This window comes from Corynebacterium jeikeium (genome assembly GCA_003955985.1).
In the GTDB taxonomy this organism is placed as follows: domain Bacteria; phylum Actinomycetota; class Actinomycetes; order Mycobacteriales; family Mycobacteriaceae; genus Corynebacterium; species Corynebacterium jeikeium_D.
This window is the reverse complement of record CP033784.1, coordinates 173,014-230,684: the sequence shown is the minus strand read 5'-3', so window position 1 is coordinate 230,684 and position 57,671 is coordinate 173,014. Positions and strand designations below refer to the sequence as shown.

The window sequence follows — 57,671 nt, the reverse complement described above, 5'->3', positions numbered from 1 at the left end:
GGCTCCCAGCTCCTTTTCCAGCATCTCCATGACCACGTCCTTTAGCGAGCGGTGATCGAGAGACCCGACCTCGTTCGCGGCCTCGAAATACTCGGAGGTGTCCTCTTCGTAGTTGTTGTCCTGCGGGGTTTGGGGAACCGGGTTGTAGTTGGTGTTGGCGTTGGAGTTGTAGTTGGACGGGTTGCGCGAACCGTAGCTCTCTGTGCCCTCTGCGCCCTCTGGTGGAGCGAACTCCTCCATCGGCTCTGGTGGCAGCGGGACGCCGCCGAAGCCCGAATCCTGATTGGCCTGGGCCTGAGCATTTGCTTGAGCGTTTGCTTGCGCATTGGCCTGGGCCGCGCGCAGGAATGACTGCGGCTGGTTTGGCTGCTGCGGCTGTTGCTGGGCCGGGTTCGGGTTTGGTTGAGCTGGCTGGCTTGGTTGGCTTGGCTGATGTGGCTGTGCCGGCTGGTCGTGACCTGCCTGCTGTCCCATTGCAGCACGCTTGGCGGCTTCGATTTTGGCACGGCGCTCAACAACGGATGCGTATGCCGACGACCGCTGCGGACCTGGCTGCGGCTGCTGTACCTGCTGCTCAGATGTCTCTGGTTGCGCTGGTGCTGCGAGTGTCGGTGCAGGGGCGGTGTCGTTCGGCGAGGACGAACCTCTTGACGACGAATCATCCTCCCCGGAACCACCACCAGTAGCTGTTGAGCGCGGTGCGCGCGGGCGCGTACCGACGACACAGTGCACCTGGCCATTGAAGCCCGTCACCTGCTTCACTGCAGCGGACAGCGCCTGAGCGTAATCAGGCGTATTGAGCCTGGTAGCGAGCGCTCCTGTGCTGTGTCCAATGACGAGCGTGTCGTTTTCGACATCGAGCGGTACCGCCTGCTCGGCCAGCACGCGAATGGGGAACGCATGCTGTCCGTCGACAGCCGCAAGGATGTCCTGCCAGTGCTCGCGGATTTGCTCGATACCGGCGGGTGCAGGTTCGGGCTCCGGCTGTGCTGGTTGCTCCGGCTGTGGGGCCTGAGTTGGCTGTTCAGAGTGAGCTGTCGAGGCAGAGACAACTGGCTCTTCCTCGACAATCGACATCGAGCCGCCTTCCCCCTCACGCTCGCGGGTTTGCTGCTCACGCTCCTGCGCAAGCTGCGCCCGAGTCTGCTGCTCGCTGATGCGGGCATGCTCCGCCATCTTCCGACGGAACTCACGAATCTTCTCCGCCTGAGCTTCTTCCTCGGACATCGGCTGCTCAGCCGGTTCAGACTGCTGCGGTTGTTCGGCCTGCTGAGGCTGTTCAACTGATTCGGCCTGCTGAGGCTGTTCAACTGATTCGGCCTGCGTAGGCTGTTCAGGCTGTTCAGGCTGTTCAGGCTGTTCAGCGGTCGCAGTAGGTGCTTCTGGTGCAGGCTGCGGCTCAGTCACCGACTCCTGCGACACCGGTGCCGCTGCCGCTGGTGCAGGCTGCTGCTGAACAGGTTCAGGCTGGGACTGAGGCTGCGACGGTGTCTGCGCTGGCGCTGCCTGCCCAGCACGACTGCCCTGGGTCTGCGCACCCTTCTTACGCTGGGCATTCCGCTGGCGCCATGCCTCACGAGCCGACTGGCCAGACTGCATCGGCGAAGCATCGGCCTCAGCCGCACCCGACCCCGGCCCCGCATCGGAAGACACCGGTGCCGATGCGGGGGTTGCGGCCCCCGAGCCGTCGGCAAGCGCGGGCCTGCCGTGCTCCAACGCCTCTACGCGCTGCAGCAGCGACTCCACGGAGTCTTCGGTGGCGGGCAGGAGCATGCGCGCGCACAGGACCTCGAGCAGCAGACGCGGCGAAGTCACGCCGCGGAAGTGACGCAGGCCGTCAGAGAGCACCTGCGTGAAGCGCGTCAGGGTAGCCGGGGGAATTGTCCCGGCCTGCTCCAGGACGCCGTCGATTTGGCTCTCCGGAATCTCTACAAGCCCCTGCTCCAGCGCGTTCGGCACTGCGGACAGCACCAGCAAATCACGCACTCGGCCAAGCAGATCCGAGGCAAACCGAGCCGGATCCTGGCCCGACATAATCACACGCCCGACCACGCTAAACATGGCCGCGCGATCGCCTGCCGCCAGCGCCTCAATCGCATCCGTGATGATTACGCTGTCAGTGACACCGAGAATGGCCGCAGAAGTCTCATAATCCACACCATCGGTGCCGGAACCAGCAATGAGCTGATCCATAACCGACAGCGAGTCACGCGGCGAACCGCCACCGGCCTGGATGACCAGCGGATACACGTCCGGCTCTACCCGCACACCCTCGGCCGTGACCACACGCTCAAGCAGCCCGCGCATATCCGGCGGAGTCAACAACCGGAACGGGTAGTGATGCGTACGCGAACGAATAGTCGGCAGCACACGCTCCGGCTCCGTGGTCGCAAAAATGAAGATGAGGTGCTCCGGCGGCTCCTCCACAATCTTCAAAAGCGCATTGAAACCCGAAGCGGTAATCATATGCGCCTCGTCAATAATGAAGATGCGATAGCGCGACTCCGCCGGCTGGAAGATAGCCTTTTCCCGCAGCTCACGCATATCTTCCACACCATTGTGGGAAGCCGCGTCCAGCTCAATAACGTCCAAATTGCCCGGACCGCCCGGCGCTAGCGCACGACACGACGCACACTGGCCACACGGTGTGGCCGTCGGCCCCTCCGCACAGTTCAAACTGCGCGCCATAATGCGCGCCGACGAGGTCTTGCCACAGCCACGCGGCCCGGAGAACAAATACGCATGGTTAATGCGGTTGGGACGCCCCTGCGCATCCCGAGATTCCAACGCCGCCGACAGCGGGTCAGTTACGTGCCGCTGCCCCACCACTTCGGCGAACGATGCCGGACGATACTTCCTATACAGAGCCACGTGCTCAGCCTACCTTCCACCCCGGATCGGCTAGTTCGAACCCTCCTGGGAAACAACCGACTCACGGCACCAATCCCGCAGGTCAGCATCTACTTCGGCCAACTTCTGCATCAGCGCCTGCGGCCCCTGCTGCTCATAAAACACCAGCTCCGCATCCGTAATTGGCACCAGTTGCGTCATCGTGGTCATGCGTCCCTGCGGGGACTCCACATCACCCTCATGCAGGCTGATCTTGCCCGGCATCTCGGACACATTCGGCACCCCGTCGCTCCACACGTACGGCACCGTGCACAGCACGTGCGCCACGGTAAAGGCAGTGCTTGACGACGACTCCCCTACCTCGGCCACCTGATCGGCCGCCAGCCGCACCGCATTCGGAATGACACGGCCCGGAATTGGCGACAGGAACTCCGGCTCTTCCTCCACCAGCGCTCCCGCGGCCGCGACCATGGTGGCCACGGGAAAATCAGCGTATGCGACGGAGAAGAGCTCCACGCGGATATCCGTCTTTGCTGCGCCGGTCAGGCCACAGTAGTTGCGGCCCAACTCCACGGTGGCGGCTGCCGTTTCCGGACGACGCTCGTTCGCTTGGCCGTCCGGCCCGTCGTAAAGCGAGAACTCAGCGACCCGAAGCGGAGCCGAATCGTGTTCCTGCCCGTGCCGACCACTGGCCGGCAGCTCCGTCACATACTCGCCGACCTGGGGTTCTCCGGGGAAAAGCCCGGAGATCCAAAACTTCGTCTCTTCGAAGTTCATATAGTCCTATCCCGACCTACCTGGCTTACTTGGCCTACGCAGTCGCCTTCTCAGCGGCGGCGAGCAGCACACAGGTAGCGACGCCATCCATAGCAACCTCGAGCTCCTCCATCGGAGGCAGCGACGGTGCCAGGCGGATATTGCGATTATTCGGATCCTGCTTCAGCGGGAAGGAAGAACCAGAACCGGTCAGCGCAATGCCGGCATCCTTGGCCAGCTCCACCACGCGACGAGCAGTGCCATCGACCACGTCGAGGTTGATGAAGTAACCGCCGGTCGGCTTCGACCACTCTGCCACGCCGTACTCCGACAGGCGCTCATCCAGAATCTGCAGAACCTTCTCAAACTTCGGAGCCAGCGAACCTGCATGACGACGCATCTGCTCACGCACGCCCTCCGCGTCACCGAAGAACTTGGCGTGAGCCAACTGGTTGACCTTGTTCGGGCCAATGCCGCGGATACCAGCGTGCTTGAGGTAATCCTCCAAGTTGGCGTCCGAGGAAGCGTAGAAAGCAATACCAGCGCCTGCGAAGGTAATCTTCGAGGTCGAGCCGAATGCCCACACGCGGTTCGGGTTACCGGCCTCTTCCGCCCACTTAATGACGTTGTGAATCTCCGGGAACTCATCCGTCAGCGTGTGAACCATGTAGGCGTTATCCCACATCAGACGGAAATCCGGAGCGGCGGTCTCCATTTCAACCAGACGGCGGCAGACCTCAGCGCTGTAGGTCACACCCGTCGGATTCGAGAACATCGGGACATTCCACATGCCCTTAATCTGCGGGTCGGAGGCAACCAGCTTCTCCACGACATCCATATCCGGACCGTCTTCGTTCAACGGCACCTGAATCATTTCAATGCCGAAGTGCTGCGTGATAGCAAAGTGCCGGTCATACCCCGGAACCGGGCACAGCCACTTCAGCACCGGCTCCTCGTTCCACGGGCGCTCCGAGTCCACGTTGCCGAACTGCATGGCCCACGAAATCAGGTCAAACTGGATGTTCAGGCTGGAAGCATCCTGCGCCAGGACGTTTTCCACCGGCAGATCCATCAGTTCCGCCCAGATAGCGCGGATATCAGTAATGCCCTTGGCGTTGCCGTAATTGCGGACATCCTCCCCAGAAGCCGAAATGTAATCCGGCGCCGGGAGACCCAGCAGGGCGTTTGCGAAATCAAGCTGTTCCGACGACGGCTTACCACGAGTCAAATTCAGTGCGAGGTTACGGGACTTCAGTTCCTCATATGCCTTCGCAAACTCATCCTTGTGTGCCGCCAACTGCTGAACATCGAAGGAATCCACGGCCATGGTGTACGCACCCTCCCAGGTATCGGACATAAGTTAAAACCTGACAAAACTGGCACGGAAAGCTTTTTCCCCGCGCCGCATCCGGCTTTGCAACCAAGTGTAAGGCATACCCCGGATTGGGATTTCTACAACTTCCCCGACAGCGCATCCAGACGCTGCTTACTCGGCCCCTCCAAGCCGATAATCTCTACCTCTTTGCCCCGGTCAGCAAACTTGACCCTCACGGAATCTAACGCCGCCACCGTGGAGGCATCCCAAATCTCAGCCTCCGACATATCGATGACAATCCGCTGCGCAGGATCGGTGTAGTCGAATTGGTACACCAGGTCGTTACTGGAGGCGAAGAACAACTGACCCCGCACCTTGTACGTCCGGAAGTGGGCGCTGGGATCGTCGTCAAGCACTTCAATCCTGACCAGGTGAGCGACACGGCGCGCGAACATCAGCGACGCCACGACCACACCCAAAATCACCCCGATGGCGAGGTTATCCGTCGCCAGCGTGGCGATGACCGTCACCAGCATCACCGCCGTCTCCGAACGCGGCATCAGGCGCAACGTCCGCGGGGAAATCGAGCGCCAATCGACCGTGTCCACCGACACCACGACCATCACCGCAACCAGCGCCGCCATCGGAATCACTCCAACTGCAGAACTGAGCAGAAGGACCAGAATGAGCAGGAAGACACCGGAAAAGAGCGTCGTCAAGCGAGTGCGTCCCGACGATTCCTTCACACCCACCATCGTCTGACCAATCATCGCGCAGCCAGCGATACCGCCGAAGAAACCGCCCGCGATGTTCGCCACACCCAGCCCCCACGTCTCGCGGGTCTTGTCCGAATGCGTGTCGGTGATGTCGTCCACGAGCTTCGCCGTCATCAGCGATTCCATGATGCCGACAATCGCCACGCCCACCGAATACGGCGCAATCAGCTGCAGAGTCTCCCAGGTCAGGGGCACATTCGGGATCAGCAGCTGCGGGAGGGATTCCGGAAGCTCGCCCATATCGCTCACGTTCGGCACGCGCCAATTCGCCAACACCGCAACAAGCGTGACGACGATCACCGTTACCAGCGGAGCCGGAATCGCGGTGAACACGCGGGGCAGGAACACCATAATCGCAATACCCAGAGCGACCAGCGGATACACCAACCAGGGCACATCGATGAGATGCTCGAGCTGCGCAGTGAAAATGAGGATACCCAGCGCGTTAACAAAGCCAATCATGACCGCGCGCGGAATGAAACGCTGCAGCTTAGCGATACCCAGCGCCGCAAAAGCAATCTGCAACACACCCGCGAGCAGCACCGTTGGAATGAGGTAATCCATCCCGTACGTCCGCGACAACGGCGCGACGACGAGCGCAACCGAACCAGCGGCAGCAGTAATCATGGCCGGGCGACCACCCGTAAAGGCAATCACGATGGCCATAATCACCGAGCTAAACAGCCCCACCGCCGGGTCCACGCCCGCCAAGATGGAAAACGAAATGACCTCGGGGATCAGCGCGAACGACACCGCAGCACCGGCCAGCAGCTCGGTGCGCAGGCGCTTCGGTGAAGAAACTGCGAACCGGAAGGAGTCCCACACGCCCATTGGGGCTGGGGTTTCTCGGGTTTCGGGTGGTTCTGGTGTTTCTAGCGGTTCTCGTGTTGTCTGTGGTGGTACTCGCGTGTCGTCTGCATCGCTCATGCACAGTATTCTTCCAGACCAGCGAACGCGACCACTTGTGGCCAAGGTATTCACCTATCGATGCGCTGCAGCGTGGCCATAAGTGAATAGCTCATCGATAGGTGAAATGGCCTGGCCAATATCGCGGGGATAAGTGCCGAAAAAACATCGATAGGTCACAGGAAACCGCCGATAAGTGCCCGAAACCTAGCCATAAGTGCCAGAAGAACGCCGGGGATAAAAAAAGGGGACCCCACGCACCCGTCAGAGCTCGCTGACCCTTGCTGCATTCCTGCCCTGGGGGAGTTCACGAGATGGACGCCACATGGGATCCGTGAAGACAGCCTACTACAGGCCCAGGCAAAAAGTCACACTGCTAGCGCTCGCCGCACCGTTCAGCGAAGAACTGCCACACTAATCAGCGCACTGCCACCACGGATTCGTCACCAGTTTCGTGACAGCATTCATGACAGTTCCCCGCCTCCCCGCAGCCCCCGGCATACACTGCAAATCCGGGTTAAGTGACAAAAAGTGTGTCTGATTTTCAGCCTATTTGCTGGTCAGGCCGCATAAAACGGGCTTATATAAGGTTCCAGACCTTATTCAGGCCCGTTTCTTGCTCAATCCACCGGAATGGCTCCTGCATGTGGTAACAGGGGCCTGGTTGTCTTTCTGGGTGACTCCAAACAGACCCCGATGCCCTATATGCGCTGGGCAAATGAAGAAAAACGGCACCACAACCAAAGGGACAACCAGGTGGCGATGCAAAAACCCTGACTGCGGATGCTCAACAACACGACACCGCCCCGATCAGACCCACACCCGGGATTTCAAAGCGTTTCACACCTACGTCACCGGCACTGCTTCTTTAACCAAGGTGGCCGACACCTTGAATGTCTCCCGGCGCACACTCGACCGCCGGTTCACCTCATTGTGGCTTATCGATGTCCCTAACACCCCCGATCCCAACCGGGTCTACGACCAAATCTTCATCGACGGCACCTACACCGACGCTGGCTGCTTACTTGTGGCAGCCAGCCACGACCACGTCATCGCATGGCACTGGACACAACGCGAAACCGCCCACGCCTACACCCAACTACTCAAAAACATCGCCCCACCACTATGCGTTGTCCTCGACGGTGGCCAAGGCGCCTACTCAGCAATCAAAACCTGCTGGCCAACCACCCGCATCCAACGCTGCCTTGTCCATGCCCAACGCGTGGTCCGTCGCTACACCACCAGCCGTCCACGCACCGACGCAGGCAAAGCTATCTACGCCCTGGCGTTGAAACTGACCCGTATCACCACACTCGACCAGGCACGGGAGTGGACGCTGCGCCTGCATGACTTCGGACAGGTATTCAAAGCATTCCTCAACGAAAAAACACCCCTCCCCAAAGAACGCCGCACCCTCAACAACCAGTGGGAATGGACCCACCTGCGAGTTCGCAAGGCATACAACTCACTGCTGCACCTATCGCGCAATAACTGGCTGTTTACCTACCTGCAGCCACCACCAGAAGCACTCGAACCACAGCGCTGGGCATCAACAACCAACAGTCTGGAAGGCGGCGTCAACGCCCAGCTCAAACGCATCGCCGACGCGCATCGCGGCAGGTCCGGGGAACGCCAACGAAAAATGCTCGAGTGGTACCTGCACTCGAAAACGCAACTGCCTGACGACCCGCTAAAGATCGCCAGGCAGTGCAATTACGGACAAGATCAACTCGCCAAAGTCAACGATCTTGTCCCAGAAGACCACAACAAAGCCGACCACGAAACAGGACGACCAGCCTTCTACGACAACGCTATCCCAACCGAATACCAACACAACATAGGAATCCGGAAAGGGCCCATGAGATAAAAAGGGCCCACCCGGCGACACACCGAGCGGACACACTTTTTGTCACTTAACCCGCAAATCCACTCACCTGCATAAATACAAGAAAACCCCCGGCGTAAACCGGGGGTTTTCACTCTGCGGAGGATGTGGGATTTGAACCCACGAGGGATGTGACTCCCGCACGCGTTCCAGGCGTGTGACATAGGCCGCTAGTCGAATCCTCCAACGTCGTTAAAGACTACCCAACAAACCTCATTTTCCCAAAACGCGCCCCCTACCAGGGAAAACGAGGCATTTAAGCGACACTCCCGCGCAATCGGTGCAACCAACAACAACCAACTCCGGTTGCCGACTGCCGACTGCTGTTTCGCCCCCCACTCCCGGAATTTTTCCGGGAGTTACTTAGCCAGCCGAGCAATCGCCGCCGAGGCCTCCTCCAGCTTGGCGTCCAACTCCTCCGGGCCGCCCTCAGCCGCATGCACCACACAGTGATGGAGGTGAGCATCCAGAAGAGTTAACGCCAACGACTTCAACGCCGAATTCACCGCCGAAATCTGGGTCAAAACATCGATACAGTACTCTTCGTTCTCAATCATCCGACCAATGCCACGAACCTGCCCCTCAATGCGACGGATACGGGATTCATAACGCCGCTTCTCCGCGAGATAACCGGGATCAGTGGTGTCATGGCAGCAAGAATCGTCGTAAAGCGAATGCGATTGCGACGAACAACAAGACTCACTCATGAGTTACTCCTTTTTGAATAGCTGGTTGACTCGGAGAAAAACCGCGCAGACGCAGACTGTTGCCGACCACAAAAACCGACGAAAACGCCATCGCAGCGCCAGCCAACATCGGATTCAACAACCCCAGCGCGGCGACAGGAATTGCCAAAACGTTGTAGAAAAACGCCCAAAAAAGATTCGAACGAATCGTGCGGAGCGTCCGGCGTGACAACCGCAGCGCATCCGCAGCCGCCAACAGATCACCACGCACCAGCGTGATATCCGCAGCCTCCATCGCCACATCGGTGCCCGTGCCCATCGCCATGCCCAAATCCGCCTGCGCAAGAGCCGCAGCATCATTGATGCCATCGCCGACCATCGCCACACACGCGCCGCCAGCCTGCAACTTCTCAATCGTCGCGACCTTATCCTCCGGCATCACTCCCGAAATCACATCCTCGCGAGCAATACCGACCTCATCTGCGACCCGAAACGCCGGGCCGGCGGCGTCGCCGGTCAGCAGAATCGGCCGCACCCCCCACTCCCGGAATTTCGCGACCGCAGCCGCCGACGTCGGCTTCACCGAATCCGACACCTCCAACGTGCCCAGGAGCTCGCCGTCGCGGCGCACCGCAACCACCGTCCCCCCACTCCCGGAATTTTCCCCGGAGCGACCGACCTCGATGCGGTGGCCACCCACGGTGCCTTCAACCCCCACTCCCGGAATATCCCGGAAATCCGAAACCGGGAGTAGAGAATCCGGATCCGCCGCACGCACAATAGCCTGCGCAATCGGGTGATGCGACGCCGCCTCCACCGAAGCGGCAAGCGGCACCAGATTTTCGGGAGTGGGAGGAACCTCCGTCAACTCCATCACACCCGTAGTCACCGTGCCGGTCTTATCCAGCACAACCGTGTCGACCTTCCGCGCCGACTCCAGCACCTCCGGGCCGCGCAGCAACACACCCGCCTTGGCACCTTCACTCGTGCCGACCAGGAGCGCTGTGGGCGTCGCTAAGCCAAGCGCACACGGGCACGCGATGATGAGCACGGCGACCGCGGCCGTGACCGCCTCACTCGCGCCGTGCCCCGTGAGCAACCACGCACCGAGCGTGACCGCGGCGATCGCGATGACGGCGGGCACGAACACTCCCGAAACCCGATCCGCCAGCCGCTGCACCGGTGCCTTGCCCGTCTGCGCCGCCTCGACCATCGCTGCCATCTGCGCCAACTGCGTCTCCGAGCCCACGCGCGTCGCCCGCACAAGCAGCCGCCCGGACGTGTTAATCGTCGCCCCCGTCACCTCATCGCCAGGGCCGACCTCGACAGGCATCGGCTCGCCGGTCAGCATCGACGCATCCACCGCCGACGTGCCCTCCACGACAACGCCGTCCGTCGCGATCTTCTCACCAGGCCTAACGACGAACACCACTCCCGGACGGAGCTGTTCCACGGGCAGCCGCTTCTCCACTCCCGAACTTTCGAGAACGGAGACATCCTTGGCGCCAAGCTTCATCAACTCCCGGAGTGCCTGACCGGCGTTGCGCTTGGAGCGCTTCTCGAAGTAACGACCAATCAGCACAAACATGATGATGCCGGCCATCGCCTCGAGGTAGATGTTCATATCGGCATCACCAGGAGTGACCGTGAAGTGGAACTCGTGCTTGAGCCCCGGCAGCCCGGCACGCCCGAAGAACAACGCCCACACACTCCAGAGGAACGAAGCGGTCGTCCCCATAGTGATCAGCGTGTCCATGGTGACCTCGCCATGACGCAGATTCTTCAGTGTCGCGCGGTGGAACGGCCAGCCGGCCCACACAAAGACCGGCGCCGAGAGCGTGAGACACAGCCACTGCCAATTAGTGAACTGGAGGGCAGGAATCATCGACATTGCGATGACGGGAGCAGTGAGGATGACAGCGCCGATGACTCGGTTGCGCAGGTCCTCCAGCTCCCGGTCTTTCCCTTCGGGAGCAGCACCCGGTTCCTGTTCGGGCTCCTCCTGCGGAAGCTCAGCGGTGTACCCCGCTGCCACGATTGTGTCGATCAGTTGCTGCGGGTTGATGTCCGCCGGCGCCTCCACATGCGCCTTCTCGGTCGCATAGTTCACGCTCGCGTTAACGCCATCAAGTTTGTTCAGCTTGCGTTGGATACGGTTTGCGCACGACGCACACGTCATCCCGCCGACGGGGATATCAAGGGTGAGAAGTTGCTGCTCAGACATCCGCTTTCCTCTTTGGGGGTTTAGTTTGCGACCGCCTTGTAGCCAGCTTCATCCACTGCTGCGATTACGGCAGCGGTGTCAATGTCTGCATCCGAGGTCACGGAAAGGAAATTCTGGGAGCGGTCAACCTGGACATCAGTGATTCCCGGGAGTTCAGAGACTTCCTCCCGCACCGATGCCTCGCAGTGTCCGCATGTCATGCCAGTAACAGTAAAAGTTTGATTAGCCATACCCCAATATATACCCCCTATGGGTATATCTGTAAAGCTATTCGCGCTGACGGTAGCCCGAGTAGGCCCGCCCCGCGAGAGCTGTCGGGAAGGCAAGGTTGAATTCGGGCGGCGCGTGCAGAGACGGCGGGTGGCGGTAGACCGCGCCGGAGCCGTCGTCACGCTCGAGGTGCCCGTTGAGGCCTTGCCTGTCGTCATCGTTGGCGGCGTTATGTTCTTTGCAGGTCATGACCATGTTTTCCATAGTCGTGGCGCCGCCGTTTTTCCTGGCGACCAGGTGATGGGCCTGCCCGGCGTGGGCGGGGCGCGGGCACCCGGGCCACGCGCAGATGGGGTTGTCGAGGATCATCGCGATGCGCTGTTCCTCCGTCGCCAGGCGCGGGTTGTGTATCGGGAGTAGGTCGGTCGGCGTGTTGTGCTCGTCGTAGACCAGCACCCAGCCGGTGTCCGCGAGCAATGCCTCGACGAATTGTCCGGGAGTGAGGACGGAGCCGTTGGAGGTCGCCGCAAACCGCGGACTGTACTCCACGATGTCTTGCGCGGTTACGATGAGCGCGGGCTGGTAACGGAGCTTGTCGACGTCGTCAAGCGGCCCCTCCGACCCGTGTGCCAGGCGTTCTGCCAGCGCCTGACCGACACACCGATCCCGGGTGTAATCCTCGTGCGCTTTGGCGATTTCAGCTGCGCGCACGGTCAGCGGCGCGACCAGGTCGTCAATCATGTTCGCCGGACCGGTGACCTGCAGATGCTTCATCCCGCGGATGTCCGGATTCCGGGAGACGTGGGCGCGCAGGTGCTGCGGCGGCTCGTCGGTGCGGTTGAGCTCCTTGACCTTGGTGCGCATGTAGGTGTCGAGGCCCTCGAAGTCGTAGGCCGCGGCGGCGCGGGTGAAGTCCAGGCGGTAGTACTCCCGGATTTCGACGTTGTTGAGCTGCCCGGAGCGCTTGTCGATCTGCATGACCGTGTCCAGCGACAGCTTCAGCTCCCGGGCGATCGCGACGGCCTTGTCGCGGGATTCGACGTCAACATCCTTCTCGACCGTGCCGAACAGTCGCTCCGCACAGCGCAGCAGGCGCTTGAGCCGGAAGGGGTCGAAGCCGATGCTGGCTGCCAACTCCCGGTGCCCGGTGGATTTTTCCGGGAGTGCGGCGCGCAGGTCGGCGAGCACGTCAATCCCCCGTGTCGCCAGCGCGCTGAGCAGTCCCAATGCCGTCATGGGGCTAAGGCTAGCGTCCGGGAGGGGACGGCTTCAATCGCTTTTTGGCGTTGTCCACAGCCGTCGTAAAGCATGCACAATCTGCACAAACGGGCTTGACGACGCACTCCCGAAAGTGCCCTACCGGAACGCAACCTCTCCCACCGGCCGACGCAACTTCCGGGAGTGGAGGGTGTCGGGAGCGGCGGCCATGTCCTCGCACGCGCGCACGGCGGCCATGAGGTGCTCTTCCTTGGAGGACTGGTAGAACTCGCGGGCGGATTTCGGGAGTTTGGGTTTGTCATGCAGCGGCATGTCGGAGACGCTGAGCAGCGCCCCGTAGGGCACGCGGAAGCGGTAGCCGTTGGCGGCGATGGTGGCGGATTCCATTTCGACGCCGATGGCGGTGGATTTCTGCAGCTCCCGGTAGAGGTCGGTCTGGGAGCGCCACTCCCAGTTGCGGTCGGAGGTCGACAGCACGGTGCCGGTGCGTAGGCGCTTTTTCAGTTCGTCGCCGGAAAGCCCGGAGACGCGGGCGAGCGCGTTGGTGACGGCGAGCTGAATTTCCGCAATCGGCGGGATGGGCTTTTCCAGGGGCACGTAGTTATCGAGGACTCCGTCAGCGCGGTCGTAACCGTTGGCGAGAATCATGTCGCCGATGCGCATGCGGCCGTCGAGGCCGGCGCAGTGTCCGACCATCATCCAGCAGTGCGGTCGCGTGACGGCGAGGCAGTCGGTGATGGTTTTGGCGTTCGAGGGGCCGACGCCGATGTCGATGATGGTGATGCCGCATTGGTCGTCGCGGAGCAAGTGGTACGCCGGCATCTGCGAGGCGTGCGCGTGCTGACGGCAAACTCCGGGAGTGGGGATGGCGCCGATGTCGTAGCGCTGCCCACCCGGGCACGCCAGCGCCGTGTACCCGTGCGGATTTCCGGGAGTGAGGGTGGCGGCGTATTCGAGGAACACGTCCGTGTGCAGCTGGTAGTTGGTAAATAGCACGAAGCGCTGGATGTTTGCGGCGTGCGACCCGGTGTAGTGTTCGAGGCGCTGGAGGGCGAGGTCGATGCGCTGGGCGGTAAAGAGGCTCAAGGGTTTGATAAGCAGGCCCAGGTAGTCGGCTTCGCCGTCGGCGATGGTGTCGTCGATGCTGGCGGAGTCGATGGGGGTAAACGTCTTCTCCACTGCCGCCAGCATGCTTGCCGACGCCCCTTCCCTCCCCGCCGCTTCCTCGGCGGCCGCGTCGAATCCGCGGCACATCCGGAGTGGGATGGGCTGGTCGGAGACGCGCACCTCGACTTCGCCGCCGTGGTTGGCGAGCAGGTCGGTAATTTGCTCGATGAGGTAGGTGCGGAACATCACCGGGCGGGTGATGGTGGTGGCATACACTCCCGGACGGTCGACGAAGCCGTGTGACAGGGAGGGGTCGACATCCTCGACGGCGCTGCCGGCCGGGACGGTGAAGCGTAGTTCGGGGTAGTAGGCGCGCACCGGCCCACTCCCGGAATTTCCGTTAGTGGCGGCGGTGTACTGCTCGACTAAGTAGGCCATCCCTGCCCGGTGGATTTCGGTGAGCCGGTCGACGGCTGCGGCGGCGTCGGTGTAGAAGTCGCCTTCGCCTTCGGTGGGCCAGAACGGGGGTGTTGCGGAGTCTCGTACCTGCATATCCCAAGGCTAGGCGGAGAGTTTCCCGCTCGCATCCGCGCCGCGCTCATCACGCCAGGCACGCGCACGAAACCAGCAGCTCAGTGCCGGCTCCACACTCCTTCGCGGCTGCGGCGGACCTCAAAGACCTGGTGCACGTGGTAGCCGCCGATGGTGGGGATGGTGAGGAAGTGGCGACCGTCGTCAAGCTCGTGCCAGAGGATGCGACCGTAGCGCACGCCGTCGCGGACGTGGGCGCTGAGGTAGTCGGCGCGTTGTTGGCCGCGGAGGGTGGCGTAGAAGGCGGGGTCGACGGGTAGTTGGACGAGATTCCGGGAGTGGGGGTCGATGTCGACTTCTTGCAGTCGGATGGCGACGGGTCGGCCGTCGACGAGAAGGTCAGCGGTGTGACGGCTGAGGTGGATGATGTGGACGTCGCTTATTGTGGTGTGCATTTGGCGCTCCTATTCGCTCTTCCCCGCAGGCGGTCTGTGGGGCTGATCTTCCTTTGGGGCACCGGGTCCGCGAATCGGGCGGTTGCCTATCGACGCTGTCAAAGGCCATTTCTCGTCGATATCTTGTGATCGTGTCGCCCACCCTAACACCAACTAGACAGCTTTGTCTACCATCTCCCGCACGCTTTACGACGAAGCCCCCCCACCCCGCCACCCCCGGAAGCTACCGCCTTCCACCTCGCCCGCTGACTACCCCTTCCCCGTCAGCACCAGGACCACCAGCGCCACGTTGAGCGCGATGATGAGCCCGCAGATAACCCACGCGACCCGGCGCAGTAGTGGGGTGTTGGCCCAGATGCCCATCTCGGCACGCGAGGAGGTCATGCGCACCAGCGGGACCAGCGCAAACGGGATACCAATCGACAGCACCACCTGGCTGAGCACCAGCGCCCAGGTCGGCTCCACGCCGCTGGCGATAATGAGCAGCGCCGGAATGATGGTGACTATGCGGCGCACCAGCATCGGCACGTGCACTTTCAACAGGTCACGCATAATCAGGTCGCCGGCGTAGCAGCCGACAGAGGACGACGCCAGCCCGGAGGCCAACAGCCCAACGCCGAAAAGTATGCCCACCACGGGACCAAGTGCGCTGGTCACAGCGGCGTGGGCGCCTTCGATAGAGTCAGTCCCCTCCACCCCCGGGAGCGCTTCGGCCGCAAGACACAGCATGCCGATATTCACCGACCCGGCCAGCACGAGCGCACCGAAGACATCGATACGCGTGGCCCGCAGGTGCTGGCGCAGCGAGGAGTCATCTTCCACCTTGTACTCGCGGTCGCGCACCAGCCCGGAGTGCAGGTAGACCGCATGCGGCATCACGGTCGCACCCAGCATGGATGCCGCCAGCACCACGGTGTGCGCGCCTTGGAAGCGCGGCAGAATTCCGCTGGCCATCTCCCCGAGACTCAGGCCCGTGACAAACAGCCCGGCCAGGAACCCCACCGTAATGACCAGCAGGAACGCCACAATCACGCCCTCAAAAGTGCGTTGCGAACGCCCACCCTGAAGCAACAACAGCCCCAGCGAGACCACGCCAACAATGACACCGCCAAGCAGCATCGGCGTCCCAAAGAGCAGGTACAGCGCCGTGGCGCCACCAATAATTTCCGCCACATCCGTCGCTGCCGCCACAATCTCGGCCTGCACCCAGTACGCCAGCCGCCCCGGCCGGTTCGAACCGAAGCGGTCGGCGACACCTTCGGTCAGCGACCGCCCCGTCACCAGGCCGTACTTCGCCGACAGGTACTGCACAACCATCGCCATGAGGTTGGACACCACCAACACCCACAGCAGCAGATACCCGTAGCTCGCGCCCGCGGACAGGTTCGCAGCCACATTTCCGGGGTCCACGTAGGCAATCGCTGCCACAAAAGCAGGCCCCAGCAGACTCATCATGGGCTTGCGGTTTTTCTCGCTTGACGACGTCACTTGCGACCCTTGTGCCCCTGAATCATTCACCCGGCCATTATTTCACGGCCTCGACACTAAATCTTCAATCAGCCCAAAATTTGGGCAGCCATGGTGCCACCGAGATTTACCAGGCGGTCGGAGATGTCGTCGTCAAGCGAACCGACAAACACGACGGGCTCGGCCGCAAGCTCCCACTTGTAGCCGGTCGTGATGGTTTTCATGGCGTTTTCCGCCCCGGTGGTGTCGAAGCCGCCGCGGATCCAGTAGGAAAATGGCAGCCCCTTGGTAACTTCCTGCGCCTCCCGGAAGGTGGTGTCGAAGAAGTGCTTGAGCGCGCCGGAGATGTATCCAAAGTTGGCGGAGGTGCCGAGCAGGATAGCGTCAGTGCTGGTCAGGTCATCGATGGTGGCGTCGAGAGCCTCGACAACCTTGACATCCACGCCCTCTAGCGCGGGATCGTTGGCGCCCTCGAGCGCGTGACTTAAGACCTCCTGCAGGAGCGGGGTCGGGGAATGGTGGACGACTAGAAGAGTAGGCATGTCCCGAGGGTAACGAAGCGGCCCCTAGAAAATCACCTGTTCGCGAGGAATTTCCAGACCCGCACGCAGGGCTTCCGGGAGGTCAGCGATGGAGTCGAGCTCTACGCCCCCGCCACCATCACTACCGTTACCGCCACTCAGCGAATCCAAAATCCACCGCTGCGCCGCCTCCACGGACACCTCGCCGAGAGTCACGTCGCCATCCCGCTTGGACAATCGGCGCCCCTTAGAGTTCACCACCAGTGGCACGTGCACGAACGAAGGCGCCGCATACCCCAAAAGACCAGCCAAGTACGTCTGGCGCGGGGCGGAGGACATCAGGTCATCACCACGCACGACTTCAGTGATACCCTGCTCGGCATCATCGACGACGACCGCGAGGTTGTAGGCCCACATGCCATCGGCACGCTGAAGGACAAAGTCATCGATCGGAGCGGCAATCTCGCCATACAGTTCATCGGTCGCGGTCCCCTCAGTCACCTGCGATTTCAGGCGTATCGACGGTCTTCTCCCCGCCGCCGCAAATTCGGCTTTCTTCGCGGCGAGGTGCTCGTCGTCAAGCGAACGGCACGTGCCGGGATACTGACCTGGCACGCCATGCGGCGCGGAGGAGGCGGCGAGGATTTCGCGGCGCGTGCAGAAGCAGGGATAGGTCAGGCCGCGTTGCGTGAGGTCGGCGAGCGCGGATTCATACAGGTCAGAGCGTTCTGACTGGCGGACCGGGGCGCCATCCCAGTCGATGCCGATGGCCTCGAGATCGGCGAGCTGCTGCACCTCATACTCGGGGCGGGAGCGCTGGCGGTCGATATCTTCGATACGCACGATGAAGCGGCCACCCTGCGCGCGGGCGTGCGCCCAGGCGAGAACTGCGGTGCGCAGGTTTCCCAGGTGCAGCCGACCGGTCGGCGAAGGGGCGTAGCGGCCGGTGGGAGGTAGGAGCGTTGAACAGTTGATGGTTATCACTTGCTTTAAATTGGCCACCATTACAGATTAGCGAGCCGACTAGAAGAAATGCGACAATCCCTTCATCCAATTAAAGTTCATACAATCTTACATATTGACTATCGGCTACCCCCAGATTAGACGGTTACCAAAATAACGTCATTAACCCCCATAGGACATTAATTATTTTGTTATAGTTTTCCCATGTCGGCCTATCAAACATATTTGAGGACACTCAATAATGACTAAAAAGGGACACATAACCCGTCGTAAATTCACATCATTAATCCTAGCTGTAAGCGCTACCGTCACATCTCTTTGCGCAATGCATCCAGGAACAGCCTCCGCAAGCCCACATAGCGCTGACACATTACTCGACCAGGGAACAACCGTCTTTGGAGGCAGCGCACAGAGCAACAACCCTGCATCATATGATTATGTTCCCAAAACATCGACAGCTACTTCCGCCGTGAGAAGTGCTTCAGGATATGCATGGATTCCAGCATTCCACTACCAATTTGGAGGGGTAAACATCCCAGTTCCCGGCGGACAAATCTTCCACCGCATTGATGGCCAGCGCACTCACATTAACGAAGAAACTGCCACATACAGCGCACCTGCGAATATTTGCAATTATCGTTTCGACTTCCAAAATCGCGATAATTTCGGCCGAATTGTATCTACTAGATCGACTGGCATACATAACGGTTGTCAATTCGGAATGGTGGGGCATGCGCCACTCAAAAACTTTGATATCCAACCTGGAATGATGTGCGCCCGCCTTTTCGTAAGTGGATCTTTCCGAGGTGAGCAATGTCACCACATCTACAGATAAAATCACTACAGTTCATTTCCGCTGCAGGAATAGCGGTAAGCATTCTTTGCATACTAGGTATCGCAAATGGCATGTATACGCTGGGACAGCTTGCTCAGCAAACTACTCACATGAGCACAACCGCTGTCACTGCAAAGGCCGACAGGGCATTGCTCTATTCTGAAATTTCTCTAGTGTCTCTCATCGTTAGCTGCATTGCACTATTTATTTGCAGCATTCGTATGAAAAATATTAGTTACGAGAAGAAATCCTAGCGGCTCACAGAGAGACTGGCCCCCGGAGATTTCGGCTCTCGCTAGAAAAATTCAACCTCGAAGACTTCATCGGCGCTCGCTTGGAGCCCTGAGCGGCAGGTAACATTCCCTCCCGTGACAAATAACGAAAACCTGCCCAAGTCTGGGCCGGGCAACGCCGAGGCTGCCGCTGTGAGCACCTCGCACGCGCCCGAGAACGCAACTAAGTCCGAATCCACAGCACACACGCCACGCCACATCCCGGTACCGAAATCGCTGTACCCGATGTTCACGGCCATTTTCATTGGCGTGCTGATTGCCTCCAACATCACCGCCACCAAGGGCGTGGAAATCTTCGGCCTGGCCACCGACGGTGCCTTCTTCCTCTTCCCCTTGAGCTACGTCATCGGCGACGTGCTTTCCGAGTGCTATGGCTACAAAGCCACCCGCCGCACCGTGTGGACCGGTTTCGCCATCCTCGCCGGCGCAATGCTCTGCTTCTTTGCCGCCATCAAGCTCCCGGCGGCACCGTGGTACGAGAATCAGGAAGCCTTCGCCACTGTGCTGGGCACCGTCCCGCAGCTTGTTCTCGCAGGTCTGGCCGGTTATGTCGTCGGTCAGCTGCTCAACGCCTGGTCGCTCAACGCCATTAAGAAGCGCACTGGTGAAAAGGCTCTCTGGGCGCGACTGATGGGCTCGACTGTGGTTGGCGAGTTCGTCGATACGCTCATCTTCTGCTCCATCGCCGCCACCGCTATCGGCATCGATACCTGGGGTACCTTCGTCAACTACGTCATCGTCGGCTTCATCTGGAAGACCGCCGTCGAGATTGTAGTCATGCCAGTCACCTACGCCGTCATCGCGTGGGTCAAGCGCCGCGAAGGCTACTACGACACGCGCGTTCCCGCTTAACGACGAAAAAAGTGCCGCGACCTCGCCTGAGAAGCGAGTAGTCGCGGCACTTTTTGCTTTTACTTCACATCCCGTTTGGCATTGACCCAATGAGCAACGCCAACAGCCACAACAATCCAGGCCACCAGCACCACGATGTTGAACCACATCGGCTGCGTCATGCCGGCCTCAAACCCGATGCGTGGATTCTCCGGATTTGCCATCAGACCGCCCAATTGCGTCGACAACTGCTGAATGCGTGCACCCGGCGTGACCAGCCACAGTGGCCGGAAAATCGCATACGCCAGCGCCGCGAACTCCAGCATGCTTTCCACCACCAGAATCCACACCAGCGGAATAGCGACAGCGGCCACGCGCGAGCGCGTCAGCACTCCCAGCGACATCGCGATTAGTCCAAACACTACAAAGCCAAGCACTCCGGCGAGCATGTCCGTGGCAGCGTCGCCGCCCTTGAACTCCACGCGCGGGGAAACCGTCACCGATAGCCAAGCAAGCGCCACACCAATGACCCAACAGACAGCAATCAGCACAAGGGTCAGCGTCATCCGTGCCGAAAGCCACAGGCTCCTTCGGTCCTGCGTCAAGAACGCATGCGCATTCATCTGATCGTTGTACTCACCCGCCAGGGTGGAGCCACCAAAGGCAATCACGATCATGTTGAAGATCACGGTCCCCAACAGCAGCAATTCCCAATCAGCGGTTGCACCAGCGTCCGCCGCCATGCTGAAAGCCGCCATCGGCCCAGCTATCGAGCCCACCAACAACACCACATACACCCACGTGCCACGCAGGCTGGCTAGCTTCGTCCACTCCGACCGCAAAGCGTTTCCAAAACTCATCTCAGTCACTCCCCTACTGCCCAATCGCCTGCGCGCGGTATTCCTGCGATTCCTGGGTCGCAGCCAGGAACTTTTCCTCCAGGTTGTCGCGCTTCGTGTGCAACCGCGTCACCAACAGCCCCTCACGCAGAGCAGCGGCCGCAATGTCGCGGCGGAGTTGCTGCTCGCTGATGCCGTCGTAAAGCGGAATGCGCAATTGCTTATCGACGTCAACCCCACGCGCGACCGGCCCTAACGCCTGCAGCAGCCGAGCGGGGTCATCGACTTCAACTTCGATGACCGTGCCGTCGGAAAGGAATTCATCCATGCTGTACTCGCCGATCATGCGACCGCGGCCGATGACGACGATGCGGTCGGCGGTGAGCTGCATCTCGGAAAGGAGGTGCGACGACACGAGGACAGCGCAGCCCTGTGCGGCCAGCGCCTTGATGGTGTGGCGCATCCACGAGACGCCTTCGGGGTCCAGGCCGTTGACCGGCTCATCCAAAATCAGATGCTGCGGCTTGCCGAGCAGAGCCGCTGCCACTCCCAGACGCTGCTTCATGCCCAGCGAGTAGCCGCCGACCTTGTCCTTCGCCGCCTCGGTCATGCCGACCTGCTCAAGGCACTCTTCCACGCGGGTGTCGGGGATGCCGGCGCCGCGGGCGAGGGCCCGCAGATGAGCGCGGCCCGAACGAGCCTTGTTGTGCCAACCGGCATCCAGAATTGCACCGGCGATGCTGGGCTTATTCTTCAGCGTGGAAAAGGGCTGGTTGCTGTAGGTGTTGCCCTGGGAATCCGTCCCGGTGAACAAGGCCTGGCCCGTGGTCGGGGTATCGAGGCCCAGCATGCAGCGCATGGTGGTGGACTTGCCGGAGCCATTTGGGCCGAGAAAACCTGTCACTACACCGTCGGGAACGGTGAAGGACAGGTCATCGACGGCTAATTTCGAACCGTACTTCTTGCTGAGTCGTTCAACCGTGATCATGTCCTCCATGATGCCGGTTGAGACTGCCTCGCGCAGTAGAGCTAGGTCTAGTTTTGGGCTTCCCCCGGGCCCGCCCAGCCGCCACTTCACGCCACTGGACTGATTCGGGTGTTCCCTGCCACTTCACGCCACTGGTGTCACCTCATGCCACCTCCACAGATGGCACGAGGTGACATGGCTGTCGTGAAGTGCGAAAAGGCAGAAGCCTAGCCCCAGCCCAGCCGGCCCCTAATTCCCCACCGCACGACCACCGTTGGCGTAGTAGCGGCCCATGAACTCATCGCGATACTCGAAGAACCGGTCCTCCAGGATCGCAGCGCGAATGTTCTCCACCAGCTGCACCATGAAAAACAGGTTGTGAATCGTGCACAGCGTGCCAGCCAGGTACTCCTTGGCCTTCAACAGATGATGCAGGTAGGCCCGGGAATAATTCAGCGAAGTGTAGGAGGGCACCTCCGCATCCACGGGGCGGAAGTCGTTCTTGAAGCGGGCATTCGTCAAGGTCATCCGGCCATCGAGCGTGTACACACCACCACGGCGGGCAAGCCTGGTCGGAGCCACGCAGTCAAAGGTGTCGGCACCGGCCTCGACAGCGGCGAAAATATCGTCCGGCTCGGAAATCCCCAGCAGGTGGCGGGCGCGGTCGTCGGGAAGCTCGTCGTTGACCCAACCGCAGATCAGGCCCAGGTTCTGCTTCTCAATCGCCCCACCAATGCCATAGCCGTGGAAGCCGAGCTGGCCGGCATCCTCGAACTCGCGGGAGAGCTCCACCAGCCCGCGGGCGGCCTTGCGGCGCAGGTCTTCGTACTGCGCACCCTGCACGACACCGAATAACTGCTGGATGGGCAACTGGCCGTCGTCAAGCGAATGAACATGCGCATCGACCTGACCGCGCGAAATCGTCAGCTCGTTGTGAGCCTCCAGGCAACGGCGCGCCCAGCGGTGCGTGCGCTCGACGGATGCCTCCTGGTAGCCGCGGGTGTTCATCAGCGTGGTGAGCTCGTCGAACGCCATCATGATGTCGGCGCCCAGCGCGTGCTGAATACGCATGGACACCTCCGGCGTGAAGCGGTGCTCGGAGCCGTCGATGTGCGAGCGGAAAGTCACGCCGTCCTCGTCGACGAACGCGTTGCGCTCTTTGCCCTCGGCGACGATGTCATCTTTCTGCATGCCGGTGACGTCCATCGCAAGGGTCTTTTTAAAGCCCGCGCCGAGGCTGAGCACCTGGAATCCGCCGGAGTCGGTGAATGTCGGGCCGTTCCAGTTGGAGAACTTTGCCAACCCGCCGGCCTGGTCGACGATTTCCTCGCCGGGCTGCAGGTACAGGTGGTACGCATTCGACAGCATCGCCTGCGCGCCGGTGGATCGCACCTGCTCGGGCGTGAGCGTCTTCACGCTCGCCTTCGTGCCGACCGGAATGAACGCCGGCGTAGCAATATCGCCATGCGGGGTGTGGATGGTGCCAGCACGTCCGCGCGCGCCTTCGATTTGCTTTACGACGTCAAAGCCCGTCGTCCTCGACTGCGACATGAAGCTCCTTGGTTGTGGTCCAGTGCTAATGCCTTGAGGTTACCTGGGTGCTATTCGCGAGTTACTCAGCGCTGTCATTTTCCTCGGGTTGGGCAGCGTTTTCCGGGTCCCACACGGCGCGGCTACGACGTGGCGCTTCCTCTTCGAGTCCTTCGCGCTTCATCAGTTCCGCAACCGTAATCTTCTTCCGCTTACGAGCCGGGCTGAAGTACGGGCGGACCTCGATGTCCTTAGCATTTTCCGGGTTCGGCTGGGCGTCAGTTGGTTCAGCTGGCGCGGACTGCATGAGCTGTTCTGTCGGCTCCGGCTGCTCCGGCTGCTCTGGCTCAGCTGGCGCCGTCGGAGCGGACAGTTCGGCCTGCTCAGTGCGCGCGGACTGTTCGGCATGCTCGGACTGGTCAGCGGGTTCGGGCTCCTTCAGCTTTGCCTTCTTCCGCTTCGGAATCCAGCGGTTACGCTTCTTGGTCGCGACAGCCACAGCAGTACCACCAGCTGCGCCCGTTGCAGCGGCCGCGCCCGCTGCACCAGCACCGACTTCACCAGCAGCACTGTCTGCTTCGTCCTCGTCAGCGTCAACGTCGCCAAAGCCACGCCCAGCACCTTCGTTTTCGGGCAACAGGGACTCACCGCGAGCCATACGCTCGCGGCGGCCCTTCTCCACCAGCTCCTCGGAAACCTCTTCCAGGGCAGAGCCTTCGACATCCACAGAAGGCAACACCTTGTCCAGCCACTTCGGCATGTACCAAGTAGCGCGGCCAAGCAGGAACATGGCTGCCGGGATGAAGGTCATGCGGATAACGAAGGCGTCGAAAAGCACTGCGGCACCCAGCGCGAAACCGAATACCTTGATGATCGCCAGGGGTTGCCCGGCGAACGCCGCGAAGACGGAGATCATAATAATCGCAGCGGCCGTGACCACACGAGCGCCAAGAGTAAAGCCTTCAACGACCGATTCTTCGACCGCGTTGTACTTCGATTCTGGCGAGGATTCACCCTTGTTGTGGGTGTAATGCTCGCGCATGCGGGAAACCAGGAAGACCTGATAGTCCATGGCCAAACCGAACGTCACGCCGATGAGGAAGATTGGCACAAAGCTGACCAGCGGACCCGGAGTGCTAATCACGCCCCAGAGGCCGTCCTGGAAAAATGCCACTGTGACACCGAATGCGGCTGCGACAGAGAGCAAGAAGCCCACACCCGCAGTCAACGGCACCATCAGGGAACGGAAAATCATCAGCAGCAGGATCACTGCCAGACCCACGACAACGCCCAAGTAGAGCGGCATTGCGCCCTGGAGGCGGTCGGTGATGTCAATTTCAATAGGAACCAGACCAGTGACACCGGTGAATAGGCCGGTGGTCTGCTCAATCTGCTTCTGCTGATCGCGCACCGCGTTCATCAGCTGCTTGGTCGCAGGATCGAGTGGACCCGACTTCGGGGTCATAATCATCTTGACCGCAGTGCCGTCATGATTCATGCCAATCATCTGGATGTGCTCGACACCGACGTTGGATTTGAACTGGTCGACAGCGTAACTATAGGAAGCCTTGCGGGCGGCCTCGATGTCAGAGAGTTCCGGGTTGGTCTGTCTCAGGGACTCGATAAGTGGTTTGAGCACCGGCGCATCGGGCTTCACATCATCCGACTTGGCAATAATGATGAGCTGTGAATTACGTCCCGCGCCGAAGCCCTCTTCAATCATGGTGATGGCCTTGCGGTTCGTGCTGTCCTTCGCCGCAGTAGAGTCCGACGGCAGCGCCAGCTTCAAGTGCATGGCCGGGTAGGCCAACGCCAACAGCAAGACGATACAGCCGACCAGGAACAGGCCGGGAGCCTTGTGGACGAAGGTGACCCAGCGGCGTCCCATCGTCATCTCGCCGAAGAAGGAAGAGCGGCGTCCCTTGCGCGCATTACGCGAGGGGTTGCCGGCAACACCAGGCACGCGGCCAGCGAAGACCTTGTCGCCCAGCAGAGACATAACTGCCGGCAGCAGGGTCAGAGAGACCAGCACTGTGAAGGCCACCGTGATTGCCGCCGAAATACCCATCAGGGACATGAACGGCACCTTGGCCACCGTCAGCGCTGCCAACGCGACAATCACAGTGAGGCCTGCGAAAACCACAGCGGAGCCAGCCGTACCGGTAGCCATGCCGATGGCATCTTCGTTGGTCATCCCTCGGGCTCTTTCTGCCCTGTAGCGAGAGAGGATGAACAGTGCGTAGTCAATACCGACAGCCAGGCCGAACATGACGGCAAGCACCGGGGTAATCGAGTTGACGTCAGTGAATGCGGTCATCAATGTCACACCGAAGACACCGATGATGATGCCCACTACCGCCGTCACAATAGGCAGGAACGAAGCCACCAGAGATCCGAAAGTGACAACCAGCACGATAAACGCCACTGTCACACCGATAATCTCCGAGGTCGGAGCTACCTCAATCGCGGGCTGCATGCCCGGACCAGAGGCCTCGACCTTGATACCTGCGTCACGACCAGCCTGCATGGCGTCGAGAAGCGCCTGCATATTCTCCGGCTCGATGTCCTGCGGCATCTTGGCATCGAAAACGAAGGTGGAAATACCGTAGCGACCGTCATCGGACACGGTACGCATGGCATTGGCATCGGCCTCGGCGACATCCTTGGGCAGGCCAGCGGCCATGCCCTGTTCCTTGACCATCGCCTGCATCTTCGGATTGAGGTCTACCGGGTTGTGAAGTTGCAAATCGTCGGCGATTTGGCCGACATTGTCGCGGATGCCGTTAATGACCTGGTCAACAGCTTCTTTATTCTGTGGGTCATCGAGCCTCTGCCCCTCGGGGGCCTCGAAGGCAACATAAATACGCTGCTCTCGAATTGGGTTCGGAACATCGGGGAACTTTTCCTCAATCACGTGCGAAGCCGTTGCCGACGGCATGCCGGGGATCGAGAACTGGTCGATGAACCCCTTCTGGAATGCGGCAACTGCACCGCCCAGCCCCGCCAAAATCAGGAACCACGCGATGATCACAGTCCATTTATGCAGGTAGGAGAACCTGCCGAGTTTGAACAAGGCCTTTGCCATGTCAAGTTTCCCTTACGTCTAATATTCGCCTGGACCGCCCCCAACTGCAGCTTCCCCAAGTTCGCGCTAACCAAGCACTTCCTCGGACTTCACCTGCAGTTTGAAGCCTCTTCGCTACTCCGATGCTAGCGACCACCCCGGATTGGCCAACATCAACTCTGGCGCTGACGCGGTCATTGGGGGCGGGCACGACATAAAAACCGGAAATACTTTTGCTAAGAGTAGCGGACTTCCCGGATAAACGTGAACAATGGGGTGTGTGTTACTGATGTTATTTTTGTGATTTAGGTGCTCCAGGTCGGGTGCCTCACCATTTGCCGCTTTACGACGGACACCTCCCACACCTCCACCACACCCAGGCAATCAGGGCCGATTAAATGCAAAACCCCCGGGGCTCCTATTTAAAGGAACCACCGGGGTTTTTATTGGCGGTGACGGAGGGATTTGAACCCTCGGTACGGGGTTACCGCACAAAGCATTTCGAGTGCTTCACCTTCGGCCGCTCGGACACGTCACCGCTAGAAAACGTTACAGGTAGCCCCTTTATCTACCAAATCCCCAGGTCAGGGCGCCCAGGCCTTCGCCAAGCCGCTCTCGCTGCACTACATCCTGCGCCACCCCAAGCCCGTCAACCCTCCACCGCGCTATTCGGGGTGGCCAACGCCCGCTGAGATATGTAAGGAATAGTCTGTAGCTTGAAATCTAGAAACTTAAACACAGAAGTACAGCCACACAGAAAGGGTTCTCCCTCATGATTCGTTCCGCCATCATCGGCTACGGCAACTTGGGCCGCAGCGTCGAAAAGGTCATCGCTGACCAGCCGGACATGGAACTCGTCGGCGTTTTCTCCCGTCGCGATTCGCTGGACACTGAGGCCCGCGTACTCCCGGCGGCGGATGTCGCAAAGTACAAGGATGAGGTAGACGTACTGTTCGTGTGCCTCGGCTCGGCCACCGATGTCCCGGAGCAGGCCCCTGAGCTGGCAAAGAACTTTACGACGGTCGACACCTACGACAACCACCACGAGATTCCGAAGCACCGCGCGGCCATGGACGCCGCCGCCCGCGAAGGTGACAACATCGCCATGATCTCGACCGGCTGGGATCCGGGCCTGTTCTCCCTGAACCGCGTCCTGGGCGCTGCTATCCTGCCGGGCGCAGACCAGATGACCTTCTGGGGACCGGGTCTGTCGCAGGGCCACTCCGATGCCGTGCGTCGTGTGCCGGGAGTGAAGAAGGGTGTCCAGTACACCAAGCCGAACCCGGAAGCTATCGAGGCCGTAAAGAAGGGCGAGGGCGCAGACCTGAAGGGCAACGAATGCCACCTGCGCCACTGCTTCGTCGTCGCCGAAGAGACCGGCAACGCCGACGAGGACGCCAAGCTCAAGGAGCAGATCCGCGAAACCATCGTGACCATGCCGGATTACTTTGCCCCTTACGAGACCATCGTGGACTTCATCTCCGAGGAGGAGTTCGACCGCGATCACCAGGGCATGCCGCACGGTGGCCAGGTCATTACCCGCGGCCAGGCCGGTACTTCCGGTCACGTCATCGAGTTCGGCCTCGACCTGGATCGCAACCCCGACTTCACCGCAGCTGTCCAGGTTGCCTACGGTCGCGCTGCCTACCGCCTGAAGCAGGCCGGCGAGACCGGTGCCCGTACCGTCTTCGAGATCGCCCCGTACCTACTGTCCGCCGAACCACTGGATGACCTGGTGGCCCAGAAGCTGTAGCCAGCCCCAACGCTGGCAGCCGGCCATCGAAACACAAAGAACCCCAACCACCTCCGCATATCAGAAGCGGAAACGGTTGGGGTTATCTCTACCCGAGAACTAAGCGCTTTACTTGTCAGTCAGCTTGCCCAGGGTCTCAGTGGCCTTGTCCTTCAGATCCTCAGCACCCTGCTTGACCTTCGAAGCAGCCTGCTCGCCCTTGCCCTGGTTTGCCAGATCCTCGTTGCCAACGGCGTCGCCGGCAGCTTCCTTAACCTTGCCGCCCAACTCGTCGGCCTTGTTCTGCAGCTCGCTCATTATGTAAGCCTCCTATGTAAACGACTTATCTATTCTCTAGAGCCACCGTCTAGCAGCTCCACTAGTTCCGACGTTACGTGAAAATGAAGGCTCGTCACGGCCACGACGGGAATTGTGACCTAACTGTGACCCCGCTCACGCTTCCAACTGCCGTTGCCGCTCGAAGAATTCCCGCAGGTAAACGGAGCATTCGTCGGCAAGCACACCTCCGCGCACCTGCGGCGTGAACGCGTGGGCGGGATCGCGGATGACATCGGCGATAGAGCCGCACGCGCCGGTCTTGGGCGACCACGCGCCGAAGACCACGCGCCCCACGCGCCCCATGACGCACGCGCCGGCGCACATCACGCACGGCTCCAGCGTCACGACCAACGTGCACTGCTCCAGCCGCCAGCCGTCACCAACGACGCGGGTGGCCTCGCGCAACGCAATGACTTCGGCGTGGGCAAGCGGGTCACCATCAGCTTCCCGACGGTTCGAGCCCCGGCCCACAACCTTGCCCTCGGCATCCACGACCACAGCTCCCACCGGCACATCCCCGGGCGCCGTGTGAGCAGCTTCGGCAATAGCCAGGCGCATCCACTCTTCGTCGAGAATGTCCTGTTTTCGACGGGGTAGCGCGCTTGGCCTCTCGTGCAAATGACCTTTCTCAGAGTTAGTCGTCATAGGGGTCGTAGTCGTCATCGTCGCCGTCGTAATCCAGGTCGGCGACATCGGCTAGCTCCTCGGCACACCCCAACTCCTCAGCGATGGCCAGAAGCTGCTCGGACGCCCACAGCGACTGATCGTCACAGATGGACTCCAGGGCTTCCTCCGAACAGCCCAGGTCAGCGAGGATATCCATGTCCCCCTCAGCCCAGGCATCGACATCGTCGAGCTCGTCCTCGTCGAGGTCGGGGATATCCAGATCCAGCTCGTCGAACACATCTGCCGCAATGTCATCGGTCACGGCAGCGGTAGCGTCGGAAAGCACTACGCGCAGCGACCCAACTCCCTGGCGCACGAGAATGAAGTAGTCGTCGTCGATATTGAGCATTCCGACAGCAGCGCGTTCCGAACGCAGATTGCGCAGCGCCTGTGCGGCGTCAGCGAGCGAATCGGTGGCGTCGTCCCCGAGGTCGACGACGCGCCAACCGCGCTCCCCCATAGTTACGGCAACCGCGAAGGAGCGGTCGTCATCGGAGGTGTACCCTCCGGAAAAGGTCGTGCTCATAACCCACAACGCTAGTCGCTGTATGTCATGCTTGTCAGGTGAGCAATTTCGAGTCCCCCTCCCCTGCTTCGTCCTCCCTGTCAGCTGCACAACTACCCGCGGTATGCATCCTCGGTTTGGGCCTCATCGGTGGCTCCATGATGCGCGATCTGCGGGCCCATAACGTCGAATGCTTCGGTTGGAATCGCTCGTCCCCGACGGTCGAGGAAGCCACGAAGGAGGGATTCGACGCCAGTACAGATCTTCAAGCCACGCTCGAGCGCGCTGAGGCCAGCCGCGCGCTCATCGTAATTGGCACCCCCATGACAGTCGTCGGCACGATGCTCGACGCGATCAACGAGCACGCCCCCAGCTGTGGCATCACGGATGTGGTCTCCGTGAAGGCGGCCGTCGCCGTCGAGGTCTCCGCTCGCGGGATGGAGGAACGCTTCGTCGGCGCGCACCCAATGGCGGGTTCCGCGCAGGCGGGCTGGTCCGCCACGCTCGAAGGGCTTTTCGACGGCGCCCCCTGGGTCATCACCTACGACCTGGCAGCTGCTGCCGACGCTGCAGGCAAGCCCGTCCCGGAGCGGTGGATTGAAGTCTTTTCGCAGGTCGCCAACTTGGGAGCAGCTCTTGGCAGTCAACTCATTCCAGCGCTGAGCGATCACCACGATGCCAGCGTCGCCCGCATCTCCCACATGCCACACCTGGCGGCCTACGCAATTGCCGCCGCCGGTGAAGCCGGTGGCCCCCTGGCCATTTCGCTTGCAGCCGGCTCTTTCCGCGACTGCACCCGCGTCGCCGCCGCTGCTCCCGACATGGTCATGTCCTGGTGTGAGAACAACACCGAACCCGTGCTCGCCGCGCTTGACGACGTCATCGAGCGCCTCACCGCCGCGCGCACCCAGTTGGCCACCGAGGGAACCGCTATGGACCTGGCCAAAACCGGTCAGATTGCCCGTGTCCGCTACGAGGCCCGTCCTGCTCACCGCCCGATTTTCCGACTGCGCGTCGGCGAGGGCGGCTGGATCAACCAGTTGAAGTTGGCCGAAAGCGTCGGCGGGCAGATAGATGTGTTCTAGTGTGGAACTATGTTTTCCCCCGAGCTGCACACCAGCCTCGCAGACATCACTGTCGTCAACTTCGCCATTAACGTACCGGGACCACTGGCCGCTCAGCACTTGAGCCAGCTAGGCGCCCGGGTGATTAAGGTCGAACCGCCCACAGGCGACCCGCTCGCTTCCTTCGGCCGCTCCTGGTATGAAGCTATGTCCGCAGGTCACGAGATTATCCAGGCGGATCTGAAGAGCAATGAGGGTCGCGCACAGCTGAGCTCACTGATCGATGAGGCCGATGTGGTCATCACCTCGGTTCGCCCCTCCGCGCTGCAACGCATGGGGCTGGCGGGTCTCCACGAACGCCCGAATGGGCCGGTACATATCGACATTGTCGGTGATACCGAAGCTCCAGAAACACCCGGCCATGACCTGACCTACCAGGCAGAGGCCGGAACCCTCACGCCTCCGGCCATGCCCCCGGTGCTGTTGGGCGACATTCTTGGCGCACACTTTGCGGTCACCGCTGCCCTTGCCGGGTTGATTAAGCGGGCAGGTGCCGGGGCGGACGTCGTAAAGCAGCCTGGACTGCACTGCCGCATCGGCCTGAAGCAGGCTGGTGAGACCGGTGCCGCGCCGCTGAAGTACGGCATGACGGCGCCCGGCGGACTACTCGGTGGCGGCCTGTGGACGTACGGCCTCTACCCCAGCGCCGATGGCTACGCGGCCGTGGCAGCGCTGGAGCCGCACTTTGCCGCCGCCCTGACCGAGGCCACTGGCGCGAGCAACCGCGAGGAACTCGCAGCCTTCCTCAGCGAGCGCACCAATGCCGAAATAATGCAGTTTGCCAGCGAAAAAGCGCTACCGCTGGCTGCGGTGGAGTAAGAGGGCGACTTAAGGCCGCGTGCCTCGACGTACTCCTGGGCCTGGAGCCTTACGCCGTCAGCCCCGCGGCCTCCGCGGTGAGCTCCACCGAACGCAGCCGGTCAGGAACCTTCAGCGATTGATGAGCCACAATCAGCTCATCCGCCGTCGAGTACTCACCGAACTGCGCAATCTGCTCACGCACCTGCGCCACCGTGCCGACCGCCGTGTGACGGAACATATTTTGCACCTGACGCCCCTGCGGGGTATCCATCAGAATCTCCGCCTCATCGTCAGTGAGGTGATGCCCACCGCGACTCAGGAACCGCCTGACCATGTTCCTGCGGGTAGCGAAGTACTGCTGCTGCGCGTCCTCTTCGCTTTCCGACGCAATCACATTCATGGCCGCAAAAGCGTACGGCTTATCCAGCTGCTCAGAAGGCTGGAACTGCTCGCGGTAGACCGCGATGGCATCGCGAAGCGCGTCCGGAGCGAAGTGCGAAGCAAACGCGTACGGCAAGCCTAGCGCCGCTGCGAGTTGAGCACCAAAGAGCGAGGAGCCCAGGATGTACAGCGGCACATGGGTGCCGCGGCCTGGAATCGCGTTGATGCCCTTGATCAGCGACTCGTCGGAGAGGTAACCGCGCAGCTCCTGCACATCCTGCGGGAAGGAATCGGACGAACGCGGGTCACGACGCAGCGCACGCATAGTGGCCTGGTCTGTGCCCGGCGCGCGACCAAGCCCCAGCTCGATGCGATCCGGGTACAGATTCGCGAGCGTGCCGAACTGTTCCGCGACCGTCAGCGGTGCATGATTCGGCAGCATGACGCCGCCGGAGCCGAGGGTGATGCTCTCGGTTTTTGCAGCCACGGCTGCGATAAGAACTGCCGGCGACGAGGACGCGATGGAGTTCATATTGTGGTGCTCAGCGTACCAAATACGCTTATAACCAGCCTTTTCCGCTGTCTGCGCCAAATCGATGGAGCCCTGTAGGGCGTCGGCGTGGGACTGCCCCGAGGCTACGGTAGCGAGGTCAAGAATGGACTCAGTACGAATCATGGTTCCACAGTCTAGACCGTTAGTCGGATATTGCGAGTTTGAGATGCTTCGAATACTGAGGCGCTGGGTTTTGGGGTTTGGGGATTCGGGTGCGGGTGGCTCGTGGGTGGCTCATGGGTGGCTCGTGGGTGGATCGTGGGCGGCTTGCGGGCGTGGGTGGCTCATGGGTGGTATTCACTCATCGATGAGGTATTCACATATCGATGAGCTATAGCCTGGCCACAAGTGAATAGCTCATCGATATGAGCGCAGGCAGAGCCAATACCGCGCCCATAAGTACCGGAAAACCATCGATAAGTCAGGCAGACAAAAAGACCCGCACCTTATCGGCGCGGGTCTGCATTGTGCGCCCGAAGGGATTCGAACCCCTAACCTTCTGATCCGTAGTCAGATGCTCTATCCGTTGAGCTACGGGCGCATTTTGTTGTTATTCAGCGACTCTGGGGTAATCCCCTCGGCCCCTGCAACGAATAGATACTTTACTCATCCTGCTAAGTTTTACAAAATCGCCTGTTCAAGCAACCTTTTCGGCACTTATTCAAGTACATATTCGTTGCACATTAACAACAGGTTTCGTAGCGGTTACCCCGGCCTATCCGAACAGGACCGACCGAGGTACCCCTGACCGAGGTAACGGAGAAACCGAGGAACTACTCGCCGCGGACCCAGCGGACAGCGTTGCCGAAGATGTCCTGCTCACCAATGCCCGGAATGTTGCGCATCAGGCCCTCGCGGAAACGCTCCGGGTGGCCCATCTTGCCCAGAATCCTGCCGTCAGCACTGACAATGCCCTCAATGGCGTAGGAAGAACCGTTCGGGTTGGCTGGCGCTGTCATCGTCGGCACGCCGTCGGCATCGACGTACTGGAAAGCGACCTGGCCGGCCTCGAACAGGCGGCGAGCCTCATCCTCGGAAACCACGAAACGCCCCTCACCGTGAGAAACCGGCATGAGGTGGGTCTGGACTGGCTCGAAATCGCGCAGCCACGGGGAATCCACGGTCGCGACGCGAGTAGTAGCGATGCGGGACACGTGACGCAGCTGGCGGTTGTGGGCCAGGGTCGGCGAGTCCTCGCGGAGCTGCGCCGGGTCGCCGTACGGCAGGAAGCCGGACTTGACCAGCGCCTGGAAACCGTTACAAATACCGAGCACAAGACCGTTGTCGGCCACGAACTCCTTGACGGCGGCTGCGACATCGTCGGAACGCAGGAACGCGGCGATGAACTTGGCGGATCCGTCCGGCTCATCACCCAGGGAGAAGCCACCGGAGAATGCCAGGATGTCGGAGTCCTGAAGCTTCTCGATGAACGCCTTCGTGTCCTCCGCCAGCATTGCCGGGGTCAGGTTGCGGATTACGTGGAACTCGTAGGTAGCGCCAGCAGCGACGAATGCCTCGGCCATGTCGTACTCGGAGTTGGTACCCGGGAAGACCGGCAGCAACACGTGGACATCCTTCTTGCCCGGGCTCTGCAGGTCAGTCTTGGTCTCGCTGACCTGGTTAGCGAACTCCGGCAGGGCCTCGCCCTCGTAGTCATTGAGCGGGAAGACCTCACGGTAACCGGACTCCATTGCCTCCAGAGCCTCGGCGACAGTGAAGGACTCCTCACCGAAGCGCAGCGTGCCCGACTCGTCGGTGGCACCGATCTTCACAGCACCCTCAACAGCACCCTCAACATCCTGACCAGCCGGAACAGCCACCACAATGGAGCCCAGCGGAGCCTCCGGAAGGGATGCCTCCAGGCCCACGCCATTGCCCACAGCCATGTTGACCAGGGTCGCAGCCAGATCCGCGTTAGTAACAGCCGAGGCCGCAGCCGGACGCAGCTCGCGCACAGCGGCAAACAGTTCGTTGAGCTGCTCGTAGTTCGGTTCCCCGGACTCGAGTGGCTGGTGCGCAAACAGGTAGAGGTCGAAGTTACCTGCCGGGATTGCAGCAGAGACAGCGTCGGTCTCGTCCATTGCAGCGACCGCAAAGGTCACCAGGGTCGCCGGCACGTGCAGGTCCTCGCCGTAGGTGCCGGACATGGAGTCCTTACCGCCAATGGCCGCAACCTGGAAGCCGTCCTGAGCCTCGAGCAGGCCGAGCAGAGCCTGCGCGACCTCGCCCCACCGCTGCGGATCCTGGTCCAGGCGCTGGAAGTACTCCTGCACACTCAGCCAGGCACCGCGCGGATCGCCACCGGCCGCTGCGAGCTTAGCCAGTGCCTCCACGACGGAGTAGGAACCCATGAGGTACGGGGACTCGTCGGCAAGCGATGGCGAGTAACCCCAGGTCATGACGGACGCGGTGCTCGTGCCGCCATCGACCGGCAGCGTCTGGATCGACGCCTGCTCGTCGGTCTTCTGCGTCGCACCGCCGTACGGCATGAGCACGGTGGAGCGGCCGACGGTCGAGTCGAACTGCTCGATCATGCCCTCCTGGGAGCCCGCCGTCGCCGCACGCAGCGACTCCAGTACGCTCGTCGGAGCCTGCTTTACGACGCCGCCCTCCGCAGCAACCATCTCGACGTTCTGGGCGCGGTCGGCGCCGTTGGTGTCGATGAACTCACGGGAGAGGTCGAAGACGACCTCGCCGCCCATGAACATGCGCAGCCGACCGGTGTCGGTGATGTCTGCCAGCGCGACGGCCTCGATGTTCTCTTCGGCAGCGGCGGCGATGATGAAGTCGGCGTCCTCCGGGCGCACGACCAGCGCCATGCGCTCCTGAGACTCGGAAATCGCGATTTCGCGGGCATTCAGACCGGCGTACTTCAGCGGCACGCGCTCGAGGTGAATGTCGATGGAGTCAGCCAGCTCACCGACCGCAACGGACACGCCACCTGCACCAAAGTCATTACAGCGGACAATCTTGGTGGCGACGTCCTCGCGGCGGAACAGGCGCTGAATCTTGCGCTCGTTGACCGGGTTACCCTTCTGCACCTCGGCACCGGAACGGCCCAGCGAGTCCTCATCGTGAGCCTTGGACGAGCCAGTCGCACCGCCGACACCGTCACGGCCGGTGCGGCCACCGAGCATGATCACCACATCGCCCGGCGCAGGTTCGAGGCGCTTGACGTTGTCTGCCGGGGCAGCGGCGACGACGGCACCGAGTTCCATTCGCTTAGCGACGTATCCCGGGTGGACCAGCTCGCGCACACCAGTGGTGGCCAGACCGATCTGGTTGCCGTAGGAGGAGTAGCCGGCTGCGGCGCGGGAGGAAATATCGCGCTGCGGCAGCTTGCCCTCGAGGGTCTGCTCGCGCGGAGTGTTGATGTCACCTGCGCCAGATAGACGCATGGCCTGGTAGACCCACGAGCGACCCGACAGCGGGTCGCGGATTGCGCCACCGAGACAGGTCGAGGCACCACCGAATGGCTCGATCTCGGTCGGGTGGTTGTGGGTCTCGTTCTTGAACATGAGGAGCCACTTGCGGTCATCGCCCTCGACGTCGACGTAGACGGAGCAGGCGTTGATTTCTTCGGAGACTTCCTGGTCATCCATGACACCCGTGCGACGCAGTTCGCGGCCCATGATGGTGCCCATGTCCATCAAGGAGCGTGGCTTGTGCGTGCGACCGTTGAGCTCACGCAGCTCGTCGTAGCGACGCAGCGCGCGGTCGAGCTGTGCGGCAAAGCGCGGCTCGTTGTTCTCGATGGAGGTCAGCTCGGTGTTGAAGGTGGTGTGGCGGCAGTGGTCCGACCAGTAGGTATCCAGCGCGGACAGCTCTACCTCGGTCGGGGTGCGGCCCTCGGAGCGGAAGTAATCCTGGATGGTCTTCAGGTCGGCCAGCGACATGGCCATGCCGTCGGCTGCGAGCAGCTCGGCCAGGCCTTCGTCATCCAGCTCGGTGAAGCCCGGGTACTCCTTCAGCGGCTCAATCTCGCCCATGCTCGGACGGCGCAGGACGCTCAGGTTCTTCTCCCCCGATTCGACCGGGTTGATGAGGAAGGAGCGCACGGCGTCATTCACCGGAGCATCGAAAACATACAGCGTTGCCGAGGTGATCTGCGCCTGCGTTTCCGGGCGGAGCAGGCGCAGGGCCTGCTCGGCGGCATCGGCACGCTGGTCGTACTGGCCAGGCAGCGGCTCGACAGCAAGGTAGTTCCCCAGCTCGGCGGGGGCCGGGAGCTCGACCAGCTCGTCGACACGCGAATCAGCAACTACCGACTCACGCAGCGCGACAAGATCCTCCTCCGTCGCATCGAAAGCATCGTAGAGATAGTAGATTGCCACCTCGCCGTCCTGGCCGATCGAGGACAGCAGCGTAGCTTCCTCATTGCGGAACTCGGGCTTACGGCGAACGGCTAGACGGGCGTCCATCAAGGCTCCTATCGAAATACGGGGAGGGCAACCGGGGTCTAAGTCTATTGCAACTGTTCAGGATAGGAAAATGTCCCCCGGCGTGCGAGGCGGCGCGAGGCGGCGCGGGGCGGAAGCCCCGATTGACCAAGTACAAGGCCAGGCTAATCGGATTCAGCCGGGCAAAGGCTGCGCGGGGGTGTTGGAGGTACGGCCGTGGCGGCTCAGGGAGGTGGCGAGTCGGTCGGCAGGTCCGGGTTGGTGCCTGTTGCTGCGCTTTGCTACCTGTTGCTGCGCGTTGCTGGAGCAAGGGAGCTGGTTCGTTGTCTTATCGATGCATAGTTCACCTATCGATTCGCTATAGCCTGGCCACAAGTGAACAGCGCATCGACAAGTGCACACGTAGCACCCACAGCGCGCGCATAAGTGGCGCAAAACCATCGACAGGCCACGAGAAACCATCGATAAGTGACCGAACCCTGGGGTTAAGTAGCAAAAAGTGTGTCTGACTTTCAGCATTACTGCTGATTAGGCTGGGTAAATCGGGCGGATATAAGCATCAAGACCTTATATCCGCCCGATTAGTGTTCAATCCACCGGAATGGCACCCGCATGTGCTAATCGGGGGTTGGTGTGCTTTCCGGGTGAGTAAAAACAGACCACGATGCCCGATATGCGCTGGGCAAATGAAGAAAAACGGAACCACTTCTAAAGGCACAACCAGGTGGCGATGCAAGGACCCGAACTGCGGCAGTTCCACGACACGAACCCGCACCGACCGCACGCAGACCCGCGACTTTAAAGCCTTCGTCTCTTATGCCACCTCCACAGCAACGTTGTCTGAACTCGCCCAGCAACAAGGGGTAAGCCGTTGGACACTTGACCGCCGATTCAAACCGTTCTGGCTCATCGACATCCCCAACGACGGTGACCCACAGCGCATCTACGACCAGATCTTCATCGACGGTACCTACACCGCCGCCGGATGCTTGCTCGTCGCAGCCAGCCACGACCACGTCATCGCATGGCACTGGACCAAACACGAAACCGCCCACGCCTACACGCAGCTACTCCGCAAAATCGCTGAGCCGCTCTGCGTCGTCCTCGACGGCGGACAAGGCGCACTTACTGCGATTAAAGCCTGCTGGCCGAACGCGATAATCCAACGATGCCTCGTCCATGCGCAACGCGTCATCCGCCGCTACACCACATCACGACCACGCACCGACGCCGGCAAAGCCATCTACGCCCTGGCGTTGAAACTGACCCGTATCACCACACTCGACCAGGCACGGGAGTGGACGCTGCGTCTGCACGACTTCGGACAGGTATTCAAAGCATTCCTCAACGAGAAAACGCCCGTGTCAAAAGAGCGCCGCACACTCAACAACCAGTGGGAATGGACCCATCTGCGAGTTCGCAAGGCATACAACTCCCTGCTGCACCTCTCACGGAAAGGATGGCTGTTTACCTACCTGCAGCCACCACCGAATGCGCTTGAGCCTCAACGCTGGGCTTCAACGACAAACAGTCTGGAAGGCGGCATCAACGCCGGGCTCAAACGCATCGCCGACGCGCATCGCGGCAGGTCCGGGGAACGCCAACGAAAAATGCTCGAGTGGTACCTGCACTCGAAAACGCAACTGCCTGACGACCCATTAAAGATCGCCAGGCAGTGCAATTTCGGCCAAGATCAACTCGCCAAAGTCAACGATCTTGTCGAAGAAGACCACAACAAAGCCGACCATGAAACAGGCCGACCAGCCTTCTACGACAACGCTATCCCAACCGAGTACGAACACTCGATAGGAATCAGAAAAGGCCCCATGAAGTAACAAACGGTGTGCCCGCCCCGCAACACGCCGAGCGGACACACTTTTTGCTACTTAACCCGAACCCTGGCCACAAGTGAAGGACCGCGCTGCCCCGCCCCGCAATGCCCCGGCTCGCGCTGCACTGCCAGGTAATAAAAACAAAAAGCCCCGCACCTACAAGGTGCGGGTCTACATGGTGCGCCCGAAGGGATTCGAACCCCTAACCTTCTGATCCGTAGTCAGATGCTCTATCCGTTGAGCTACGGGCGCGTGTGGCGGAGGCGAGAGGATTCGAACCTCCGGCCCGTCGCAAGACAGGCAACTCCTTAGCAGGGAGCCCCATTCGGCCGCTCTGGCACGCCTCCAAAACCACTGGCATCGATCCCGCTTCAGCAAAGCTGTTCGCCATTGCGTGGACGAGACCAAATAACCGCAGCCAATCCTACAGAACACAAGAATTGAAAAGCAAAACACCCGCGGAGCCACCAAATACGGCGCCACAAATAGCGACCACACCTTGGGATTTTGCGGGGATTCTGTACTGCCCAATCCGGGCCATGTTCTACAGTTAGGCCTATGACCAACGATGCATCTTCAGTTCAGCCCAAAACCCGCGCCGACCTCGAGCAGGTTCCGGCCTATGTCCCGGGCAAGGCTGTGCCCGGCGCGCTGAAGATCGCGTCCAATGAAATGACCCAACCGCCACTGCCCTCGGTGGTGGAGGCCATCTCACAGACCATCGCTGACCCAACCACCAGCCCGAACCGCTACCCGGACATGGGCGCGGTTGACCTGCGCATTAAGCTCGGCGAGCACCTGGGTCTGCCCATGGAGCAGGTCGCGGTCGGCTGCGGCTCCTCCGCTCTGTGCCTGCAGCTCGTGCAGGCCACCTGTGAGGATGGGGATGAGGTCGTGTTCCCGTGGCGCAGCTTCGAGGCCTACCCCATTCTCGCTCGCGTCGCCGGGGCTACTCCGGTGCCGGTGCCGCTGGATGCGCAGGGTCGCAATGATCTTTCGGCAATGGCTGCCGCTATCACCGGCCGCACACGCCTGGTTTTCGTCTGTAATCCCAATAACCCGACGGGCACGACCATCACTCTCGCGGCTTTCGCGGAGTTTATGGCGCAGGTTCCGGGCGATGTTGTGGTCGCTCTCGACGAGGCGTACATCGAGCTGGTGGACGAGGCCACTCATGCCGCTACCCCGTTGGCGCATGAGCTGCTGGATACCTACCCCAACCTGGTCGGTTTGCGCACATTCTCCAAGGTCTACGGTTTGGCCGGGCTTCGTGTGGGCTACATGTTCGGCCCGGAGAAGCTTGTGGAGGCCGTGAATAAGGTCGCTATCCCCTTCTCCGTAAACACTCTCGCGCAGATTGCCGCGCTCACCTCGCTCGACGCACAGGAAGAGCTCACCGCCCGCATTGCTGAGGTCCGCGCACAGCGCGTCGCCGTCACAGAGGCCATCAACGCCGCCACCGGCCGCGAGACGGTGCTGCCGAACTCGCAGGCCAACTTCATTTGGATTGACGAGGGGCGGATCGCGAATCTCTCTTTGCTTGACGACGTCTCGGTGGCCACCACCACGGATCTCGGTGACTTCCTGGCGCAGCGCAACATTCTCATCCGCTGCTTTGCCGGCGAAGGTGCTCGCATCACCATCACTACTGAGGAAGAGACCTCGCAGCTGCTGGCTGCGCTAGGAATTGAGCGCTAACAGCTATCGCTCAGCTAGCAGCTACCGGCGCGGCCGGTGGTCGCGCCACCGCTGCGCTCAATCGCCTTTGCGATGCGGTCAAGCATTTGCTGGCCGGTCTCATAGGTGCCGTCGTCAGGCTGGGCTGCGATAGCGACACCAACGAAGGTGCCCGGCTTCTTGCCCGGCAGATAGCCGAACTGCCGCACAAGGTAGACGCCTTCATCATCGGGACCCCAACCGCCCTTGAAGTGGGCGCCGCGGATGCGTCCGAGGCCGTAGGACTGCTCGTCGGCAATCTGTCCCATGAGGTCAGCGACCTTTGGGCCCGCCTCGATGCACTGCAAATTGGCGCCGAAAATAGCCTGGTCGCGCAAATCCCACTGCGTCTGCCCGAAGACGGTGTATTCCGCACGGATGCGGTCAGTGCCCATGACGGTGCGGGTGTCGTGGCCCTCTCGGAGAATCTCGTCGGTGGTCGCGCCCGCGGTCGCGTCATCGCCCAGGGAGTACCACATGGACTCAGCCGCATCGTTATCGGAAACCGTGATTGCGGCTTCGACCAGGGAATCCACGCCCGATTGGCGCACATAAGCCACCGCAATCGGCACCTTGGAGGTCGACCAGGCCGGACCCGTTTTGAAGTCACCCGTGGAAACCACTTCGGAATCCTTATCCGGCGTTGCCAGAGCGGCGCCGGCCAAACCACCGAGTTCCTTTTGCGCGGATTTCACGGCCTCGACAACTTCGCGAGGCATCTCACCGGGCACAACTTTCCCGTCGGAGGATGCGCCGCCGGGGCCGTCGTCAAGCGGATTGGATAGCGTCGGCGACGGCATGCCCGCCGAGTCGGAGCCGATGGTGCAGGCGCTAAGGCCGAGCGTGACGACGGCGGTTGCGGCCAGAGCCGCTCGGAGACGTTTAGACAATGTGCACCGTCGCATTCGTACCGCCGGTACAAGTGACAACCTCACCGTTATCGCGGCAGGTCATGCTGTATGTCTTGCCTGTTGTTGGGCTGCTAGCGGTGACAGTACCGTTGAGCTTCTTCGTAAGTTGGTACTGCTCAACGAAGGAATTGCGGACGTTGGTGGCAAACTGACAGGTCGTCGTGTTACCGCCGACATCTTCTGCATATACCAAGTTCAAATCACCCGGATCGCCCGAGCCGGAGCAGTGACGCCAGTTCGATGGCGGCTGGAACCCTTCAGCGCGACGCTTCTGCTCAGCGGTCGACGAGGTGGAGGAACCCTCAGCACTAGCGGACTGAACCGACTGGGGCGAGTTGCTGCCGGCCGAATTCACTCCCTTCGAATCGGAGAAGTAGAAGTAAGCCATTGCGCCGACGAAGAGAGCGACCGCAACGAGTGCCAGGACAATAACCGCGATGGTCAGCCCCTTGTTGTCATTGCGCGGCGCAGCAGCCGGACCAGCTTGCGGACCTGGAACATAGGGGGCAGGGCGGTATGGTTCAGGCTGCTGGGACTGTGGATACTGCTGCTGCAGATACTGGGTTTGCCCCTCAGGCTGCTCCCACTGTGACCCATCCACAGCGCTCCACGCATTTGCCGGCGTATCAGCGGAGGGTTGATCATCTGACGTGCCCGGATTTATGCTCCACTCACCGAACGAGTCGTCCGAGTGGTTGCTCCGATTCGTTGCCATTGTTCGACCTTTTCCTCAATACCGTCCGCCAGCATGACGCTGGGTTTGTATTACAGCAAGACCGAGCTTACCGGTTTTGGCAATTTGCCCGTATTGTTTCAGGCCACAGTACACGTTGGTCGGAGCAATTAAATTACCTCCGCAAAATTACCTGTGGCAGATTTCGGACACACGAAACCCCCGACCGCATGCGACCGGGGGTTTACGTTCTGTAATTCGCTCTCTATCTGGGGAAGTTTTTACTCATCCCTGGAGAACTGCCGCTAATCGCGACCTAGAACAGTCGTTAGAACGGCCACCACGACGGCTTCGCATTCTTGTTCACGACTACCTTTTCGCCGCCAACGACCCAGTTCGCGGTCGGGTTAAAAGCCGCGCCCAAGTTGGCGTAGCCGCCGTTGTCGAACTCACCTTCGTAGTCCGGAGCCCTGTACGTGAAGTCAACGGAGACAGACTTCGAACTGCTGACAGTCGGGTTGTCCTTGAAGGCACCGAGGAAGCCGCCCTCCGTCCAGGACAGGCGCACCTGACGATTACCGTTGCGCTCGGTGTTGACGTACTCCCCCTCCTTCAGCGTGTAAATACCGCCGCCGAGGATATTGTCCTGCGACTGGCGAGTCACACGAACGAGCTCAAAGTCAGCCGGGATGTTGTGGCCGATTCCCCGCAGTTTGCCTTCGCCATTGACGCCGACGACCTCAATACGGATGGTGACCTCGTCACCCGGTCGGGCCTCCTTACCGCGGATAATCTGCGAGTAAACATCAGCAGACCAAATCGGGCCACCGACAGTGCCGAGCTTCACCTTCGGGGCGCTCGAGCCCGGCAGAGTCAGACCAGGCGAATTAAGTCCTGGCGAGTTCAGACTCGGCGAGGGCAGACCCGGGGACTGCGCCATGGCAGGAGCGCCGAAACCGAAGGTCAAGCCAGCTGCGAGGGTAACTGCGGCAATGGCGGTACGGGAGCGACGTCGCGGACGAGAGGCCTTAGTGGTCTGGGCGTGTGCGTTGTACATGTTGAGAAGCTTTCTGTGAGACCTGAGAACTATCGAGATGAAAGTGCGCAGATGGAAACTACTTAGCGGTTAATGCCCGGCGACGGCAGCCCCGGGGACTGGAAGCCCGGCGACTGCAGGCTCGGGGAGCCCAGCGAGCCACCCGGAACACCCGGAATACCCGGAGCCGGCGCCTCCCGCTTCACAGTGAGCTTCGGCCCCATGTCATGCAGCTTCTCCACCTTGTCGCCTGGGTTGAAGTGGATTTCGGTTCCCGTATTCAACGCACCGTCGGCAATCGCGTCCGTGACGCGGTACTGCCACTTGAAACTCACAGTCGACGTGGTCGGGGAGCCCCATGCCTGAAAGATGGTGCCGGCCTTAAACTCCACCGCACCGTTGTTAACGATTTCCAGCCACTTATCCGACTCGTTCGGATCCGCCCAGTCATCGCTGCCGACCTTGTACGTCGCCGAGTTGGCCACGTACTGCAGGCCGTTCGGAATGACATCGGTCATGCGCTGAATGTAGGACTTAAACAGTTTCGGATTGTTGTCCGTGTAGGTCAGAGTAAAGGTCACGACATCGCCAGGCTTGACGACGGCACCCGCGACACCATTGACCTCAACGGATCGCGTCACATTGGAGTTCTTCCAGCTATGCGTCGCGCTGGAGGAACCAGTACCGGTGACTTCACCAATGGCGTCGGTGACAGTCTGAGTGATGGAATCAACGCTCAGCAGGTCCTGAGCATGTGCAGTATTACCGAATCCCGCAAAGGTCATACCTGCGGCTAGAGAGAGTGCAGCAATGCGAGCAATGCTGCGGTTACGTACGGTGCGAGTTGCCATCTGTCACGGGCTCCTTTTAACGATGCGAAGACTTGTGGTCGGAGTAGGCCAACATGGCGGTTCTCCAGCAGGAATGCACGCGTGATGCATCGGCGTGCGGTTCACTTGGCGATAGTTAATACGACACCTATCGACGGCGGCAACAAGTAGCCATTTTTCGAACATCAACCTAAAAATCGAAAACCATGTCGCCACAGCAGTCACACCAGTCACATGTCCGCACATGCATTACAGGTTTGGGCCGGCTGGAATACTTTTAACTATAGAAATACGCACTGCCCTGAAATGGCTGTTCCTCACCGCTGCCAAAATTGCCCCCATTTTCCATCCCGCGACAAAACACCCCAGCTTGCCCCCTGTAACGCTGTTCAGGGGTATCCAAAGAGCCCAATTACATGCCCGTCCGACCACCCCATAACGGGGTTAACCACGAAAGCCTCCCAAAGGTCCGACTATCCGTCGCTGACCTCAGCACATACGCCAACTTTTAAGAGAAATGAAGAAACCCTCGGTAGAACATCTACCGAGGGTTTCTATCTGCGGAAGCAGGGGGATTTGAACCCCCGGAGGTGTGACCCTCGCTGGTTTTCAAGACCAGTGCATTCGGCCGCTCTGCCATACTTCCAACGCCAACATCATAACCGCATACCGCCGTAAGGCAGCAAACGCCCTCATAACACCCCTTGCCAGCACCTTTCGCAAGCCCTTCATCGGAAACCACACCCCAAGCATCCACCTCTACAGACATAACTATTTTTGCTAATTGCAAAAGAGCTTGAAATACCGCGTGCATAACCAGTTTTTGCATTACCTTTGAAGACTATGAAGGCAATCATTCAGACTGATCTTTCCAACCCCCGCGCCCTGGAATGGGCCGATGCTCCGGAACCGACTCTCGAGGATGGGCAGGTGCTGGTCAAGGTCAAAGCCGCTGGCGTAAACCGCGCTGACCTGCTGCAGGCCGCTGGCCACTACCCGCCACCGAAAGGCGTGACCGACACCCTCGGCCTGGAGTGCGCGGGTGTCATTGAAGAGGTCAAGGGCGACTCCCAGGGCTGGAAAGTCGGCGACGAGGTCTGCTGCCTTCTCTCCGGTGGCGCTTACGCCGAAAAGGTCGCAGTCCCGGCCGGCCAGATTCTCCCACTACCACATGGCTACTCCTTCACCGAGGCCGCATCTATCGTCGAGGTTGCCTGCACGGTGTTCTCGAATGTCGTGATGATTGCCGGCCTCAAGGAAGGCGACCTGCTGCTGGTCCACGGTGGCGCGGGCGGCATCGGCACTTTCGCTATTCAGATGGCCAAGCGGCTCGGTGCTCGCGTCGCAGTCACCGCCGGTTCGGCGGAGAAGCTGGCTAAGTGCAAGGAGCTCGGCGCCGACATCCTCATCAATTACAAGGAAGAGGACTTCGAGGAGATTGTCTCAGCTGAGGGCGGTGCCAATGTCATTCTGGACATCATGGGCGCAAAATACCTCGACCGAAACGTCAAGGCCCTGGCGAAGGACGGCCACCTGGTCATCATCGGCATGCAGGGCGGCGTTAAGGGAGAGCTCAACATCGGCCGCCTGCTGAGCAAGCGCGGCTCCATCACCGCCACCGGCCTGCGCTACCGCGATCTCGCTGACAAGGCTCGCATCGTCAACGCCACAGAGGACACCATCTGGCCAATGCTTGCCGACGGCACCGTCACCCCTCAAATTCATGAGGTCATGGATATGCGTGACGCAGCCAAGGCCCACGAGCTGCTCGACAGTGGCGCGGTCAGCGGCAAGATTGTGCTGACCGTCTAGTTAACCGGCTGCCTAGCTAACCGAGCGAGGCAACTGCGCGCACGAGCTGGTCAATGTCGTGCGGCGTATTGAACGGCTGGAGGCCGACTCCCACGGCGCCTCCAGCCTCATCGATGCCCATGGCCTCCAGCAGTGGTGATTCATATGCATCAACAATGCTGGTCACGAGACCATTATCCAGCAGCCTGTCCACGACTACCTTCGCCGACACCCCATCGACGAGGAAGCTAACGCGCGGAATGTGCTGTGCCCGCGACACACTCGCGAAAGAATCATCTTCGGTATCCATGCCGATGATGTACACCCGCGGCAGGGTCATCAACGCCGCAATCAGGCGTTCCGACAACGTCGTCAAGTAGCGAGAAACCTGCGGCATCGCCGTTTCAATGCGATGCCTACGTGACCCCCTCGCCGTGCTATCCAGCGATGCCAGGTGCAGCACCGATTCCGACACTCCGCCGAGCAATGCCGGCGACACCGGGGAAACCTCGATCCGCTCGACGCCGCGCACATTCGGCACATAGCTTAACGACGTCATGCGCTCGAACATCTCGGGATCCTTGAACACCAATGCTGCGACCTCAGGTCCGCCCAGCACGGAGGCATCAACCAGCATGATGTCGGCGCCCAGCTTGCTCATCGACACATCGCGGTAGGCGACAATATCCGAGGCATCAACCAAAACCCAGGCGTTGGAGTACTCATGCACCCGCCGAGAAATGTCAGCTACCGGGGCAATGGTGCCAATGAACGGATCCGCGGCCGGGACGACAACGAGGCGAGTGTGCTCGTCTACGAGCTCGTCGAACTGCCAGGACGGCAACGTACCCGAGGACAAGTCAGCCTCAGCAATGCGGACTTGAGCTCCGTAGAGATTGGCCGCTCGGCGTAGTGGCGCGTGTACGACCTGCGAACCGATGCGAGAAATCACCAGGTTAGAGCCGAGCGTCAAGCGTCGACTCATTGCGGACGTGAACTGCTCCATGAGCACCTCACGCGAAGATCCCAACACCACACCGGCGACCGGGCCGCCAGTGAGGTCCGCAAAAGCCCGGCGCGCACTGGCGGTTAGTTCCGCTGCAGCGGGAACGCCCGAGCTGCGAGACTGGCCATGAGCCCCCGCCCCAGTCTCACCGGGAAGGGACTTCTGCGCATTGCGAAATGCAGAAATCATCGCAGCCTGGACACGCTCGGGCACCTGGGCGCGTTGACCCGCATTGAGGTATGTCCACCCGTCGGAAAGCGACGAGTAAGCACCCCTGGTTGTCGGCACATCGAAGGCCATGAAAACCCTTTCCCGGTTTCGAATTCAAGCTGCGATATCTATTTCAGAGTTAACTGTGCAATCACCCACGAATCGAGCATCCATGCCCCGAACCGTGTATCGCTTGCACATCTTAGTTGGAGCCAATTCTATCGAAGCAACCCCATATAGGATAATCTTTATCCCTTTTTAGCAGTTGCTTAAAATTGGCCGAACTTTTCCTGCCTGTATCCATGCGCAAGCACTCCCGATGCGTGAACCATATGCACCAGCTGCATGCCATAAAGCAGTTACAGCGGCGATTGTATGTAAGTTTTCCAGGGTCACATAACCAGTCACATAACCAACAGTGGAACCAGTCTCAGAAGCACCACGTCACCACCAATGACGACCGTCCCACGCGACCGTTGTTCGCTGTCACGACATGGAATAATGGCTCGCCCAGTGCCGTCGGTATTCAATCTAAACCGCCCTAGCTAGTAGTTTGGAGACGTGACTAACGCAGAAAATGATCGCCAATCCGCAGCTGCAGCCGACCAGCCGGCCAATACTGTGCGCAATGGCTCCGCTATCCGCACGGAGGAAACTCTCCGTCGCGACATTGCGCGCATAACTGACGCAACAGGCGAGGCACCGGCTTTCAAGTCGCGTTCCCGCACCATGGGCGCTGCCTGGCGGGATCTAGCTATCGGCTTCGGCCAGCGCGAGCTGTGGCTGCAGCTGGGCTGGCAGGACATCAAGCAGCGCTACCGCCGCTCCACGCTTGGCCCACTGTGGATCACCATTGCCACCGGCGCCATGGCCCTCGCTCTCGGCCTGCTGTACTCGCTGCTGTTCCAGCAGGAGCTGGCGTTCTTCCTGCCACACGTGACCGTTGGCCTGATCATCTGGGGATTCATCTCCGGCTGCGTGCGCGAGGGCGCAACCGTCTTCATTGAAAACGAAGGCCTGATCAAACAGTTGCCCAGTGCGCTGAGTGTTCACGTCTACAGGCTGGTATGGCGGCAGCTGCTCTTCCTGGCCCACAACATGGTGATCTGGCTGATCCTCGTGCTGGTCTTCCGGCCGGATTTGGGCTGGAACTTCTTCCTGGTCATCCCCGCGATGGCGCTGCTGGTGGTCAACGGTGTGTGGGTGACGATGTTCTTCGGCATCATCGCTACGCGCTACCGCGACGTGGCACCACTGCTGGATTCCCTAATTCAGCTGGTGTTTTACATGACTCCGATTGTGTGGACCACCAAGACGCTGGAGGAACAGGGCGGTGCCGTCGCCGAACGCGCACGCATCGCAGAGATCAACCCGCTGTTCCACTACCTGGAAATCATCCGTGCCCCGCTAACCGGCGAGCCGGTGGATACCTACCACTGGTGGATTGTCCTCGCCTGCACCGCAGTCGGCCTGCTGCTGGCACTCGGGGCCATGCGCCTGTGGCGCTCCCGCGTGAGCTACTGGGTTTAGGCCGCAAGGGCCGTCGTAAAGCGAATAGAACTAGCAAGGGATAAGCATGGTCAGCATTGATACTTACAACGCGTGCGTTGACTTCCCCATTTTCGACGCCAAATCGCGGTCGATGAAGAAGGCGTTCCTCGGCGCCGCGGGTGGTGCGATTGGCCGCAATGACTCCAACGTCGTGGTCATTGAAGCGCTGAAGGACATCAACATTCACCTGCGTGAGGGCGACCGCGTCGGCCTGGTAGGTCACAACGGCGCGGGTAAGTCCACGCTGCTGCGACTGCTGTCGGGCATCTATGAGCCCACGCGCGGTGCCGCCGATGTGCGCGGCCGTGTGGCTCCGGTGTTCGACCTCGGTGTCGGCATGGACCCGGAGATCTCAGGCCTGGAAAACATCATCATCCGCGGTCTGTTCCTGGGGCAGACGCGCAAGCAGATGAAATCCAAGCTCGACGAAATCGCAGAGTTCACCGAACTCGGCGACTACCTGCACATGCCACTGCGCACCTACTCCACCGGTATGCGCGTGCGACTGGCGCTCGGCGTGGTCACGTCCATTGAGCCGGAGATTTTGCTTCTCGACGAAGGCATCGGAGCCGTCGACGCCGCATTCATGGCGAAGGCCCGGACGAAGTTGACCGAATTGGTCGATCGCTCCGGTCTGCTGGTGTTTGCGTCGCACTCAAATGAGTTCCTGGCGCAGCTGTGCGACACGGCGCTGTGGATTGATCACGGTACGGTTCGACAGGCAGGGCTTGTCGACGAAGTGGTCGAAGCCTACGAAGGTAAAGAGGCCGCCGACCAGGTGCGCCGCGTGCTCGCGCAGCGACGGTAGCAGCTTCGCCGGGAGTCCGGGCGCGGTTCCCCCATCGTGGCCGAGCGAGCGGCTCGCGGGCAGCCGGCCGGCGGCTGGCGGGCGGCACGGATGCTTGGAATTGCTCACCCGGAGCAACATGGCAAGATAGACAGCAATAAAAACAGTAATAAACGGTACGTCCCCGATGGAGAACGAAGTGAGCGAAAACTCGGCTGACCACCCAAATCACGATGAGGCAGCAACGGCCGCAATCGTGGTGACTCACAACCGCATCGAGGACCTGCGCCAATCGCTTCCCATCGTTGCCAGCCAGACCCACATGCCGAAGTGGCTCATCATCGTCGACAACGGCAACGACCCGAAGGTCAAGGAACTCGCCGAGCAGGTGGCGGCGCAGCAGTCGTCGGAAAGCGGATCGGCGCCGGAGATTCACTACGTCGGTTCCAAGACGAACCTGGGCGGCGCTGGTGGTTTCGCACTGGGTATGCTGACTGCGCTGTCGCTGGGCGCGGAGTGGATTTGGTGCGCCGATGATGACGGGCGCCCGGAGGACTCCTACGTGCTGAAGGCGCTGCACAGCTGCGCGCGACGTCACCAGCTCGACGCTGTCTCGCCGGTGGTCTGCGACATTAAGGCCCCGAACAAGCTGGCATTCCCCCTGCGCCGCGGGCTGGTGTGGCGCCGTCATCGCGAGGAGCTTTTCGAAAGCGGCATCAACCCCAAACTCCCGGAAGTACGCGACTCCGAGGGCACGAAGTGGTTCACCAATTTCGCAGGTCAGAAGGCTGCGACCGGGCTCGAACTGCCTAGCGACCTCGAAACCATCGACGGCAACCACGACCTCCTGCCCGGCATCGCATCCCTGTTCAACGGCGCGCTGTTTAGCGCCCGCTCGCTGGAACAGCTCGGCGTTCCCGACTACCGCCTATTCATCCGCGGCGACGAGGTCGAATTCCACCGCCGCCTGGTCCGCTCCGGCCTCCGGTTCGGCACATGCTTGACGACGGCCTACCTGCACCCCTCCGGTTCGGGTGAATTTGTGCCCATTCTCGGCGGCAAAATGCACACGCAGTACCCGACCAATGACTTCAAGCGCTACTTCACCTACCGCAACCGCGGCTACCTGATGAGCCAGCCTGGCATGCGCAAGCTCATGCCGCAGGAGTTCCTGCGCTTCGGCTGGTTCTTCCTGGTCCAGCGCCGCGATGTCCGCGGCTTCTACCGCTGGTTCAAGCTACTGAAGCAGGGGCGCGCGGAGAACTTCGAGCGCTTCGATCCAAAGTCGAAGTAGTTCGGGCTGGCGTTGCGGCTGGTGGGGCTGAGGCTGTGGCGCTGGCCTGCATATTTGATCTCGCCCGGGTCGTGTAGTCCGCATTTCGAGTGCTCAGTGCGCAAAAGTGTTACCTAACCCCTGGTTCCCTTCTCCTCCACTGACATATCGATGAGGTATTCACTCATCGATGCGCTACAGCCTGCGCATAAGTGAATAGTCCTACGATAAGTGCGCGGGCCAGGCCAACAGCGTGGCCATAAGTCCTGAAAAGTCATCGACAAGTGGCGGAAAGTTGGCCATAAGTCGCTGGAAATCCGAGCCAGTCCGCTCGAAATCGTTCCAAGTCCGGTGAGCACAATTGCAATAGGTCAGCAGCTGAACTTAGCCTGAGTCGCGCGAGGCCGGTGCATTTTCCAGAAGCTGCAAACGCTGCTTACGCTCCTGGATTCTGGAATCACGGAGCTGCCGATCTTTATACGGGACAGTGGCTTGACGAAAACGCCCAACTTCGGACGAAAATACCAACCCACCTGCCTGAATGCGCTGCCTCTGCCGAATAGCGAACTGTCGCAAGACCTCCACGCAGTCCCCATTAATGACCTGTGACCATTGGAAGCGGAGTACATCTAAGTGGAGGTTTCGCAGACGCTTCTCGCGAGCTTGCTCTTTCAGAAGCACAGTCTCCGTAGCTGCTACCCCGCCACCGGAATACTTAATCAGCCCATCGAACTCAATGATCAAATTCAGATGAGGCACATAAAAATCGACGCGCCCAATGAATCCTTCACTGTCATAGAACTCGACTTGCTGCATGAGCACGCATTTTTCGTCGTAAAGCGTGGCAATTCCTGAGTCGATTATGCATTTCTTTGTGATTGACTCACCGATGGTTTCGCTGTGTGCGCTGGCAGTTCGAAGTAGCTCGCGGGCGCGGCGGGTACCCGGCGAACGTGGGTAATTTGTGAGGACGGTGTGCAGTTCTTCGAGGTCACACCACTGTCGCAGTGCGGTGTCAACGATGACTGGCCCGTTTTCGGACTCGGCGGTGCGGCAGATATCGATGACGGTTTTCGGCACATCGGTAACGCAGCGCCCACCAATGCGAACGATGTCTTGTTCGAGGATTCTGTCACCGACATGGCGCAATCCGCCGCCAGGTCGGCGCAGGCCGGAATTGGCAAGCGCGATTGTGGCATTTCGAACAAGCAACGGGATGCCATGCAACGCAGCGGCTGCTTCACCCGTAATGATTGTCCCGGAACCTGGCTTGACCAGTGCCTTTATCTGCAGTTGAAAACGTTCGAATGCTGACAGCGCATTCCAGCGAGAGCACTCGATGTATGTGCCGTACGCCAGTCTGAGCAGGGATCCATCTCGAATATTTGCGCTTCCGACGTGCCCGTGCAGATTATCCAGCTCTGACTTGGCACTGACATATTCACAAGGATGCTTGATTTGTTTCTGCGAAGCCGCGTGGATGAGGCCATCGGAATCGTAAGTCCAGTTAGGCATTGGTTTAGGCACGCTCCCCGAGGTGGGCTACAGGAATTCACGCATTGGAATTAGTGCCTTTAGTTATGGTCGACCCCGCGGAAATTGGCAGCAGAAAAGCCGCCGAATTGCCCGTTTCTGTGGACAATTTGGCGGCTGTGGATAACTAGCTGCGGACACCCAGCTGTCGCTTACTTAGTACTTGGCGCCGTCCTCAACTGCGAGACCGAACGGAATGCCGGTGTCTGACGGCCAGTACTTCTCGTCAGCTGAGAAGCTAATCGTTACCCTTTCCCCGTCGCTGTGGAGACTTGGGTTAATCACGACATGGTCAATAGTGCGTGTCTCAGATTCATTACTTCCTGCAAGCTTTGCTGTCACTTCAGTTGGCTGGTCGAGAACCAGAATCGCAAATTGTCGATCGTCGGCAGTATGGGGGTTGGGATCCTCACGCTGCTGATAAGCGAGAACCTCGGCTCGATTCTGGAAAACCTTCACAGTACCGGTCACGGTCTGCTGGCCGCTGGTTCCGTTGCTCGACCCCTGCGAACTAGAACCCGAAGCCCCAGACTGCGAACCCGAGCCCGAGTCCGAGTTCGAACCCGACCCCGAAGCCTGCTGCCCCGCCGTCGGATTCGGGCCACCGTTGCCACCGTTACCACCATCAGCGCCAGTACCATTCGAGCCCGAGCCCGGCGCGCAGTCATTACCAGCAGCAATGGCCTCGACGACATCCAGGTTGTCAACCGGAATCCAGTTAAACTGTTCGAACTCCCCGGCACCCGGATTCGCAGGCGTTTCCACCAGCTCATTGCCCTGGCGCGTCACCAGCAAATCTTCCTGATCGCGCCCCATCCTCTCTGCAGAAAACGAGAACATACCCGGCTGACCAGTAGCTCGCTGAAGAGCGCGACGTACACCGCCCACAGAAGTCACGCCGTCATGGTAGGAATTCTGAAACTGAATTTCCTGACCATTTTCGTCAACGCCGTAGACACCAATCGCATCAATTTCGGCGCTCATCGCACTTGTGCCATAGTTCAGCACCAGCTCGGGCACGCACCCATCATCAAGATGCACGAGCGCATATTTCATCGCCCCACCAGGACTAACTTCTCCGACAAAAGTCTGCAGTGGCGCCGGGTTCGCCAGCACCTGCTTGTACACAACGACGGCCTTCTCCGCCTGCGCCTGCACCTGCGCATCGCCATTTTCGCTTGACGACGACACACTGCCCTCAGCAGCCGCCGAATCGCCACCTCGATCCCCAGAAACCTGGAGGAAAAGGAACAGAGCCAGCAACAGGATAATCAACACCAGCAGCACCAAGATGGTGATGAGCTGTTTGCGGGTTTTGTCACCTGAGCTAGTCGAAGGCGTGGGTGTGTGCGTGGTCATGATTGAAGAACTACTCGCCTTGGAAGAACTTTTCCCAGTTGTCTTCGCTGGTCAAAGATGGCACGGCGGCACGCCACTGCTTCGCAAGGTCGTCCCACTTGGAGGACAGTTCGCGCATGAGGCTGATGGTCTCGGCGCGCATGGACTTTTCCTTATCCAGGTCGCGGACCAGGTGACGCACACCGTTCTGGGAGGCATCGGTGACCCAGACGTCGTCGAAGGTGGAAATGTGCCACCAGAAGGAGTCCTCGAAGGCCACAGCCACCGGCCCCGGGCGCTTCTTACCCATCTGGGTGTACGCAAGCCGCTTTGCCATCGTCTTGTTTTCGCTGGAGATCTCGTGTGACGGCGGACGAACTGGGGTCAGACCACCCGGCATCTCGTGCATCGGCAGCAGCTCGGTCTCCGGGAAGTTCTTTCGACCAGCAGAAATGCGAGCGAAGTCGCCCTGCGATGCGTTCTTCAGCACCTCCGGGCCACGTAGCAGGTCACGAACAGCTTCCATCTGCGTCCAGGCCAGGCCGTAGCGCATGGAGACCAGGTTCGAGAGGATTCGTCGTGAAGCGACGTTGACCATGTCCTTTGCGGTGACATCGCCGTGCATGGTGGCGGCGATAAGCGAGTTGCGCAGGCCGAAGTACTGGGCGGCGTTTTCGATGTCCTTCCAGTAGAAATCGGCGTGCCAGACGGCGGCGCCCGGAATGGTGTCGGTCGGGTAGCCGGCCTTGGCGGCGCGGAATCCGTAGTCGATGTCGTCGTACTGGAAGAACAGCGGCAGCGCCAGGCCAATCTTCTTAATGACCTCGGACGGCACCAGGCAGGTCCACCAGGCGTTGTAGTCAACGCCCAGGCGACGCAGCTGGTGGTACTTGCGCACGTCCACGTCGGCGTAACCGAACTTGGGGTCGTTCTCCTCGACCGTCAGCGCCTTCCAGTTGTAGGTCTCGCCGGTGCGGAAGAGGCTGGTCGGGTTGAACAGGAAGAGCATCTGCGCACCGAGCAGCATCGGCTTTTCCGCGCATACGGCCAGGGCGGATAGGCGCAGGGTGGTTTCGGGCTCGGGGCGGATGTCGTCGTCGGTAAGCAGAACCATGCAGTCGCCCGCAGCGGTGGCGTCGCGCATGCCGCGGGAGAAACCGCCGGCGCCGCCGAGGTTTGGCTGGTGGACAACGTTCAGGCGCTCGCCGAGGATCTCCTTGGCCTGGATGAAGTCGGCTTCGTCGGCCGGGTGCTGTTCGCCCTGGTCAACGACGCGGATGGTGCGAACGCGCTCAAGGGCTGGCAGGTCCTCTGCCAGCGTGGCGACGGTTCGAGCACAGTCAACCGGCCGGTTGTAGGAACAAATGACCAGGTCAGTCGGAATATCGCGCTTGATAGCCGACTTGGGCACAACATAGCGGACATCGGAAATCTTTGCGCCTGCGTCCTCGGTGTCGAAGCGCAAGTGAATGGCACCGCCATCGGCGAAGCGGTCCAGCGGGACGGTCAGGCGCACCTCTTCATTGGCAGAACCTGACATCGGCGAGTGCTCACCGGTCCAGTTGCCGTCGGCATCCGAGCCGCCCGCTGCCCAGGAGTCCTCCAAGCGGAGGTGGCCCCCAATATCTTCGGTGTAGGCCAGCACACGCGCGGAACCGACCACGCGCGCACGGATTTCGACCTGCTTAATTGAGGTCCAGCGCTGCCAGTAAGAAGCTCGGAAGCGACCGAAGTAGGTGTCAGTGCGCACCACGGTGTGGCGACCGAGCGTGATCGAGTTACGGGTGGCCTGCACCGAGCTGTCGTAGGCGCCAACGCCTTCGACTCGGTAGTACAAATCCGGCTCCACCCAGTCTGCGGGCGGAGCAAACAGCACGCGCTGAATAGTCAGCATGTCAACATCGGTTTCGGCGGTCAGCTGAGTGGATGCCTTATTAGAAGCAGTCGAAGTCACGTCCCCCAGCGTATCGCGCTATTTCACACGGAAGATGAATACACGCTGAATGATGAAGTTAATTACCGTCGCAACGCCCTGTGCGACGACGAATGCGCCGAACTGTGCCCACTGCGCGTTCCAATCCCAGGCCTCGACAAGCCAGGGCTGCAACACATTAAAGATGCCGACCTGGGTGGCGTAGGTAATCAGGTACAGCACCGCAACTGCCAGCACCTTCTTCGCCGAGGACTTCGACTTGAAGGTCCAGCGGCTGTTAATGATGTACGCCGTAATCGTGCCGAAAACCCAGCCGACCGTCTTGCCCCAGAAGTTGGTCGCCCCGAAGGCGTTGAGCATGATGAACGTCAGGCCGAAGTCCACCACCGCCGCGATGACGCCGGAGATAATAAAGCGCATCATCTGCACTTTCAGTCCGTGCTCGTCCTTGGCCTCCGTCGCCATTGGCACTGCGGCCGAGTCCTCTACGACAAAACCGTTTTCGTGGGAGCCGTTTCCGAGCTTGCCGTTGTCGCGGTTCGGGTTTTCATTTGCTGTTTCATTCGCTGACACGCCTAGGAATTCTAGGCCACCGGCCAGCTAACAAACAGCCAGCGCGAACATAAACAAGCAATAAAGAGGAGAAAAGAACTAACGCCGCAGCGCCTCACGCAGTAGATCCAGCCGCTCCACCGGCGAGAGCGTATCCTCCCCAGCTAGCCCCAACGCGCTCATCTCCGCCCAGCTAGCCGCCGCCAATTCCTCCACGTCCTCGCCGGATAGCGGGATGCCCTCGTCGCTCTCCCAGCCGAGGCGCTCCATGACATGCGCCGCCACATCATGCCGTAGCTCATCCGAGGTCAGCGCCGCCAAGCACAGCAGCTCCACCAATGCCGCATCGTGCCCGGCTGGGTCTTTCTCGGCGTCCTCTATAGGCAATGCGCGCAATCGCTTAACGACGCTCTCCCCCGCCTCCCCGGTCAATTCCAGCGCGGTTGCTTCCGACCTCTGCAGGTCCAGAGCCTGTAACAGGGGCACGAATTCAAACACCCCCGACCTCTCGATGATGTCCACGATATCGGCACGAGCGGTGGCCAGCGTATTTTGAATAGAGTCCCGTCCGGTCAATTCCCTATTGATTGCGGCAATATCTACCGGCTCCTCCGCGTCCACATCCCCCAGTGCGCGGATTGAACCCGAGCCACCGATGCACAGGGCATCCGGGGTGGCCTCATCGCGGGCAAAAGCTTCTCTGACCTGCAAGGTATGTTCCCACAGGCCCCACTGCCAGATAAGGGTATCGCCGGGACTTTGCAGCACCTCGGCAACTGTGGTGGACAGGGGAACATCGACGACTCCGACCGCTGCGGGTCTGCCGCCAGTCACCAGCTGCGCCGCAGACTCCACCGCAGAGCCGGGCAAATGGAACTTCGTCGGCACGCTTTCCTCGCCCCACCCAAAGATGACCGCTAACACGCGGGACAGGCTTCGCAAATCCATCTGGTCATTGACCCCGAAGACGCGGTGGGCACTGCACGGTTCTTCCTCTAAAGAGGCACCGATAATGAGCGTGGCCGGTTCCGTGGCCACGCGAACGCCTGGGAAGGCGACTACGTTATCGGTCTGTGCTGCCATACCTCACAGCGTACGCAGGAAAAACAATGTGGCCTGGATAGCAAAAACTCGCTACAATGCGCGCGTTTTTACCAGCGGAATCTGGCGCGGCTCCGCACCCCATGGCTCTACCAAGTACTTGCGACGCAGGCGCTGCGACTCCACCGCGGTCCACTGCGCCACCAGCTCTTCTACCCCGCGGGCAAGCCCCAGCACCGGCCCTGCGACCTTTTCGCCAACATGCGGAAAATCAATAACCTCCACGTCGTTGACCTTGGGAAACCGCGGCTCCGTCAGATTTCCCTTGCCGGGCTTGGCCTTCTCTTCCTTCGCGGCGGCGCGCAGCTGTCCGATGTGGTCACGAATGCCGGCCACGGATGCCGGCAGGTCAATCACCGTGGCCCCCGCCTGCTCAATCGCTTGCGATAGCAAGTCCGCACCCTCAGCACCCTCAGCGCTCTCTGCCGCAGCGTCACCGTCACCATCGCCCGCGGTCACAGTTGCAACAAAGCAACCGGTGAGCAGATTGGTGGCGGTCTCCAGGGCTCCGTCGTCAAGCGGATCCACCAGCCATGCACCCGACAACCTCTCGCCTGCAAAGGACGGCGAGAGCTCCACATGCCAAATGACAACGGGCGATGTGGAACTACATACGGCAAGGGTCTGCGGAGTAGCAGCAGGCGTGGACATCATGAGGTTGATGGTATCGCGAGTGACGGATTCGAAGCGGGGTAGCCTTTATCGCATGTTCGACTTTTTCAAGAAGAAGCCGCGCGAAACCATCAACATGGCCGCCGAGTACACCAACACCCCGCTGTCGAACCAGATGGTCATGCTATTCGCCGAGGAGCTGCCCATCCTCGACAGCGCAGAGCGCGCACAGGTCTACCGCGCACTCGAGGCCTAC

At 60.6% G+C, this 57,671-nt stretch carries 46 protein-coding genes, 6 tRNA genes, 1 other RNA gene and 1 riboswitch (2 of these 54 only partly in view); of the genes, 13 read left to right on the top strand and 40 right to left on the bottom strand.

Features of this window, described 5'->3' with window-relative positions; translation table 11 throughout:
* From EGX79_00980 to ffs, 5 genes are all read right to left on the bottom strand, one after another.
* Nucleotides 1-2,871: the 5' portion of a DNA polymerase III subunit gamma and tau gene (locus tag EGX79_00980; GenBank protein AYX80880.1), read on the bottom strand. Its footprint begins 21 nt before the window's first position; 2,871 of the gene's 2,892 nt are visible here — the first part of the coding sequence; it begins with the start codon at nucleotides 2,869-2,871; its stop codon lies off the left edge, out of view.
* A gap of 30 nt (nucleotides 2,872-2,901) precedes the next feature.
* A complete protein-coding gene (locus EGX79_00975) occupies nucleotides 2,902-3,627 on the bottom strand; it encodes a hypothetical protein (protein AYX80879.1) in 726 nt (241 codons plus the stop codon).
* A 34-nt stretch (nucleotides 3,628-3,661) separates the two neighbouring features.
* Nucleotides 3,662-4,963: an aminotransferase gene (locus tag EGX79_00970; protein AYX80878.1), complete on the bottom strand. Its 1,302-nt coding sequence runs from the start codon at nucleotides 4,961-4,963 to the stop codon at nucleotides 3,662-3,664.
* Between the two features lie 95 nt (nucleotides 4,964-5,058).
* On the bottom strand, nucleotides 5,059-6,528 hold the full coding sequence (locus EGX79_00965; protein AYX80877.1) for a SulP family inorganic anion transporter: 1,470 nt from the start codon (nucleotides 6,526-6,528) through the stop codon (nucleotides 5,059-5,061).
* 317 nt (nucleotides 6,529-6,845) lie between these two features.
* An RNA gene (gene ffs, locus EGX79_00960) (signal recognition particle sRNA small type) lies at nucleotides 6,846-6,940 on the bottom strand.
* 279 nt (nucleotides 6,941-7,219) lie between these two features.
* Between ffs and EGX79_00955 the strand changes: the two genes are divergently transcribed.
* On the top strand, nucleotides 7,220-8,470 hold the full coding sequence (locus tag EGX79_00955) for an IS1249 family transposase (GenBank protein AYX82665.1): 1,251 nt from the start codon (nucleotides 7,220-7,222) through the stop codon (nucleotides 8,468-8,470).
* A gap of 117 nt (nucleotides 8,471-8,587) precedes the next feature.
* On the opposite strand, the gene EGX79_00950 is transcribed toward EGX79_00955, so the two are convergent.
* From EGX79_00950 to EGX79_00905, 10 genes are all read right to left on the bottom strand, one after another.
* Nucleotides 8,588-8,673 (bottom strand) — tRNA-Ser (locus EGX79_00950).
* Nucleotides 8,674-8,847: 174 nt separating this feature from the next.
* Entirely contained in the window at nucleotides 8,848-9,195 is a 348-nt protein-coding gene (locus EGX79_00945; GenBank protein AYX80876.1) for a metal-sensitive transcriptional regulator, read from the bottom strand.
* A complete protein-coding gene (cadA, locus tag EGX79_00940) occupies nucleotides 9,188-11,398 on the bottom strand; it encodes a cadmium-translocating P-type ATPase (protein ID AYX80875.1) in 2,211 nt (736 codons plus the stop codon). The genes EGX79_00945 and cadA overlap by 8 nt, the downstream gene beginning before the upstream one ends.
* 20 nt (nucleotides 11,399-11,418) lie before the next feature.
* Nucleotides 11,419-11,628 (bottom strand): heavy-metal-associated domain-containing protein, encoded by a 210-nt coding sequence (locus EGX79_00935; GenBank protein AYX80874.1) that lies wholly within the window; start codon nucleotides 11,626-11,628, stop codon nucleotides 11,419-11,421.
* 37 nt (nucleotides 11,629-11,665) lie between these two features.
* Nucleotides 11,666-12,844: an HNH endonuclease gene (locus EGX79_00930; protein AYX80873.1), complete on the bottom strand. Its 1,179-nt coding sequence runs from the start codon at nucleotides 12,842-12,844 to the stop codon at nucleotides 11,666-11,668.
* A gap of 120 nt (nucleotides 12,845-12,964) precedes the next feature.
* Nucleotides 12,965-14,485, bottom strand: coding sequence for an AMP nucleosidase (locus EGX79_00925; protein ID AYX80872.1), 1,521 nt, complete (start codon nucleotides 14,483-14,485; stop codon nucleotides 12,965-12,967).
* Between the two features lie 80 nt (nucleotides 14,486-14,565).
* Nucleotides 14,566-14,919 (bottom strand): hypothetical protein, encoded by a 354-nt coding sequence (locus EGX79_00920; protein AYX80871.1) that lies wholly within the window; start codon nucleotides 14,917-14,919, stop codon nucleotides 14,566-14,568.
* A 10-nt stretch (nucleotides 14,920-14,929) separates the two neighbouring features.
* Nucleotides 14,930-15,050: riboswitch (SAM riboswitch) on the bottom strand.
* Between the two features lie 118 nt (nucleotides 15,051-15,168).
* A complete protein-coding gene (gene mntH / locus EGX79_00915) occupies nucleotides 15,169-16,407 on the bottom strand; it encodes a divalent metal cation transporter MntH (protein ID AYX80870.1) in 1,239 nt (412 codons plus the stop codon).
* Between the two features lie 68 nt (nucleotides 16,408-16,475).
* A complete protein-coding gene (locus tag EGX79_00910; protein AYX80869.1) occupies nucleotides 16,476-16,928 on the bottom strand; it encodes a flavodoxin in 453 nt (150 codons plus the stop codon).
* A 24-nt stretch (nucleotides 16,929-16,952) separates the two neighbouring features.
* Nucleotides 16,953-17,912: a tRNA glutamyl-Q(34) synthetase GluQRS gene (locus EGX79_00905; protein AYX80868.1), complete on the bottom strand. Its 960-nt coding sequence runs from the start codon at nucleotides 17,910-17,912 to the stop codon at nucleotides 16,953-16,955.
* Between the two features lie 864 nt (nucleotides 17,913-18,776).
* Between EGX79_00905 and EGX79_00900 the strand changes: the two genes are divergently transcribed.
* Nucleotides 18,777-18,959, top strand: a complete 183-nt coding sequence (locus EGX79_00900; protein AYX80867.1) for a hypothetical protein — start codon at nucleotides 18,777-18,779, stop codon at nucleotides 18,957-18,959.
* A gap of 114 nt (nucleotides 18,960-19,073) precedes the next feature.
* Nucleotides 19,074-19,850 (top strand): VUT family protein, encoded by a 777-nt coding sequence (locus EGX79_00895; GenBank protein ID AYX80866.1) that lies wholly within the window; start codon nucleotides 19,074-19,076, stop codon nucleotides 19,848-19,850.
* Nucleotides 19,851-19,909: 59 nt separating this feature from the next.
* Here EGX79_00895 and EGX79_00890 read toward each other — a convergent pair whose 3' ends face one another.
* The 5 genes from EGX79_00890 to EGX79_00870 form a co-directional block, all read right to left on the bottom strand.
* Nucleotides 19,910-20,689, bottom strand: coding sequence for an ABC transporter permease (locus EGX79_00890; protein ID AYX82664.1), 780 nt, complete (start codon nucleotides 20,687-20,689; stop codon nucleotides 19,910-19,912).
* 13 nt (nucleotides 20,690-20,702) lie between these two features.
* On the bottom strand, nucleotides 20,703-21,656 hold the full coding sequence (locus tag EGX79_00885; protein ID AYX82663.1) for an ABC transporter ATP-binding protein: 954 nt from the start codon (nucleotides 21,654-21,656) through the stop codon (nucleotides 20,703-20,705).
* 228 nt (nucleotides 21,657-21,884) lie between these two features.
* Nucleotides 21,885-23,186, bottom strand: a complete 1,302-nt coding sequence (locus tag EGX79_00880; GenBank protein ID AYX80865.1) for a tRNA guanosine(34) transglycosylase Tgt — start codon at nucleotides 23,184-23,186, stop codon at nucleotides 21,885-21,887.
* Between the two features lie 61 nt (nucleotides 23,187-23,247).
* Complete coding sequence (locus tag EGX79_00875) at nucleotides 23,248-26,250, bottom strand: MMPL family transporter (protein AYX80864.1); 3,003 nt, start codon at nucleotides 26,248-26,250, stop codon at nucleotides 23,248-23,250.
* Between the two features lie 426 nt (nucleotides 26,251-26,676).
* A tRNA-Ser gene (locus tag EGX79_00870) sits at nucleotides 26,677-26,767 on the bottom strand.
* 234 nt (nucleotides 26,768-27,001) lie between these two features.
* On the opposite strand from EGX79_00870, the gene EGX79_00865 reads away from it, so the two are divergent.
* Nucleotides 27,002-27,982 carry a diaminopimelate dehydrogenase gene (locus EGX79_00865; protein ID AYX80863.1) on the top strand — a complete coding sequence of 327 codons (981 nt, stop codon included), beginning with the start codon at nucleotides 27,002-27,004 and terminating at the stop codon, nucleotides 27,980-27,982.
* Between the two features lie 108 nt (nucleotides 27,983-28,090).
* Here EGX79_00865 and EGX79_00860 read toward each other — a convergent pair whose 3' ends face one another.
* The 3 genes from EGX79_00860 to EGX79_00850 all read right to left on the bottom strand — a co-directional run bounded on the left by EGX79_00860 (nucleotide 28,091) and on the right by EGX79_00850 (nucleotide 29,492).
* Nucleotides 28,091-28,279 (bottom strand): CsbD family protein, encoded by a 189-nt coding sequence (locus EGX79_00860; GenBank protein ID AYX80862.1) that lies wholly within the window; start codon nucleotides 28,277-28,279, stop codon nucleotides 28,091-28,093.
* Between the two features lie 135 nt (nucleotides 28,280-28,414).
* Complete coding sequence (locus EGX79_00855; protein ID AYX80861.1) at nucleotides 28,415-28,858, bottom strand: nucleoside deaminase; 444 nt, start codon at nucleotides 28,856-28,858, stop codon at nucleotides 28,415-28,417.
* 76 nt (nucleotides 28,859-28,934) lie between these two features.
* Nucleotides 28,935-29,492: a tRNA adenosine deaminase gene (locus EGX79_00850; GenBank protein ID AYX80860.1), complete on the bottom strand. Its 558-nt coding sequence runs from the start codon at nucleotides 29,490-29,492 to the stop codon at nucleotides 28,935-28,937.
* Between the two features lie 38 nt (nucleotides 29,493-29,530).
* Between EGX79_00850 and EGX79_00845 the strand changes: the two genes are divergently transcribed.
* Together EGX79_00845 and EGX79_00840 are read left to right on the top strand one after the other, a co-directional pair.
* Complete coding sequence (locus EGX79_00845) at nucleotides 29,531-30,556, top strand: prephenate dehydrogenase (protein AYX80859.1); 1,026 nt, start codon at nucleotides 29,531-29,533, stop codon at nucleotides 30,554-30,556.
* Between the two features lie 9 nt (nucleotides 30,557-30,565).
* A complete protein-coding gene (locus EGX79_00840; protein AYX80858.1) occupies nucleotides 30,566-31,414 on the top strand; it encodes a carnitine dehydratase in 849 nt (282 codons plus the stop codon).
* Nucleotides 31,415-31,463: 49 nt separating this feature from the next.
* On the opposite strand, the gene EGX79_00835 is transcribed toward EGX79_00840, so the two are convergent.
* From EGX79_00835 to EGX79_00825, 3 genes are all read right to left on the bottom strand, one after another.
* A complete protein-coding gene (locus EGX79_00835; protein AYX80857.1) occupies nucleotides 31,464-32,453 on the bottom strand; it encodes an LLM class flavin-dependent oxidoreductase in 990 nt (329 codons plus the stop codon).
* Nucleotides 32,454-32,795: 342 nt separating this feature from the next.
* Nucleotides 32,796-32,871: transfer RNA gene (locus tag EGX79_00830), tRNA-Arg, on the bottom strand.
* Between the two features lie 232 nt (nucleotides 32,872-33,103).
* On the bottom strand, nucleotides 33,104-36,751 hold the full coding sequence (locus EGX79_00825) for a phosphoribosylformylglycinamidine synthase (GenBank protein ID AYX80856.1): 3,648 nt from the start codon (nucleotides 36,749-36,751) through the stop codon (nucleotides 33,104-33,106).
* 563 nt (nucleotides 36,752-37,314) lie between these two features.
* Between EGX79_00825 and EGX79_00820 the strand changes: the two genes are divergently transcribed.
* Entirely contained in the window at nucleotides 37,315-38,565 is a 1,251-nt protein-coding gene (locus EGX79_00820) for an IS1249 family transposase (GenBank protein ID AYX80855.1), read from the top strand.
* Between the two features lie 173 nt (nucleotides 38,566-38,738).
* Here the strand turns inward: EGX79_00820 and EGX79_00815 are convergent.
* Both EGX79_00815 and EGX79_00810 read right to left on the bottom strand, forming a co-directional pair.
* Nucleotides 38,739-38,814, bottom strand: a tRNA-Arg gene (locus tag EGX79_00815).
* Nucleotides 38,815-38,817: 3 nt separating this feature from the next.
* A tRNA-Ser gene (locus EGX79_00810) sits at nucleotides 38,818-38,909 on the bottom strand.
* Nucleotides 38,910-39,120: 211 nt separating this feature from the next.
* On the opposite strand from EGX79_00810, the gene EGX79_00805 reads away from it, so the two are divergent.
* Entirely contained in the window at nucleotides 39,121-40,260 is a 1,140-nt protein-coding gene (locus EGX79_00805) for an aminotransferase class I/II-fold pyridoxal phosphate-dependent enzyme (protein ID AYX80854.1), read from the top strand.
* Nucleotides 40,261-40,274: 14 nt separating this feature from the next.
* Here EGX79_00805 and EGX79_00800 read toward each other — a convergent pair whose 3' ends face one another.
* The 5 genes from EGX79_00800 to EGX79_00780 all read right to left on the bottom strand — a co-directional run bounded on the left by EGX79_00800 (nucleotide 40,275) and on the right by EGX79_00780 (nucleotide 44,374).
* A complete protein-coding gene (locus EGX79_00800) occupies nucleotides 40,275-41,183 on the bottom strand; it encodes a hypothetical protein (protein AYX80853.1) in 909 nt (302 codons plus the stop codon).
* Nucleotides 41,161-41,904, bottom strand: a complete 744-nt coding sequence (locus EGX79_00795) for a hypothetical protein (GenBank protein ID AYX80852.1) — start codon at nucleotides 41,902-41,904, stop codon at nucleotides 41,161-41,163. The genes EGX79_00800 and EGX79_00795 overlap by 23 nt, the downstream gene beginning before the upstream one ends.
* Nucleotides 41,905-42,190: 286 nt before the next feature.
* Nucleotides 42,191-42,919: a hypothetical protein gene (locus tag EGX79_00790; GenBank protein ID AYX80851.1), complete on the bottom strand. Its 729-nt coding sequence runs from the start codon at nucleotides 42,917-42,919 to the stop codon at nucleotides 42,191-42,193.
* Nucleotides 42,920-42,981: 62 nt separating this feature from the next.
* Nucleotides 42,982-43,749 (bottom strand): DUF11 domain-containing protein, encoded by a 768-nt coding sequence (locus EGX79_00785; GenBank protein AYX80850.1) that lies wholly within the window; start codon nucleotides 43,747-43,749, stop codon nucleotides 42,982-42,984.
* 540 nt (nucleotides 43,750-44,289) lie between these two features.
* A tRNA-Ser gene (locus EGX79_00780) sits at nucleotides 44,290-44,374 on the bottom strand.
* A gap of 197 nt (nucleotides 44,375-44,571) precedes the next feature.
* Here EGX79_00780 and EGX79_00775 point away from each other — a divergent pair.
* Complete coding sequence (locus tag EGX79_00775; protein ID AYX80849.1) at nucleotides 44,572-45,540, top strand: NAD(P)H-quinone oxidoreductase; 969 nt, start codon at nucleotides 44,572-44,574, stop codon at nucleotides 45,538-45,540.
* Between the two features lie 16 nt (nucleotides 45,541-45,556).
* Here the strand turns inward: EGX79_00775 and EGX79_00770 are convergent, their stop codons facing one another.
* Nucleotides 45,557-46,825: an aminotransferase class V-fold PLP-dependent enzyme gene (locus EGX79_00770; GenBank protein AYX80848.1), complete on the bottom strand. Its 1,269-nt coding sequence runs from the start codon at nucleotides 46,823-46,825 to the stop codon at nucleotides 45,557-45,559.
* A 471-nt stretch (nucleotides 46,826-47,296) separates the two neighbouring features.
* On the opposite strand from EGX79_00770, the gene EGX79_00765 reads away from it, so the two are divergent.
* The 3 genes from EGX79_00765 (at nucleotide 47,297) to EGX79_00755 (ending at nucleotide 50,367) form a co-directional block, all read left to right on the top strand.
* Nucleotides 47,297-48,265, top strand: a complete 969-nt coding sequence (locus EGX79_00765; protein AYX80847.1) for an ABC transporter permease — start codon at nucleotides 47,297-47,299, stop codon at nucleotides 48,263-48,265.
* 46 nt (nucleotides 48,266-48,311) lie between these two features.
* Nucleotides 48,312-49,094, top strand: a complete 783-nt coding sequence (locus EGX79_00760) for an ABC transporter ATP-binding protein (protein AYX80846.1) — start codon at nucleotides 48,312-48,314, stop codon at nucleotides 49,092-49,094.
* Nucleotides 49,095-49,260: 166 nt separating this feature from the next.
* Nucleotides 49,261-50,367, top strand: a complete 1,107-nt coding sequence (locus EGX79_00755) for a glycosyltransferase family 2 protein (GenBank protein ID AYX80845.1) — start codon at nucleotides 49,261-49,263, stop codon at nucleotides 50,365-50,367.
* Nucleotides 50,368-50,730: 363 nt separating this feature from the next.
* On the opposite strand, the gene EGX79_00750 is transcribed toward EGX79_00755, so the two are convergent.
* From EGX79_00750 to EGX79_00725, 6 genes are all read right to left on the bottom strand, one after another.
* Nucleotides 50,731-51,861: a hypothetical protein gene (locus tag EGX79_00750; protein AYX80844.1), complete on the bottom strand. Its 1,131-nt coding sequence runs from the start codon at nucleotides 51,859-51,861 to the stop codon at nucleotides 50,731-50,733.
* Nucleotides 51,862-52,035: 174 nt separating this feature from the next.
* Nucleotides 52,036-53,238: a hypothetical protein gene (locus EGX79_00745; protein AYX80843.1), complete on the bottom strand. Its 1,203-nt coding sequence runs from the start codon at nucleotides 53,236-53,238 to the stop codon at nucleotides 52,036-52,038.
* Between the two features lie 10 nt (nucleotides 53,239-53,248).
* On the bottom strand, nucleotides 53,249-55,171 hold the full coding sequence (locus tag EGX79_00740) for a glycosyltransferase family 2 protein (GenBank protein ID AYX80842.1): 1,923 nt from the start codon (nucleotides 55,169-55,171) through the stop codon (nucleotides 53,249-53,251).
* An 18-nt stretch (nucleotides 55,172-55,189) separates the two neighbouring features.
* Entirely contained in the window at nucleotides 55,190-55,723 is a 534-nt protein-coding gene (locus EGX79_00735; protein AYX80841.1) for a GtrA family protein, read from the bottom strand.
* 78 nt (nucleotides 55,724-55,801) lie between these two features.
* Nucleotides 55,802-56,785, bottom strand: a complete 984-nt coding sequence (locus EGX79_00730; GenBank protein ID AYX80840.1) for a hypothetical protein — start codon at nucleotides 56,783-56,785, stop codon at nucleotides 55,802-55,804.
* A 51-nt stretch (nucleotides 56,786-56,836) separates the two neighbouring features.
* On the bottom strand, nucleotides 56,837-57,457 hold the full coding sequence (locus tag EGX79_00725) for a hypothetical protein (GenBank protein ID AYX80839.1): 621 nt from the start codon (nucleotides 57,455-57,457) through the stop codon (nucleotides 56,837-56,839).
* Between the two features lie 52 nt (nucleotides 57,458-57,509).
* Here EGX79_00725 and EGX79_00720 point away from each other — a divergent pair, with 52 nt between their 5' ends.
* Nucleotides 57,510-57,671: the 5' portion of a hypothetical protein gene (locus tag EGX79_00720; protein ID AYX80838.1), read on the top strand. The gene runs 66 nt beyond the window's last position; 162 of the gene's 228 nt are visible here — the first part of the coding sequence; its start codon is at nucleotides 57,510-57,512; its stop codon lies beyond the right edge, outside the window.

What these genes read in the sequence shown, in the direction of transcription:
- EGX79_00840 (AYX80858.1), top strand. Translation starts at nt 30,566, where the DNA reads ATGTTTTCCCCCGAGCTGCACACCAGCCTCGCAGACATCACTGTCGTC.
- EGX79_00875 (AYX80864.1), bottom strand. Translation starts at nt 26,250, where the DNA reads ATGGCAAAGGCCTTGTTCAAACTCGGCAGGTTCTCCTACCTGCATAAA.
- EGX79_00935 (AYX80874.1), bottom strand. Translation starts at nt 11,628, where the DNA reads ATGGCTAATCAAACTTTTACTGTTACTGGCATGACATGCGGACACTGC.
- EGX79_00855 (AYX80861.1), bottom strand. Translation starts at nt 28,858, where the DNA reads ATGCGCCTGGCTATTGCCGAAGCTGCTCACACGGCGCCCGGGGATGTG.
- EGX79_00805 (AYX80854.1), top strand. Translation starts at nt 39,121, where the DNA reads ATGACCAACGATGCATCTTCAGTTCAGCCCAAAACCCGCGCCGACCTC.
- EGX79_00750 (AYX80844.1), bottom strand. Translation starts at nt 51,861, where the DNA reads ATGCCTAACTGGACTTACGATTCCGATGGCCTCATCCACGCGGCTTCG.
- EGX79_00900 (AYX80867.1), top strand. Translation starts at nt 18,777, where the DNA reads ATGTATACGCTGGGACAGCTTGCTCAGCAAACTACTCACATGAGCACA.
- EGX79_00795 (AYX80852.1), bottom strand. Translation starts at nt 41,904, where the DNA reads ATGGCAACGAATCGGAGCAACCACTCGGACGACTCGTTCGGTGAGTGG.
- EGX79_00825 (AYX80856.1), bottom strand. Translation starts at nt 36,751, where the DNA reads ATGGACGCCCGTCTAGCCGTTCGCCGTAAGCCCGAGTTCCGCAATGAG.
- EGX79_00800 (AYX80853.1), bottom strand. Translation starts at nt 41,183, where the DNA reads ATGCGACGGTGCACATTGTCTAAACGTCTCCGAGCGGCTCTGGCCGCA.
- EGX79_00945 (AYX80876.1), bottom strand. Translation starts at nt 9,195, where the DNA reads ATGAGTGAGTCTTGTTGTTCGTCGCAATCGCATTCGCTTTACGACGAT.
- EGX79_00910 (AYX80869.1), bottom strand. Translation starts at nt 16,928, where the DNA reads ATGCCTACTCTTCTAGTCGTCCACCATTCCCCGACCCCGCTCCTGCAG.
- EGX79_00965 (AYX80877.1), bottom strand. Translation starts at nt 6,528, where the DNA reads ATGGGCGTGTGGGACTCCTTCCGGTTCGCAGTTTCTTCACCGAAGCGC.
- EGX79_00890 (AYX82664.1), bottom strand. Translation starts at nt 20,689, where the DNA reads ATGAGTTTTGGAAACGCTTTGCGGTCGGAGTGGACGAAGCTAGCCAGC.
- EGX79_00835 (AYX80857.1), bottom strand. Translation starts at nt 32,453, where the DNA reads ATGATTCGTACTGAGTCCATTCTTGACCTCGCTACCGTAGCCTCGGGG.
- EGX79_00745 (AYX80843.1), bottom strand. Translation starts at nt 53,238, where the DNA reads ATGACCACGCACACACCCACGCCTTCGACTAGCTCAGGTGACAAAACC.
- EGX79_00905 (AYX80868.1), bottom strand. Translation starts at nt 17,912, where the DNA reads ATGGTGGCCAATTTAAAGCAAGTGATAACCATCAACTGTTCAACGCTC.
- EGX79_00925 (AYX80872.1), bottom strand. Translation starts at nt 14,485, where the DNA reads ATGCAGGTACGAGACTCCGCAACACCCCCGTTCTGGCCCACCGAAGGC.
- cadA (AYX80875.1), bottom strand. Translation starts at nt 11,398, where the DNA reads ATGTCTGAGCAGCAACTTCTCACCCTTGATATCCCCGTCGGCGGGATG.
- EGX79_00790 (AYX80851.1), bottom strand. Translation starts at nt 42,919, where the DNA reads ATGTACAACGCACACGCCCAGACCACTAAGGCCTCTCGTCCGCGACGT.
- EGX79_00865 (AYX80863.1), top strand. Translation starts at nt 27,002, where the DNA reads ATGATTCGTTCCGCCATCATCGGCTACGGCAACTTGGGCCGCAGCGTC.
- EGX79_00975 (AYX80879.1), bottom strand. Translation starts at nt 3,627, where the DNA reads ATGAACTTCGAAGAGACGAAGTTTTGGATCTCCGGGCTTTTCCCCGGA.
- EGX79_00860 (AYX80862.1), bottom strand. Translation starts at nt 28,279, where the DNA reads ATGAGCGAGCTGCAGAACAAGGCCGACGAGTTGGGCGGCAAGGTTAAG.
- EGX79_00920 (AYX80871.1), bottom strand. Translation starts at nt 14,919, where the DNA reads ATGCACACCACAATAAGCGACGTCCACATCATCCACCTCAGCCGTCAC.
- EGX79_00885 (AYX82663.1), bottom strand. Translation starts at nt 21,656, where the DNA reads ATGATCACGGTTGAACGACTCAGCAAGAAGTACGGTTCGAAATTAGCC.
- EGX79_00725 (AYX80839.1), bottom strand. Translation starts at nt 57,457, where the DNA reads ATGATGTCCACGCCTGCTGCTACTCCGCAGACCCTTGCCGTATGTAGT.
- EGX79_00880 (AYX80865.1), bottom strand. Translation starts at nt 23,186, where the DNA reads ATGTCGCAGTCGAGGACGACGGGCTTTGACGTCGTAAAGCAAATCGAA.
- EGX79_00785 (AYX80850.1), bottom strand. Translation starts at nt 43,749, where the DNA reads ATGGCAACTCGCACCGTACGTAACCGCAGCATTGCTCGCATTGCTGCA.
- EGX79_00850 (AYX80860.1), bottom strand. Translation starts at nt 29,492, where the DNA reads ATGAGCACGACCTTTTCCGGAGGGTACACCTCCGATGACGACCGCTCC.
- EGX79_00970 (AYX80878.1), bottom strand. Translation starts at nt 4,963, where the DNA reads ATGTCCGATACCTGGGAGGGTGCGTACACCATGGCCGTGGATTCCTTC.
- EGX79_00930 (AYX80873.1), bottom strand. Translation starts at nt 12,844, where the DNA reads ATGACGGCATTGGGACTGCTCAGCGCGCTGGCGACACGGGGGATTGAC.
- EGX79_00770 (AYX80848.1), bottom strand. Translation starts at nt 46,825, where the DNA reads ATGGCCTTCGATGTGCCGACAACCAGGGGTGCTTACTCGTCGCTTTCC.
- EGX79_00775 (AYX80849.1), top strand. Translation starts at nt 44,572, where the DNA reads ATGAAGGCAATCATTCAGACTGATCTTTCCAACCCCCGCGCCCTGGAA.
- EGX79_00760 (AYX80846.1), top strand. Translation starts at nt 48,312, where the DNA reads ATGGTCAGCATTGATACTTACAACGCGTGCGTTGACTTCCCCATTTTC.
- EGX79_00755 (AYX80845.1), top strand. Translation starts at nt 49,261, where the DNA reads ATGGAGAACGAAGTGAGCGAAAACTCGGCTGACCACCCAAATCACGAT.
- EGX79_00730 (AYX80840.1), bottom strand. Translation starts at nt 56,785, where the DNA reads ATGGCAGCACAGACCGATAACGTAGTCGCCTTCCCAGGCGTTCGCGTG.